52 protein-coding genes, 2 pseudogenes and 1 riboswitch (1 of these 55 running past the window's edge) are annotated in these 56,571 nt (G+C 68.3%); of the genes and pseudogenes, 20 read left to right on the forward strand and 34 right to left on the reverse strand.

Translation table 11 applies throughout. The features are described from left to right. The 11 genes from ACIBL3_RS12010 to ACIBL3_RS12060 all read right to left on the reverse strand — a co-directional run. Nucleotides 1–857, reverse strand: the 5' portion of a protein-coding gene (locus tag ACIBL3_RS12010) for a Gfo/Idh/MocA family protein (protein ID WP_396353296.1). The gene continues 154 nt to the left of window position 1, outside the view; 857 of the gene's 1,011 nt are visible here — the first part of the coding sequence; its start codon is at nt 855–857; its stop codon lies beyond the left edge, outside the window. A 145-nt stretch (nt 858–1,002) separates the two neighbouring features. Beyond that, nucleotides 1,003–1,860 carry an ATP-binding cassette domain-containing protein gene (locus ACIBL3_RS12015; RefSeq protein ID WP_396353297.1) on the reverse strand — a complete coding sequence of 286 codons (858 nt, stop codon included), beginning with the start codon at nt 1,858–1,860 and terminating at the stop codon, nt 1,003–1,005. Beyond that, nucleotides 1,857–2,900, reverse strand: a complete 1,044-nt coding sequence (locus ACIBL3_RS12020) for an ABC transporter permease (protein WP_396353298.1) — start codon at nt 2,898–2,900, stop codon at nt 1,857–1,859. Before ACIBL3_RS12020 ends, ACIBL3_RS12015 begins: the two co-directional genes overlap by 4 nt. Before the next feature lie 9 nt (nt 2,901–2,909). Continuing rightward, nucleotides 2,910–3,905, reverse strand: coding sequence for a sugar ABC transporter substrate-binding protein (locus ACIBL3_RS12025; protein ID WP_396353299.1), 996 nt, complete (start codon nt 3,903–3,905; stop codon nt 2,910–2,912). A gap of 78 nt (nt 3,906–3,983) precedes the next feature. Further along, nucleotides 3,984–4,880, reverse strand: coding sequence for a TIM barrel protein (locus tag ACIBL3_RS12030; RefSeq protein WP_396353300.1), 897 nt, complete (start codon nt 4,878–4,880; stop codon nt 3,984–3,986). 1 nt (nt 4,881) lies between these two features. Further along, the gene (gene iolD, locus ACIBL3_RS12035) at nt 4,882–6,795 is read right to left on the reverse strand and encodes a 3D-(3,5/4)-trihydroxycyclohexane-1,2-dione acylhydrolase (decyclizing) (protein ID WP_396353301.1); all 1,914 of its coding nucleotides are present in this window, start codon (nt 6,793–6,795) and stop codon (nt 4,882–4,884) included. Nucleotides 6,796–6,861: 66 nt separating this feature from the next. Next, nucleotides 6,862–7,755, reverse strand: a complete 894-nt coding sequence (gene iolB / locus ACIBL3_RS12040) for a 5-deoxy-glucuronate isomerase (RefSeq protein ID WP_396353302.1) — start codon at nt 7,753–7,755, stop codon at nt 6,862–6,864. Further along, nucleotides 7,752–8,714 (reverse strand): deoxyribose-phosphate aldolase, encoded by a 963-nt coding sequence (locus tag ACIBL3_RS12045; protein WP_396353303.1) that lies wholly within the window; start codon nt 8,712–8,714, stop codon nt 7,752–7,754. The genes iolB and ACIBL3_RS12045 overlap by 4 nt, the downstream gene beginning before the upstream one ends. Further along, nucleotides 8,711–9,691, reverse strand: a complete 981-nt coding sequence (gene iolC, locus ACIBL3_RS12050) for a 5-dehydro-2-deoxygluconokinase (protein WP_396353304.1) — start codon at nt 9,689–9,691, stop codon at nt 8,711–8,713. The genes ACIBL3_RS12045 and iolC overlap by 4 nt, the downstream gene beginning before the upstream one ends. Then, nucleotides 9,688–10,572, reverse strand: coding sequence for a sugar phosphate isomerase/epimerase family protein (locus ACIBL3_RS12055; protein WP_396353305.1), 885 nt, complete (start codon nt 10,570–10,572; stop codon nt 9,688–9,690). Before ACIBL3_RS12055 ends, iolC begins: the two co-directional genes overlap by 4 nt. A 29-nt stretch (nt 10,573–10,601) precedes the next feature. Further along, nucleotides 10,602–11,624 (reverse strand): Gfo/Idh/MocA family oxidoreductase, encoded by a 1,023-nt coding sequence (locus ACIBL3_RS12060; RefSeq protein ID WP_396353306.1) that lies wholly within the window; start codon nt 11,622–11,624, stop codon nt 10,602–10,604. 255 nt (nt 11,625–11,879) lie between these two features. On the opposite strand from ACIBL3_RS12060, the gene ACIBL3_RS12065 reads away from it, so the two are divergent. Beyond that, complete coding sequence (locus ACIBL3_RS12065; protein WP_396353307.1) at nt 11,880–12,620, forward strand: GntR family transcriptional regulator; 741 nt, start codon at nt 11,880–11,882, stop codon at nt 12,618–12,620. Here the strand turns inward: ACIBL3_RS12065 and ACIBL3_RS12070 are convergent. The 6 genes from ACIBL3_RS12070 to ACIBL3_RS12095 all read right to left on the reverse strand — a co-directional run bounded on the left by ACIBL3_RS12070 (nt 12,609) and on the right by ACIBL3_RS12095 (nt 21,216). Further along, nucleotides 12,609–13,283 carry an IMP cyclohydrolase gene (locus ACIBL3_RS12070; RefSeq protein WP_396353308.1) on the reverse strand — a complete coding sequence of 225 codons (675 nt, stop codon included), beginning with the start codon at nt 13,281–13,283 and terminating at the stop codon, nt 12,609–12,611. The two genes, ACIBL3_RS12065 and ACIBL3_RS12070, sit on opposite strands and share 12 nt — an antisense overlap. 36 nt (nt 13,284–13,319) lie before the next feature. After that, nucleotides 13,320–18,191 carry an NAD-glutamate dehydrogenase gene (locus ACIBL3_RS12075; protein ID WP_396353309.1) on the reverse strand — a complete coding sequence of 1,624 codons (4,872 nt, stop codon included), beginning with the start codon at nt 18,189–18,191 and terminating at the stop codon, nt 13,320–13,322. Between the two features lie 127 nt (nt 18,192–18,318). Continuing rightward, complete coding sequence (locus ACIBL3_RS12080) at nt 18,319–18,528, reverse strand: ferredoxin (protein WP_360530977.1); 210 nt, start codon at nt 18,526–18,528, stop codon at nt 18,319–18,321. After that, entirely contained in the window at nt 18,525–19,739 is a 1,215-nt protein-coding gene (locus ACIBL3_RS12085; RefSeq protein WP_396353310.1) for an NADH-ubiquinone oxidoreductase-F iron-sulfur binding region domain-containing protein, read from the reverse strand. The genes ACIBL3_RS12080 and ACIBL3_RS12085 overlap by 4 nt, the downstream gene beginning before the upstream one ends. After that, on the reverse strand, nt 19,736–20,308 hold the full coding sequence (locus ACIBL3_RS12090) for a hypothetical protein (protein WP_396353311.1): 573 nt from the start codon (nt 20,306–20,308) through the stop codon (nt 19,736–19,738). Before ACIBL3_RS12090 ends, ACIBL3_RS12085 begins: the two co-directional genes overlap by 4 nt. After that, a complete protein-coding gene (locus ACIBL3_RS12095) occupies nt 20,308–21,216 on the reverse strand; it encodes an FAD:protein FMN transferase (RefSeq protein WP_396353312.1) in 909 nt (302 codons plus the stop codon). The genes ACIBL3_RS12090 and ACIBL3_RS12095 overlap by 1 nt, the downstream gene beginning before the upstream one ends. A gap of 24 nt (nt 21,217–21,240) precedes the next feature. On the opposite strand from ACIBL3_RS12095, the gene ACIBL3_RS12100 reads away from it, so the two are divergent. Next, nucleotides 21,241–21,636, forward strand: a complete 396-nt coding sequence (locus tag ACIBL3_RS12100) for a hypothetical protein (protein ID WP_396353313.1) — start codon at nt 21,241–21,243, stop codon at nt 21,634–21,636. On the opposite strand, the gene ACIBL3_RS12105 is transcribed toward ACIBL3_RS12100, so the two are convergent. Beyond that, nucleotides 21,620–22,111 (reverse strand): MarR family winged helix-turn-helix transcriptional regulator, encoded by a 492-nt coding sequence (locus ACIBL3_RS12105; RefSeq protein WP_396353314.1) that lies wholly within the window; start codon nt 22,109–22,111, stop codon nt 21,620–21,622. The two genes, ACIBL3_RS12100 and ACIBL3_RS12105, sit on opposite strands and share 17 nt — an antisense overlap. A 93-nt stretch (nt 22,112–22,204) precedes the next feature. Here ACIBL3_RS12105 and ACIBL3_RS12110 point away from each other — a divergent pair, with 93 nt between their 5' ends. Next, nucleotides 22,205–23,173, forward strand: coding sequence for an NmrA/HSCARG family protein (locus ACIBL3_RS12110; RefSeq protein WP_396353315.1), 969 nt, complete (start codon nt 22,205–22,207; stop codon nt 23,171–23,173). Nucleotides 23,174–23,260: 87 nt separating this feature from the next. Here the strand turns inward: ACIBL3_RS12110 and ACIBL3_RS12115 are convergent, their stop codons facing one another. From ACIBL3_RS12115 to ACIBL3_RS12140, 6 genes are all read right to left on the reverse strand, one after another. Continuing rightward, nucleotides 23,261–23,971, reverse strand: a complete 711-nt coding sequence (locus tag ACIBL3_RS12115; protein WP_396353316.1) for a DJ-1/PfpI family protein — start codon at nt 23,969–23,971, stop codon at nt 23,261–23,263. Next, nucleotides 23,968–25,506 (reverse strand): multicopper oxidase family protein, encoded by a 1,539-nt coding sequence (locus ACIBL3_RS12120; RefSeq protein WP_396353317.1) that lies wholly within the window; start codon nt 25,504–25,506, stop codon nt 23,968–23,970. The genes ACIBL3_RS12115 and ACIBL3_RS12120 overlap by 4 nt, the downstream gene beginning before the upstream one ends. Beyond that, nucleotides 25,499–28,771: a DUF4062 domain-containing protein gene (locus tag ACIBL3_RS12125; protein WP_396353318.1), complete on the reverse strand. Its 3,273-nt coding sequence runs from the start codon at nt 28,769–28,771 to the stop codon at nt 25,499–25,501. The genes ACIBL3_RS12120 and ACIBL3_RS12125 overlap by 8 nt, the downstream gene beginning before the upstream one ends. Before the next feature lie 199 nt (nt 28,772–28,970). Continuing rightward, nucleotides 28,971–29,354 carry a hypothetical protein gene (locus ACIBL3_RS12130; protein ID WP_396353319.1) on the reverse strand — a complete coding sequence of 128 codons (384 nt, stop codon included), beginning with the start codon at nt 29,352–29,354 and terminating at the stop codon, nt 28,971–28,973. Nucleotides 29,355–29,536: 182 nt separating this feature from the next. Next, nucleotides 29,537–31,012, reverse strand: coding sequence for a multicopper oxidase family protein (locus ACIBL3_RS12135; protein WP_396353320.1), 1,476 nt, complete (start codon nt 31,010–31,012; stop codon nt 29,537–29,539). A 1-nt stretch (nt 31,013) separates the two neighbouring features. After that, nucleotides 31,014–31,274, reverse strand: coding sequence for an SHOCT domain-containing protein (locus ACIBL3_RS12140; RefSeq protein ID WP_396353321.1), 261 nt, complete (start codon nt 31,272–31,274; stop codon nt 31,014–31,016). A gap of 153 nt (nt 31,275–31,427) precedes the next feature. On the opposite strand from ACIBL3_RS12140, the gene ACIBL3_RS12145 reads away from it, so the two are divergent. Further along, nucleotides 31,428–32,144, forward strand: coding sequence for a response regulator (locus tag ACIBL3_RS12145; RefSeq protein WP_396353322.1), 717 nt, complete (start codon nt 31,428–31,430; stop codon nt 32,142–32,144). Next, entirely contained in the window at nt 32,141–33,316 is a 1,176-nt protein-coding gene (locus ACIBL3_RS12150; RefSeq protein ID WP_396353323.1) for a sensor histidine kinase, read from the forward strand. The genes ACIBL3_RS12145 and ACIBL3_RS12150 overlap by 4 nt, the downstream gene beginning before the upstream one ends. A gap of 25 nt (nt 33,317–33,341) precedes the next feature. Here the strand turns inward: ACIBL3_RS12150 and ACIBL3_RS12155 are convergent, their stop codons facing one another. Further along, nucleotides 33,342–33,575, reverse strand: coding sequence for a hypothetical protein (locus ACIBL3_RS12155; RefSeq protein WP_396353324.1), 234 nt, complete (start codon nt 33,573–33,575; stop codon nt 33,342–33,344). Nucleotides 33,576–33,786: 211 nt separating this feature from the next. On the opposite strand from ACIBL3_RS12155, the gene ACIBL3_RS12160 reads away from it, so the two are divergent. Continuing rightward, nucleotides 33,787–36,510 (forward strand): heavy metal translocating P-type ATPase, encoded by a 2,724-nt coding sequence (locus ACIBL3_RS12160; protein ID WP_396353325.1) that lies wholly within the window; start codon nt 33,787–33,789, stop codon nt 36,508–36,510. 18 nt (nt 36,511–36,528) lie between these two features. Here the strand turns inward: ACIBL3_RS12160 and ACIBL3_RS12165 are convergent. Then, nucleotides 36,529–36,765: pseudogene (locus ACIBL3_RS12165) on the reverse strand (ATP-binding cassette domain-containing protein); the annotation flags it as partial. Between the two features lie 160 nt (nt 36,766–36,925). Here ACIBL3_RS12165 and ACIBL3_RS12170 point away from each other — a divergent pair. Genes ACIBL3_RS12170 through ACIBL3_RS12180 form a run of 3 tightly spaced genes read left to right on the forward strand, consistent with a single transcriptional unit; the run spans nt 36,926 to nt 38,784 of the window. Further along, complete coding sequence (locus ACIBL3_RS12170) at nt 36,926–37,468, forward strand: hypothetical protein (RefSeq protein WP_396353326.1); 543 nt, start codon at nt 36,926–36,928, stop codon at nt 37,466–37,468. A 4-nt stretch (nt 37,469–37,472) separates the two neighbouring features. Continuing rightward, nucleotides 37,473–38,576 (forward strand): cytochrome bc complex cytochrome b subunit, encoded by a 1,104-nt coding sequence (locus tag ACIBL3_RS12175; protein WP_396353327.1) that lies wholly within the window; start codon nt 37,473–37,475, stop codon nt 38,574–38,576. A gap of 4 nt (nt 38,577–38,580) precedes the next feature. Further along, a complete protein-coding gene (locus ACIBL3_RS12180) occupies nt 38,581–38,784 on the forward strand; it encodes a hypothetical protein (RefSeq protein WP_396353328.1) in 204 nt (67 codons plus the stop codon). 13 nt (nt 38,785–38,797) lie between these two features. Here the strand turns inward: ACIBL3_RS12180 and ACIBL3_RS12185 are convergent, their stop codons facing one another. Further along, the gene (locus ACIBL3_RS12185; RefSeq protein WP_396353329.1) at nt 38,798–39,130 is read right to left on the reverse strand and encodes a hypothetical protein; all 333 of its coding nucleotides are present in this window, start codon (nt 39,128–39,130) and stop codon (nt 38,798–38,800) included. 184 nt (nt 39,131–39,314) lie between these two features. Here ACIBL3_RS12185 and ACIBL3_RS12190 point away from each other — a divergent pair, with 184 nt between their 5' ends. From ACIBL3_RS12190 to ACIBL3_RS12220, 7 genes are all read left to right on the forward strand, one after another. Then, nucleotides 39,315–39,563 carry a DUF2933 domain-containing protein gene (locus tag ACIBL3_RS12190; RefSeq protein ID WP_396353330.1) on the forward strand — a complete coding sequence of 83 codons (249 nt, stop codon included), beginning with the start codon at nt 39,315–39,317 and terminating at the stop codon, nt 39,561–39,563. A gap of 32 nt (nt 39,564–39,595) precedes the next feature. After that, nucleotides 39,596–40,279 (forward strand): ATP-binding cassette domain-containing protein, encoded by a 684-nt coding sequence (locus ACIBL3_RS12195; RefSeq protein ID WP_396353331.1) that lies wholly within the window; start codon nt 39,596–39,598, stop codon nt 40,277–40,279. After that, nucleotides 40,276–41,742, forward strand: coding sequence for an ABC transporter permease (locus ACIBL3_RS12200; RefSeq protein ID WP_396353332.1), 1,467 nt, complete (start codon nt 40,276–40,278; stop codon nt 41,740–41,742). The genes ACIBL3_RS12195 and ACIBL3_RS12200 overlap by 4 nt, the downstream gene beginning before the upstream one ends. A 385-nt stretch (nt 41,743–42,127) precedes the next feature. Beyond that, on the forward strand, nt 42,128–42,958 hold the full coding sequence (locus tag ACIBL3_RS12205) for an NmrA family NAD(P)-binding protein (protein ID WP_396353333.1): 831 nt from the start codon (nt 42,128–42,130) through the stop codon (nt 42,956–42,958). Between the two features lie 738 nt (nt 42,959–43,696). Next, a complete protein-coding gene (locus ACIBL3_RS12210; RefSeq protein WP_396353334.1) occupies nt 43,697–43,900 on the forward strand; it encodes a hypothetical protein in 204 nt (67 codons plus the stop codon). Between the two features lie 1,522 nt (nt 43,901–45,422). Beyond that, nucleotides 45,423–45,537, forward strand: a riboswitch (TPP riboswitch). A 608-nt stretch (nt 45,538–46,145) separates the two neighbouring features. Continuing rightward, nucleotides 46,146–46,406 carry a sigma factor gene (locus tag ACIBL3_RS12215; RefSeq protein WP_396353369.1) on the forward strand — a complete coding sequence of 87 codons (261 nt, stop codon included), beginning with the start codon at nt 46,146–46,148 and terminating at the stop codon, nt 46,404–46,406. Further along, nucleotides 46,366–46,554, forward strand: coding sequence for an RNA polymerase sigma factor (locus ACIBL3_RS12220; protein ID WP_396353335.1), 189 nt, complete (start codon nt 46,366–46,368; stop codon nt 46,552–46,554). Before ACIBL3_RS12215 ends, ACIBL3_RS12220 begins: the two co-directional genes overlap by 41 nt. A 449-nt stretch (nt 46,555–47,003) precedes the next feature. On the opposite strand, the gene ACIBL3_RS12225 is transcribed toward ACIBL3_RS12220, so the two are convergent. Beyond that, on the reverse strand, nt 47,004–47,600 hold the full coding sequence (locus ACIBL3_RS12225) for a hypothetical protein (RefSeq protein ID WP_396353336.1): 597 nt from the start codon (nt 47,598–47,600) through the stop codon (nt 47,004–47,006). 982 nt (nt 47,601–48,582) lie between these two features. Here ACIBL3_RS12225 and ACIBL3_RS12230 point away from each other — a divergent pair. Continuing rightward, nucleotides 48,583–49,545 carry an RNA polymerase sigma factor RpoD/SigA gene (locus ACIBL3_RS12230; protein ID WP_396353337.1) on the forward strand — a complete coding sequence of 321 codons (963 nt, stop codon included), beginning with the start codon at nt 48,583–48,585 and terminating at the stop codon, nt 49,543–49,545. A 51-nt stretch (nt 49,546–49,596) separates the two neighbouring features. On the opposite strand, the pseudogene ACIBL3_RS12235 reads toward ACIBL3_RS12230, so the two are convergent. After that, nucleotides 49,597–50,076 (reverse strand): annotated as a pseudogene (locus tag ACIBL3_RS12235) (PRC-barrel domain-containing protein); the annotation flags it as partial. Between ACIBL3_RS12235 and ACIBL3_RS12240 the strand changes: the two are divergent. After that, nucleotides 50,051–50,809 (forward strand): GAF and ANTAR domain-containing protein, encoded by a 759-nt coding sequence (locus ACIBL3_RS12240; RefSeq protein ID WP_396353338.1) that lies wholly within the window; start codon nt 50,051–50,053, stop codon nt 50,807–50,809. The pseudogene ACIBL3_RS12235 and the gene ACIBL3_RS12240 overlap by 26 nt on opposite strands. Before the next feature lie 68 nt (nt 50,810–50,877). On the opposite strand, the gene ACIBL3_RS12245 is transcribed toward ACIBL3_RS12240, so the two are convergent. The 5 genes from ACIBL3_RS12245 to ACIBL3_RS12265 form a co-directional block, all read right to left on the reverse strand. Further along, complete coding sequence (locus ACIBL3_RS12245; RefSeq protein ID WP_396353339.1) at nt 50,878–51,153, reverse strand: DUF1876 domain-containing protein; 276 nt, start codon at nt 51,151–51,153, stop codon at nt 50,878–50,880. A gap of 508 nt (nt 51,154–51,661) precedes the next feature. Then, on the reverse strand, nt 51,662–51,994 hold the full coding sequence (locus ACIBL3_RS12250; RefSeq protein WP_396353340.1) for a response regulator transcription factor: 333 nt from the start codon (nt 51,992–51,994) through the stop codon (nt 51,662–51,664). A gap of 195 nt (nt 51,995–52,189) precedes the next feature. Further along, nucleotides 52,190–52,633, reverse strand: a complete 444-nt coding sequence (locus ACIBL3_RS12255) for an SRPBCC family protein (RefSeq protein WP_396353341.1) — start codon at nt 52,631–52,633, stop codon at nt 52,190–52,192. A gap of 193 nt (nt 52,634–52,826) precedes the next feature. Continuing rightward, the gene (locus ACIBL3_RS12260) at nt 52,827–53,135 is read right to left on the reverse strand and encodes a hypothetical protein (RefSeq protein WP_396353342.1); all 309 of its coding nucleotides are present in this window, start codon (nt 53,133–53,135) and stop codon (nt 52,827–52,829) included. A 22-nt stretch (nt 53,136–53,157) separates the two neighbouring features. Beyond that, nucleotides 53,158–53,814, reverse strand: coding sequence for an ArsR/SmtB family transcription factor (locus ACIBL3_RS12265; protein ID WP_396353343.1), 657 nt, complete (start codon nt 53,812–53,814; stop codon nt 53,158–53,160). 36 nt (nt 53,815–53,850) lie between these two features. Between ACIBL3_RS12265 and ACIBL3_RS12270 the strand changes: the two genes are divergently transcribed. Both ACIBL3_RS12270 and ACIBL3_RS12275 read left to right on the forward strand, forming a co-directional pair. Further along, the gene (locus ACIBL3_RS12270) at nt 53,851–55,200 is read left to right on the forward strand and encodes a rhodanese-like domain-containing protein (RefSeq protein ID WP_396353344.1); all 1,350 of its coding nucleotides are present in this window, start codon (nt 53,851–53,853) and stop codon (nt 55,198–55,200) included. Next, nucleotides 55,197–56,432, forward strand: coding sequence for an MFS transporter (locus tag ACIBL3_RS12275; protein ID WP_396353345.1), 1,236 nt, complete (start codon nt 55,197–55,199; stop codon nt 56,430–56,432). The genes ACIBL3_RS12270 and ACIBL3_RS12275 overlap by 4 nt, the downstream gene beginning before the upstream one ends. Nucleotides 56,433–56,571: the final 139 nt, after the last annotated feature.

The raw sequence follows: 56,571 nt of genomic DNA on the forward strand, positions 1-56,571 counted from the left end.
CGCTGCAGCTCCAGGTCGTACGCGAGCCCGAACCGCACCCGGAAGTCGTCCGGCACCGCCCCACCCCAGTGTCCGGCGCGCCGGGTGAGCACGTCGACCCCAAGGCCGATGGTCGCGTTGCCCTTCTCGGCGACCGCCTCACACCTGACCTCGTACCCGACCTGGCAGTTCACGAACACCTCGACGTCGGCCATCGCGCCGTTCGCCATCTCGAACACCGCAAGCTGCGGATCCTGCACGCCCGCACCGACCAGCCCGCTCGGTCTCGGCGCGTGCACGGTGATCCGGGTGATCTCGTCGTCGAACAGCCAGCGCGCGACGTCGACCTCGTGCACCAGCGAGTCGCGCACGATCATCTCGCTGCGGAACGTCGCCGGCACCGTCTTGTTCCGGTGGACGTTGTGCAGCAGCAGCGTGCGGCCGAGCTCACCGGAGTCGAGCAGCTCCTTCAGGGCGGCGTACTCCGGGTCGAAGCGGCGCATGAAACCGACCTGGATCAGCTGCTTGCCGAGCTTGTGCTCCGCCTCGACCACGCTCAGCGACGACTCCGCGTCCATGGTCAGCGGCTTCTCGCACAGCACCGGCTTGGCGTGCTCCAGGCAGGCCGTCAACTGCTCGGCGTGGGCGAACCCGGGTGACGCGATGATCACCGCGTCCACCTCGGCGTCGCCGATCAGCGCCAGCGGGTCGTCGATCACCCGGACCTCGTCGAACGACGCGGCCAGCGCGCCGGCCCGATCCGTGTCCGGATCCGACACCGCGACCAGGCGGGCACCGGAGATCCGGCGTGCCACCCGCTCGGCATGGTCCGCGCCCATCATCCCGACCCCGACGATCCCGACCCTCAGATCCCGCATCTCCACCTTCTCTCGATTCCAGTTCCCGCTCCGTACGACGACCTCCCGCCGCGTCCCGCCGTACGACGATCTCGTTCGCATCCCGTCGTACGACGGGGCGCAAGGGCCGGGGCGTTCGCGCCGGCCCTTGCGTCAGCCGCCGTGCTCAGATTCCTCCCGGCCGGTCGTGGGGTACGGCGACGACCTCGGGGTCGACACCGCGGAGCTCGTGGCTGAGGGCCTCCAGCTCCGAACCACCGGCCATCTCGTTGGTCAGCTGCGCCAGCGTGATGTCGGCCCGATGCGTGTCGAGCGCGACCCGGCCCAGCTTCAGCACCACGAAGTGGTTGCCCACCAGGTAGGCGTGGTGCGGGTTGTGGGTGATGAACACGACGCCCAGCCCGGCGTCGCGGGCCTTGACGATGTACTTCAGCACCACCCCGGACTGCTTCACGCCGAGCGCGGCGGTCGGCTCGTCCAGGATCAGCACCTTGGCGCCGAAGTAGATCGCCCGGGCGATCGCGATGCACTGCCGCTGGCCGCCGGACAGCATCCCGACCGGCTGTTCCAGGTTGGGGATCGAGATCCCCATCTTGGTCAGTTCCTCGTCGGCGATCCGCTTCATCTTCCGGTCGTCCAGCCGGCCGAACGGGCGCTTGGTGATCTCGTTGCCGAGGAAGAAGTTCCGCCACACCGACATCAGCGGGGCGAGCGCCAGGTCCTGGTAGACGGTGGCGATCCCGCTGTCCAGCGACTCGCGCGGCGAGCTGAACCGGCGTTCCTCGCCGTTCACCGACAAGGTCCCGTCGGTGTGCTCGTGCAGGCCGGCGATGATCTTGATCAGCGTCGACTTGCCCGCGCCGTTGTCTCCCAGCACACAGGTGATCTCGCCCTGCCGGACCGACAGCGAGACCCCGCGCAACGCATTGACGTTGCCGTAGCTCTTGCCGACGTCCTCCAGTTGCACCACCGGCGTGTTCGGACTGGTGGCGGCTTCTTCCGCGAACTTGTCGGTGGTGGTCATCGCATGTCCGCCCTTCTCTTCACGACCAGGTTCACGATCGTTGCGAGGAGCAACATCACGCCCAGGAACGCCTTGAACCAGTCCGCGTTCCAGCCGGCGTACACGACACCGAGCTGGGTCATGGCGAAGATCAGCGCACCGATCGCCGATCCGACCACGGACCCGTAGCCGCCGGTCAGCAGGCAGCCGCCGACCACCGCCGCGATGATGTAGATGAACTCCTTGCCGACTCCCTCACCGGACTGCACGCTGCTCTGGGTGAAGAGCAGGTGCATGCCGGAGAACCACGCGAAGAAGCCGACGGTCATGAACAGCCCGATCTTGACCCGCTTCACCGGCACACCGACCGCCCGGGCGGCGGCCGCGTCGCCACCGACGGCGAAGATCCAGTTGCCGATCTTCGTCTTCAGCAGCACCCAACTGCCGGCGATCACGAACAGGATCCACCAGACCACGAGGATCTTGATGGTGACCGAGCCGATCGAGAACTCCGACGCGAACACCGCCTTCGCCGACTCGAACCCGTCCATGTCGCTGATCGAGTTCGACGAGACGGCGCCGGACAGCAGCCGGGTGATCGCGAGGTTCAGGCCCTGCAGGATGAAGAAGGTCCCGAGCGTGACCAGGAAGCTCGGCAGCCCGGTCCGCATCAGCAGCCAGCCGTTGAAGGCGCCGACGGCGAGCGCCGCCAGCATCGCGACCAGGACGCCGACCCAGACGTTGACGCTGAACTGGTAGGCGAACAGCCCGGCGAACAACCCCGAGGTCGTCACCGCGACACCGGCGGACAGGTCGAACTCGCCACCGATCATCAGCAGTGCCACCGGTACGGCCATGACGCCGATCAGCGCGGCCTGGTAGAGGACCGTCCCGATGTTGGCCGGGCTACGGAACGGCTCGGCCACGATCAGGAAGAACACCAGGATGACCGCGGCGCCGACCAGCGATCCGACCTCCGGCCGGCTGAGCAGCCGGGCTGCGAGCGAGCGGCGCGAGACCCGGTCGTCAACCGACGTCGGCGCCGTCAGTGTGGAAGCCATGACCGGTCCTCAGCGCGTCCCGGCGGCGGCGAACTTCTCCACCGAGGCGACGTTGTCCTTGTCGATGAACGCCGGGCCGGTCAGCGTGGCCTGCCCACCGCCGATGGTGTTGCCGTTGGTCTTGTACAGCCACAGGCTGTCGACGGCGAGGTAGCCCTGCAGGTACGGCTGCTGGTCGACCGCCCACTGCACCGAGCCGCTCTTGATCGCGGCGACCAGGTCCTTGTTGGTGTCGAAGGTGCCGACCTTGGCGCTCGACCCGGCGTCCTTGACCGACTGGACCGCCGCCAGCGCGAACGGCGCGCCGAGGGTGACGACGTAGTCGATGCTCTTGTCCTGCTGCAGCTTCGACGTCATGGTCGTGGTGCTGCCCGGCATGTCGGTACCGGTGATGTAGATCTTCTCGGAGTTCGGGAACTTGTCCTTCACGCCCTGGCACCGGGCCTCCAGGCCGACGTGTCCCTGCTCCTGGATCACGCAGACCGCCTTCTTCGCCCCCAGTTGGGTCAGCTTCTCGCCGGCCGCCTGGCCCGCGATCCGCTCGTCCTGGCCGAAGTAGCCGAGCGCTCCGGTCTGCTTCCAGGCGTCGATACCACCGTTCAGCGCTACCACCGGGATGCCGCCGTCCGAGGCCTTCTTCACGTTGGCCTGCATCGCGTCGGCCTTCGCCAATGTCACCGCGATACCGTCGACCTTCGAGTCGATCGCGGTCTGCACCAAGTTGGCCTGGTCGGCCCCCTCGGGCGCGGCGGAGTACTGCAGTTCGACGTTGTCCTTCTTCGCCGCGGCCTCGGCACCTCTGCGGACCAGGTCCCAGAAGGTGTCACCAGGCGCCGCGTGCGTGATGAACGCGACCTTCATCCGCGGGGTGTCGGCCACGGCGCCGCCGGAGCCACCAGAGCTCTCCTCTTCCTGCTTGCCGCCGGACGAACTGCAAGCGCCCAGCGCCGCGACCAGCACGAGCGCAGCCCCCACGGCCGCCGCCTTCTTCTGCCACCGAACCATGACTTACAACCTTTCAGACGATCCGCGGAGCTTCCGCGGTGTTGCTTGGGACCAGCGAGTCCTCAACTCTGCTGGCCGTCAAATCGATACGCCACCCCCGTGGGATCTCAGATAGGCCAACGTTCGCTCCGCGATCGGCAGCGGTACGTCGGGTGGGCAGGGGTACATGTCCTGTTCGACGATCGCGAACAGGTCCACCTCGAGACCGGCCAGTGCGTCCAGCAGTGGCGGGAACTCGGGGATGCCGTTGGGCGGCTCGCACATCACGCCGCGCTTGACCGCCTCGCCGAAGCCGACCCCGTCGGCCTCCACGGCTGCCAGGATCGCGGGATCGACCTGCTTGAGGTGCACGTAGCCGATCCGGTCCGGGTGGTCCTGGATCAGCTTCAGGTTGTCGCCGCCGCAGTAGCTGATGTGGCCGGTGTCCAGGCACAGGTTCACGTACGCGCCGTCGGTGTCCTCGAGAAAGGCCTCGACGGTGTCGTGGCTGTCCACATGCCCGTCCGCGTGCGGGTGGTACTGCGTCTTCAGCCCGTACTCCTCGGCGAGCCGGCGACCGAGCTCGGTGACCTGCCGGCCATGCGCTGCCTGGCCTTCGCGGTCGAGCCGGGGCTCGGTGGTCTCGCCGGTGACGCCGTCCCGCCACATCGACGGGATGACGACCAGGTGCTTGGCCCCCATCGCCGCGGTCAGCTCGGCGGTCTTGGCCACGTCGCGCCAGGTCGACTCCCACGAATCCGGCCGGTGCAGGTGCTCGAACGTCGTACCGGCGGTCATCGTCAGGCCGCGCTTGTCGAGCTCCTCCTTCAGCCGGGACGGGTCGGTCGGCAGGTAGCCGTACGGACCCAGCTCGATCCGGGTGTAACCGGCCGCGGCGACCTCGTCGAGGAACCTCTCCCACGGCGTCTGCTGCGGGTCGTCCGCGAACCAAACACCCCACGAGTCCGGGGCGCTGCCGACGTTCACCTGGCCCATGTCAACGATCTCCCTCGGTGGGAGCCAGGTACGGACGCTGGCCCTTCTTGGACTCCTCGTACGACGCCGACGCGGCCTGCGTGGAGTCGAGAGCGGACACCTGGCTCACCGGCACGTCCCACCAGGACTCGCTGTCCGGAGCACCGATCAGCGGATCCGTGCTGACGTGGATCGCGATCGGGCCGTCCGCGGCCTTCGCCGTACCGATCGCCTTCTCGAGCTCGGCGCGGTCGTGCACCTCGATCACGTCGACGCCGAGGCTGCGAACGTTCGCGGCCAGGTCGACCGGCAGGTAGTCGCCGTCGAGGCGTCCGTCCCCGCTGCGGCGCCGGTACGCCGTCCCGAACCGCTGGGAACCCAGCGACTCCGACAACGCGCCGATCGACGCGAAACCATGGTTCTGGACCAGTACGACGACGACCTTGATGTTCTCCTGGACCGCGGTGACGAGCTCGGTGGACATCATCAGGTACGACCCGTCGCCGACCATGACGAACACGTCCCGGTCGGGCGCGCCGAGGCGGACGCCGATCCCGCCGGCGATCTCGTATCCCATGCAGGAGTAGCCATACTCGACGTGGTATCCCTTCGGATCGCGCGTTCGCCACAGTTTGTGGAGGTCACCCGGCATCGAACCGGCTGCACACACCACCACATCAGACGGCGCCGACAATTCGTTCACGGCTCCGAGCACTTCGCCCTGTGTCAGCAGGCCTTCGGCGAGTTTCGCGGTCACCTCGGCGGGCGGGTTGTAGGTGTTTTCCACAATCGCGTCCCACTGGGTTGCGAGCGTGCTGGTCAACGATCTGTACTGGTCACTCACAGACCAGTCACCGAGCGCGGACCTCAAGGAAACAAGGGCTTCCCGGGCATCCGCGACGAGAGGAAGGCCGGCATGCTTGCCACCGTCGAAACGCGCCACGTTGATGTTCACGAACCGCACGTCCGGGTTCTGGAAGGCGGTCCGCGAGGCCGTCGTGAAGTCGCTGTACCGGGTGCCGACGCCGATCACGACGTCGGCGTCGCGAGCCAGCGCGTTGGCCGCCGTGGTCCCGGTCGAGCCGACGGCGCCGACCGACTGCGGGTGGTCGTAGCGCAGCGATCCCTTGCCTGCCTGGGATTCCGCGACCGGGATCCCGGTCGCCTCGGCGAACTCGCGGAGCGCCTCCTCGGCGCCGGAGTAGTGCACCCCGCCGCCGGCCACGATCAGCGGCCGCTGCGCGGACCTTAGGAGATCTACCGCCTTGTCGACAATTGATGCTTCCGGCAACGGCCGGGCGACGTACCAGGTGCGCTCGACGAAGAGCTCCTCGGGCCAGTCGTAGGCCTCGGCCTGGACGTCCTGCGGCAAGGCCAGGGTCACGGCGCCGGTCTCGACCGGGTCGGTCAACACGCGCATGGCGTTGAGCAGCGCCGAGGGCAGCTGCTCGGGACGCCAGACGCGGTCGAAGTACTTCGACACCGGGCGGAACGCGTCGTTGACGGAGACGTCGCCGGCGCCGAAGCTCTCCAGCTCCTGCAGCACGGGCGTCGCCACCCGGGTTGCGAACACGTCCGAAGGGAGAAGCAGAACAGGAAGGCGGTTGATCGTCGCCAGGGCCGCGCCGGTCACCATGTTGGTCGAGCCCGGGCCGATGCTTGCCGTGCAGGCGTAGGTCTGGAGCCGGTCGCGGGTGCGGGCGAACGCGGACGCGGTGTGCACCATGGCCTGCTCGTTGCGGGCCAGGATGTACGGCAGCGCCGTCGGGTCCTCGAGCTCGGCCTGCAGCAGCGCCTGCCCGACGCCGGCCACGTTGCCGTGCCCGAAGATGCCCAGGCACCCGGCGAACAGCCGCTGCCGCCGGCCGTCGCGCTCCGAGTACTGGACGCTCAGGAATCGCACCAACGCCTGCGCGACCGTGAGACGTACCGTCATCGCCGTCCTCCTCCACACACCATCAACAAGAAGTTCGTGCCCGCAACTGCTCCACTACCCACTGCTTCACTCATGGCTGGTCCCGAAGGGAAGGCGGGGGTCTATGCGCTGGGTGGTCCACAGGTCGCGGACCCAGCCGTGGCGGGGGTCGTCGCTGATCAGCCAGGCGCGCTCGGTCCCCGGACCGGCCATCACGTTCAGGTAGTACATGTCATAACCAGGAGGCGCCATCGCAGGACCATGCCATCCATGAGGCACGAGCACCAGATCGCCGCTGCGGACTTCCGCGAGGACGTCGATCGGGCGGTCCTCGGTGCCGTACACCCGCTGGTACCCGATCGGGTCGTTGCCCTTGGCCCCTTCCGGTGCGTCCTCGGACAGCTGCAACTCGAAGTAGTAGATCTCCTCGAGCTCGCTCTCCTCGCCCGGCTTGTGCTCGTCGTGCTTGTGCGGCGGGTACGACGACCAGTTGCCGGCCGGCGTGAGCACCTCGCAGGCGATGATCGAGTCGGCGTCGAGGACAGCCGGCGTACCGAAGTTCCGCACCTGGCGGGACGCGACACCCGCGCCGCGTAGCTCGGTCTCGACCTGCTCGACACCGATCCGCCGGAACGGGTAGTCGTTGGCCGCCCTGGCGTGCGGGAACGCGATGCGCGCACCACCGGCGCTGACGACGGCCATCGTCGTACCGCGGGGAACGTAGGCGAGGTCGGTCGGACCGGCGAAGACGTCGGCGCGGCCGCCGAGCGGGACGGTCTCGCCGTCCACGATCACCTCGGCCGATCCGCTCAACGGAAGGACCAGGTACTCGCAGTCTCCGGTGTCGAGCTGGACCGACTGGCCCGGGAGCAGCGTGCGGATCGACAGGCCGGTGTGATGCCAGTCCTGTTCGCCGGGTCGCACGACCACCTCGAAGCCGTCGCGTGCCGTCGTACCAGCGGGCCGGAACCAGTCGGTCATGCGGCACCTCCGTGGACGAGGGCGGCGGCTTGGTCGACGGCGGCGGCGACGTCACCGTCGGGCGGGAAGAGCAGGGCCCGTCCGACGACCAGACCACGAACGGAAGGAAGGCTGAGTGCCTTGCCCCACGATGCATACGTCTCTTCGGGAGAAGTGGTGGGATCGCCACCGAGCAGCAGCGTCGGCAACGTCGTCGCGTCCATCACCCGCGCCAGATCGTCGACGACCGGCAGCTTGAGCCAGGTGTACGCGCTGGTGGCGCCGAGACCGGACGCGATGTGGATCGACTTGATCACCGAGTCCGGATCGAGCAGGTTCGTCACCCGCCCGTCGGTGCGCGTCGACCAGAACGGCTCGACCATCGCCATCAGCTTGTGCTCGGCCAGCCCGGTGACCGCGGCCGCGCTGCTCTCCAGAGTGGCGACCGTGCCCGGGTCTGCCAGGTCGATACGGGTCAGCATCTTGCCGCCGTCCAGCCGGCGGGCGGCGATCTCGTCGGCCGAGCGATACGCCGTGAACCGGTCGTCCAGCTCGAAGGCGGCGCCCTGCAGACCACCGCGGTTCATCGAGCCGATCACGACCTTGCCCTCGAGGGCCCCGAGCAACAGGAGATCCTCGAGTACGTCGGGCGTCGCGAGCACACCGTCGACACCCGGGCGCTGCAACGCGGTCATCAGCCGGTCGATCAACGCCGGCCGACTGGCCATCGCCATCCGGTCACCGCGGACACCGAGCGCGCCTCGCGCGGGGTGGTCGGCAGCGACGATCAGCAGACGGCCGTCCGCGCCGACGAGCTCACGGCGACGACGCTGCTGCCAGGCCTCGGTGATCCGCTCCGGGTGTCGCACGCGTAGTTCGGTCAGCTGGTCGAGTCGCCGTACGGGTCGACCGACACCGCGGGCGTCCGGTTGGCCGGCGCCGGCCGGTGCGAGGGTCTGCTGCGTGCCTGAGTCGCTCATGCTTCGTCACCCAGCAGGCTCAGGACCTCGGTCTCGGTCGGCATCGCGGTCGAGCATTCCAGCCGGGAGGCGACGATCGCTCCGGCCGTGTTGGCGAACCGGATCACCTTCTCCAGCGGCCAGCCCTCGAGCAGTCCGTGGCAAAGCGCACCGCCGAAGCCGTCGCCGGCGCCGAGGCCGTTCACCACCTCGACCGGGAACGGCGGCACCTCGACGCGCTCGTCGCGGGTGCGGGCCAGGGTTCCCTTCGGGCCCTGCTTGACGATCGCCAGGTCGAGGCCGCGGTCGAGCAGCGCCTGGGCGGCCTTATCCGGGTCGGTCTCGCCGACCGCCACCTCACACTCCTCACGGTTGCCAACGGCAACCGTGCAGTACTCCAGCGCGCGGCTGACCTGGTCGTGCGCCTCACTCGGGTCGGCCCAGAACATCGGCCGGTAGTCGAGGTCGAGGACGGTCAGCGGTCGGCGTTCGCGCGCCTCCCAGGCGACGAAGTGCGCCGAGCGGCTGGGCTCGGCGGACAGGCCGGTGACGGTGGACCAGTAGATGCTGGCGTCCCGGATCGCGGTCAGGTCGAGCTCGGACGGGAAGATCTCGAGGTCCGGGGCCTTGGGGAACCGGTAGAAGTACAGCGGGAAGTTGTCCGGCGGGAAGATCTCGCAGAACGTGATCGGCGTCGGCAGGTTGTCGACCGGACTCACGTACCGGTCGTCGACGCCGAGCTCGCGCAGCGAGCGGTGGATGAACGTGCCGAACGGGTCGTTGCCGGTCCGGCTGATCACCGCCGAGCGACGACCGTGCCGGGCGGCTGCCACCGCCACGTTCGTCGCGCTCCCGCCCAGGAACTTCCCGAAGCTCTCGACATCCTCCAGATGCGTCCCGACCTGCAACGGATACAGATCCACACCGATCCGTCCGATGGTCAGAACCTCATCGGGCTGCTTCCCGGAGGCGTCCTGGGTCTCAGCTACCTGGCTCATGAGAGGGTCTCCGCGATGGTGTGGAGGTGGGCAATGCTGGCGCGGACGTCGGTGAGCGGGCCCTCGTCGGCGGGCCGGGATCCGAGGATGGTGTCCTGCTCGAGGACGTACCAGCCGCGATAACCGGCGCTCTCCAAGGTGGAGACGATGGTGGTCAGGTCGATGTCACCGGAACCGAGCGGGCGGTACATCCCTTGGCGCACGGCGTCGGTGTAGCTGACCTCGCCGGTCTGGACCTTCGCGGCCCACGCTGCGTCGACGTCCTTCAGGTGCGTGTGCTTGATCCGCGCGGTGTGCTCCACAGTCAGCGCGACCGGGTCCACACCGCCGATCAGCAGGTGACCCGTGTCGAGGGTGAGTCCGATCGAGGACCCACGCAGTACGCGCTCGACGTCGTCGGCGTTCTCGACCATGGTGCCGACGTGCGGGTGGATGGTAGCCAGGACGCCGCGTTCGGTTGCAAGCGCCGACAGCTTGTCGAGGTTGCCGAGCAGCGTGTTCCACCCGGTCTCGTCGAGCACCGGGCGGCCGTCGTACCCGTCCTGTCCGGTCGCGGCGGCGAGGACCAACGTGGTCGCACCGGCCGCGACGAAGCCTTCGAGAGCCGTGGCGACCTCGGGCATCGGATCGTGCGCCGGGTCGTGCAGTACGACGGGCACGAACCCGCCAACCGCGCGGAGTCCGACATCGGCCAGTGTCTTCGCCTTCTCCGCCGGGTCGACGGGCAGGAAGCCGTCCGGTCCGAACTCGGTCGCCGCGATGCCGACGTCGCGCATCTCGGCGAGCACCGTCTCCGGGTCGTACTGCCAGCCCCACCCGGGAACTTCGCAGACACCCCACGAGATCGGGGCGCCGGCGATCCGGAGTGCAAGGTCAGTCATCGGGCCGATCTCCTCTGGTGTCGAAGGCTTCACAGCTGGACGACGCGGTGCTCGCGGCGGGACAGTTCGCAGGCGTCGGCGATCCGGAAGGCCTGGTAGGCGTCCCGGACCGTGCACGGGACCTCGCGGGTTCCGGCGGCGACTTCGGTGAACGCGGTGAGCTCGGCAACGTACGCCGGGCGGAACCGGTCCATGAAGGTGGCGTGCGGCTCACCGCCGGGGAACGTCACCCCGGCCTCGGCCGACCGCAGCGCGGTGTGCTCGTCCAGGCCGACCGCGAGCGAGCCGAGACTGCCGAGGATCTCCATCCGGACGTCGTGCCCGGCCGCGTTGTACCGGGTGCCGCTGACCGAGACGAACGTGTTGTCGTCGAGCGTGAGCAACGCGGCCGCCGCGTCGACGTCGCCGTACTCACCGAAGAAGGACTCGCCGCGGTTCGCGCCGGTGGCGAACACGCTGACCACCTCGCGGCCGGTGACGAACCGGAGGATGTCGAAGTCGTGCACCGTGCAGTCCCGGAAGAAGCCGCCGCTGGTCGGGATGTACTCCGCCGGCGGCGGGAACGCGTCGTTGGTGTTCGCCCGGATGTGGTGCACGAACCCGAGCTCGCCGCCCCGGACCGCGGCCGCGGCGGCCTGGTACCCGGCGTCGAAGCGGCGCTGGAAGCCGATGTGCACCGGTACGTCGGACGTCTCGACCAGCTCGACGACGCGCAGGGTCTCGTCCAGGTCGATCGCGACCGGCTTCTCGCAGAAGGTCGGGATCCGGGCCGCGACCCCGGCCGCGATCAGGTCCGCGTGCGCCGACGTCGCGGCCGCGATCACGAACCCGTCCAGCCGGCTGGCCAGCAGCGCGTCGACGTCCGGCGCGTACTCCAGCCCGAGGTCCTTGGCGACCAGTTCGGCCCGGCTCGGGTCGGCATCCGCGACCACCACCTGGTCCACCGCCGGCAACCCCTTCAAGGTCGCGGCGTGGAACGCCCCGATCCGCCCGACTCCGACCAACCCGATCCGCATCCGCGCAGCCCTCTCCTCGACACCTGGCTCGTCCACCCCACAAGCGCGCCGGATCCCGACGGGCGGCGCGCTGGTTGACCGCCAGCTTTCCGGCCCGCGCCAGAGGTGTCAATAGTTTGTTAACACATTTTCACGTAGAGACATACATACCTCCGCGTTGTAACATCCGCTCATGACGGTATTGATGCCACGCCTCCGGCGCGGCGGGTCATGGGGCTGGAACTCCCGGCCTTCCCTCGTCACTCCAGTCGCTTCGCTCCCTGCGCTCCTCAGTCCAGGCCGGGAGGCCCCATGACCGTCGCCTTGCCGATTCAGCTCGATCGGTCGAGCCCGGTGCCGCTGTACCACCAGCTCGCCGAGCAGCTGACCGCTGCCATCACCGAGGGCCGGCTGCGCCCCGGCGACCCGTTCGAGAACGAGATCGGCATGTCCGACCGGCTCAACCTGTCCCGGCCGACCGTGCGCCGGGCCATCTCCGAGCTGGTCAACCAGGGCCTGCTGGTCCGCCGCCGCGGCATCGGCACCACGGTCGCGAACCAGATGGTGCACCGCAAGGCCGAGCTGACCAGCCTGTACGACGATCTCGAACGCGAGGGCCGGACGCCACGGACCGAGGTGCTCTCGCTCGACTGCGAAGCTCAGGACGACCGCGCCGCCGCCGTCCTCGAGCTCCCGCCCGGGACCCCGCTGGTGGCGATCGTCCGGCTCCGGTACGCCGACGACATCCCGCTCGCGATCATGCGCAACTGGTTGCCGCCGACCCTGAACGACCTCACCCTGGACCAACTCACCAGCTCCGGCCTGTACGCCGTACTCCGGGCGCGCGGGATCCGCCCGACGGTCGCCCGGCAGCGGATCGGCGCCCGGAACGCGACCGCCGAGGAACGCCGTACCCTGCACATGTCCAAGGCCGAGCCGCTGGTCACCATGACCCGGTCCGCGTACGCCGCCGACGGCTCGCCGGTCGAGTTCGGCGACCACTGCTACCGCGCCGACCAGTACTCGGTCGACGTGATCGTGTCAGAACGCTAGGACAGCCCGCTCGAAGTTCGGCGCATTCAGCGGTACGACGAAGAGCCCCACCCGGATCGATGGATCGAGCACGTCCCAGAGGCCGGCGACCGAGCGCCAGGAATCCTTGCAGGACACGATTTCCGGCAGACCGTCCGCGACCACGGCACTCGTGCTCCCGCCGTACGTCTTCACCGTGACAGCTGTTGCCAACGGCAACTGCGCGAGGTACAGCGACGGGTGCTGGACCAGGTCCACGGCACCGGGAACCGCGCGGGCGGAGCCGACCACGACCCCGGTCCCGTCGGTCGACGCGCTCGCGAAGATCCGCGGCGTACGGATCGGTGGATCCGGTTCGTAGGCGTGCTCGCGGAGCGCCAACTGCAGGTCGGTTCTCGATCGCCGGGCCGCGGCGAGGTCGCTGACCTGGGTCCCGTTGCCGACCACCACCCAGTCGGCCGTCCGGACGGCGGCGGTGTAGTGCCGCAGCTCGTCACGCGGACCGCCGGAGACGTCCTCGACCACGATCTCCCAGTCGCCGACCACGAGCCGCCGCCGCTTCGACGCCCGACTCCGCCCGGTCAGCCAGTACGCGACGAACGGCAGACCGTCCTCGTCGCGCCCGACCACAAGCCCGCGGCCCGGATACTCCACCGCCCCAGCAGCATCCTCGAGTGACCTCACCCCGCGAGCCTATCGACGGCTCGCGGGGTTGGTCGCTCAGGCCTGGTTGGCGAGCAGGGTGCGGACCAGGCGGAGGCCGACGGAGAGGTGGGCCAGCTCGGGGCCTTCGGTTTCGACGATCTCCTCGAGCATGGTGGCGGCGCGGGACAGGGCTGCCTCGTTCTGGTCCTGCCAGGCGATGACGCGCTGCTCGGGTTCGGCGGACGCATCGGTGGCCTTCAGGACCTGGGCGGTGAGCCCGGCGTGGACGGCGTGCAGGTCGTCGCGGAGCGCGGCGCGGGCCATGGTCTGCCAGCGGTCGGTGCGGGGCAGGCCGATGATCCGCTCCAGGAAGCGGCCGAGTTGCAGCCGCTCGCCGAGCGCGAAGTGCACCTTCGCGACCTCGAGCAGGTCGAGGTCGCCGTGCGAGGCCGTCTCGATGATGCCGAGTCCTGCGTACGCCGGCGGCAGCACGGCGATCCTGGTCGCGAAATCGGCCGGAACTCCCTTGCTCACCAGGGCTTCGCGGCGCTGCTCGAACAACGCCAACTCGCGGCCGCGCAGCACGTCGGGCAGCGCGGTGGTGAGCTTGGTGATGCCCGGGCTGAAGAACTCGATCAGCTCCTCGATGTCGACCGGTGGGCGCCGGTTGCTGACCAGCCAGCGGGTCGCCCGCTCGACCAGCGTCCGGGTCTCCAGCCGCATGTGGGTCTGGGTGCCGGCGTCGACGACGTTGTCCAGCTCGGCGTTGCGGGCCAGCAGCTCGGGCTGGGCGAAGATCCGGGACGCGGCGAGGTTCGCACGGACGACGTCCTCGACCGTGCCGCCGGTCTCCAGCGAGAGCCGGTGGTACGCCGTCACGCCCGAGGTGTTCACGAACTCGTTCACCACCTGGGTGGTGATGATCTCGCGGCGCAGCTGGTGGTGCTGGATCTGGTCGGCGAACCGCTTCTGCATCGGCTTCGGGAAGTAGCTGGCCAGCTTGTGCGCCAGGAACGGGTCGTCCGGCAGCGACGTCTTCAGCAGGTCGGCCTCGAGCACGATCTTGGTGTAGGCGATCAGCACCGACAGCTCCGGCGACGACAGGCCCCGCCCCTCGGCCTTGCGGCGCTTGAACTCGGCCACGCTCGGCAGGAACTCCAGCTCACGGTCCAGCAGTTGCTGCTTCTCCAGCCGCCGTACCCAGTCCTGGTGGACGTGCATCAGAGCCGGCGCCTGCGCGGTCGCGTTCGCCAGCGCGACATTCTGCCGGTAGTTGCTCTTCAGCACCAGGCCGGCCACCTCGTCGGTCATCGACGCGATGATGTCGTTGCGCTGCTTCTCGGTCAGGTCGCCGTCGGCGACCACCGTGTCCAGCAGGATCTTGATGTTCACCTCGTGGTCGGAGGTGTCCACCCCGGCCACGTTGTCGATGAAGTCGGTGTTGATCCGGCCGCCGGTCGTCGCGTACTCGATCCGGCCGAGCTGGGTGAAGCCGAGGTTGCCGCCCTCACCGACCGCCCGCGCGCGCAACTGCGCGCCGTTGATCCGGATCGCGTCGTTCGCCTTGTCGCCGACGTCAGCGTTCGTCTCGGCCGACGACTTCACGTACGTGCCGATGCCGCCGTTCCAGAACAGGTCGACCGGCGCCTTCAGGATCGCGTTCATCAGCTCGGCCGGGGTCAGCGTGGCCGCGGACCCCTCGATCCCGAGCACCGCGCGCGCCTCGGGCGAGACCGGGATCGCCTTGTCCGTACGCGGGAACACGCCACCGCCGGGCGAGATCAGCGCGGCGTCGTAGTCCGCCCAGGACGATCGCGGCAGCTCGAACAGCCGACGCCGTTCCGCGAAGGACTTCGCCGAGTCGGGCGACGGGTCCAGGAAGATGTGCCGGTGGTCGAACGCCGCGACCAGCCGGATGTGCTCCGACAGCAGCATCCCGTTGCCGAACACGTCACCGGACATGTCGCCGACGCCGACCACGGTGAAGTCCTGGTTCTGGCAGTCGACCCCCATCTCGCGGAAATGCCGCTTGACCGACTCCCACGCGCCGCGCGCGGTGATGCCCATCGCCTTGTGGTCGTACCCGACCGAGCCGCCGGAGGCGAACGCGTCGCCGAGCCAGAAGCCGTACTGCTTGGCGACCCCGTTCGCGATGTCCGAGAACGTCGCCGTGCCCTTGTCGGCCGCAACCACGAGATAGGCGTCGTCCCCGTCGTACCGAACCACGTCGCGCGGCGGGACGATCTCGCCGGCCACGATGTTGTCGGTGATGTCCAGCAGCCCGGAGATGAAGGTCTTGTACGACGCGATGCCCTCGGCCAGCCATGCGTCCCGGTCGACCGACGGGTCCGGCAGCTGCTTGGCGTAGAACCCACCCTTCGCGCCGACCGGCACGATCACCGAGTTCTTCACCATCTGCGCCTTGACCAGGCCGAGCACCTCGGTCCGGAAGTCCTCGCGCCGGTCCGACCAGCGCAGACCGCCGCGGGCGACCGCGCCGAAGCGCAGGTGCACGCCTTCGACCTGCGGCGAGTACACGAAGATCTCGTACGCCGGCCGCGGCTGCGGCAGGTCCGGGATCGCCTTCGGCTCCAGCTTCAGCGAGATGTACGGCCGCGGCGATCCGTCGGCGATCGCCGGCTGGAAGAAGTTCGTCCGCAGCGTCGCCTTCATCACGGTCAGGTACGAGCGCAGGATCCGGTCCTCGTCCAGGCTCTGCACCGTGTCCAGCGCAGCCAGGATCTCCTTCTCCAGCTGGGCCGCGTGGTTGACGCGGTCCGGGTCGTCGGCGGCGCCGCGGGCTGGGTCGAAGCTGGTCTCGAACAGCTGCACCAGCAGGCGCGCCACGTCGACGTGGTTGAGGAAGGTGTTCTCGATGTAGTTCTGGCTGAACGGCGTGCCACCCTGCCGGATGTACTTCCGGTACGCCCGCAGGATCGACACCTGCCGCCAGCTGAGGTTGCCGAGCAGCACCAGCGCGTTCAGCTTGTCGGACTCGGCCCGGCCCTGCCAGACCGCCTGGAAGGTGTCGGAGAACAGCTTGCGCAGCTCGTCGCGCTCGTCGGTGTCGGCCGGCACCTTGAGCCCGAAGTCGTAGATGTACGCCGTCGCGCCGCCGCTGCCCCTCGGCCGGATCTCGTACGGGCGCTCGTCGATGACCTCGACACCCATGTGGGTCAGGTGCGGCAGCACCTGCGACAGCGACAGTGACGGGCCGGTCCGGTAGACCTTGAACCGGCGCTCGCCCTCCCACTCCTCGTCGATCGGGGTGTAGAGCGACATGGCCAGGCCGTTCTCCGGCGGCAGGCTCTCCAGCACGTTGACGTCGTTCACCGCGACCCGGGCGTCGAAGTCCTCCTTGTACGCCTCCGGGAAGGCATCGGCGTACTTGCGGGCCAGCTGGGTGACCGCACCGTCGCCGCCCTTGGCGTGCAGCGCGGCGGTGAAGTCGTCCACCCAGGCACGGGTCGACGCGACCACCATGTGCTCGAGCAGATCGGCGTCGTACTCACCGACTGTCTCGCCCTGCTTCATCCGGACGACGAAGTGCACCCGGGCCAGCACGGACTCGGTCACGTAGGCGGCGTAGGTGACGCTCTCGGCGCCGATCGCGTCCTTCAGGATCTGCTGCATCTTCAGCCGGACCGCGGTGGTGTAGCGGTCACGCGGCAGGTACACCAGGCAGGACAGGTACCGGTTGTAGACATCACGCCGTACGAACAGTTTGACCGCGCGCCGCTCCTGCATGTGCAGCACGGACTGCACGATCGGCAGCAGGTCCTCGACCGGCGCCTGCAGCAACTCGTCGCGCGGGTAGGTCTCCAGCACGTCGAGCAAGCCCTTGCCGCTGTGGCTGTTCGGGTCGAAGCCGGTCAGCCGGAACAGCTCCAGCGCCTTGCGCCGCAGCACCGGCACCTGCATGACGCTCTCGGTGTACGCCGTCGACGAGAGCAGACCGATGAACCGGCACTCCGCAACCGGCTCCCCGCTGTCGTCGAACTGCTTGATGCCGACGTAGTCCAGGTACGCCGACCGGTGCACGGTGGACCGTGAGTTCGCCTTGGTCAGGATGAGCAGCTTGCGCTCCTGCGCCTTCGCGCTCACCTCCGGCGGGAGCTTGCCCGAGCTCGGCCTCGGGTCGGCCCGCAGGATGCCCAGACCGGAGCCGGCCCGGCCGCGGAGGATGCCCTGGGTGCCCTCCATGGTGAAGTCGTACTCGCGGTAGCCGAGAAAGGTGAAGTGCTCGTCGGCGAGCCACTCGAGCAGCTCCCGGGCCTCCTCCACCTCGTGCTCGCCGACCGGCAGCTTGTCCGGGTCCAGGCCCTCGGCGATGCTGACGGCCTTCTCGTGCATCTTCGGCCAGTCCTCGACCGCGACCCGGACGTCGTGCAGCACCCGCTGCAGCTCCTCCTCCAGCGCCCGCTGCTCGCCGACATCGGGGATCCGCTCGATCTCGAGATGCATCCAGCTCTCGCGGACCAGGTCGTGCTCGTCCGAGGTGGCGGTGTCGTCCAGGACCTCCTGCAGGGTGCCGGCCATGTCCCGCCGGACCACGAACTGCGGGTGCACCAGCAGCTGCAACTCGAGGTTGTGGTCGTTGATCACCATCGAGGCACTGTCCACCAGGAACGGCATGTCGTCGACGACGATCTCCACCACCGTGCGGCCGTCCGCGGACCAGCCGTGGTCCTCCGGCGTCGGGGTGAAGACGTGCACCTTCGCCGTACCCTGCGGACGCGACATCGCGGACTTGTAGTGGTGCTTCGCGGCGCCCAGGCAGTCGGTCGGCTCCCGCTCGGCGACGTCCTCCGCGGCGACGTGGCGGTAGTACCGCTCGAGGAAGGTTTTCAGCCTGGACGGATCGATCGACTTGTCGTGCCCCTGGGTTCCCGCGGCGACCGCCTTGGCGAGCACTTCCGCCTTCTGGACGTCCAGCTTGCTCTGCATTCCCCACCGTCTCCAACGCGTGACAACGGCGCTGTTCGCACCGGCCGCACGACGTTGTGCGGCTACTCAGAGACTAGTCCACCTTTGTCACTGGTGTGATGTCGGGACGGGCCTGTCCAAAGGCTGATCAATCACGTTCAACAGGTGCATCAAGACGCAGCGCCAGGGCCGGGCAGGCCAGTACTGCGCGGCGCGCATGCGGCAGCTCACCGGCCGTGATCTCGCGGCCACGGAGCACCGGGAAACCCCACTCGTCGAGTGCCACGTCGTCCGGCAGCAGGGTGGCGCAGAGGCCGTGGCCGTCGCACCGGGTCCAGTCGATCTCTACCTTGTTCACCACGAACCTCCTGGTACCGGCAGGACACCCTGGACGTGTCGCCCGCACCCGCCGTTGGCGAGGTGGAGCCGTACGTCGTCCCCGAACACCTCGAGCGCCGACGCAAGGAACCGCGCTGATCCATCAGGGTGAGCGCAAGCGCCTCGCCTCGGAACCAGACCGAGATGCCGCTGAGCGTCATGCCACCCGGACGGGTCGCCCTTGACCAGCCGATCGAAGTCGTCGACCAATGAGGCGAGTCCGAACACACACGGACCGCACTGCCCGGCCGACTGGCTTGCGAGCCACTGCGAGACCCGGTGCACCTCACCGAGCGGGCAAGTGTCCGTGCCGAGCGCCAGGATGATGCCGGCGGGCACCTCTGGCCGCTTGAGGACTACACCGCCGCCGTGCGGCAGCCAGCGACCGTGGTACCCACCGAGCAGCACAGGACCGGCCTCAGCCCCGGCAAACCGCAGTACGGCCTCCAGCGGTACGCCGGTCGGCGTCTCGACCACTCCTGGTCGCTGCACAGACCCGTCGATCGTCAGCAGCTGAGTCCCGGGCTCACTGATCAGCCCGGTGCTACTGAACCGCTTAGCCCCGAGCCGAGCCAGTACGGCGAGCTGCGCGAACGTCTCCACGTTCGACAGGAAAGTAGGACGCCGGTGATACCCCTTCCGCGTCGGCAAGACTCTCCGCCCCGGCGGTACGGCGGGACCACCTTCGAGCGCACTCAGCACCGCACGGGCCTCGCCGGCGACGAAGCGGCCGGGCGTGTCCGTCACCTCGATCGCCAGGCCGTCGTTGCGCTCCATCAGCGCCTCGCGGATCGACATGGCGGCAGCGCCGTCATGGACGGCGATCAGCACGTGCGGAGCCCCCAGTGCGCGAGCCAGCCCAGTGGCACCGTCCAGAACCAGGTGGGGGGCCAGGGTCAGGAGCAAGCGGTCCTTGCGGCTCACTGGCTCACTCTCGGATCCGTTGACGACCACAGCCTCGACTCCCCTAGTCGGCAGGTCGGCCAGCTTGAGCGCGACCGGGAACGCGGCGCCACCACGTCCCCGCAACCCGACTGCCTCGGCCAACTGGATGTAGTCGTCGCGGGTGCGGTCCGGTTGGGTGCCGTGGATCCAGAGGTGACGCTGGTGGTCGAGCCGCCCCTGGTCGAGTCCTGCCACCAGCCGGGGGTCACCGATCACCCTGACCGCGGTCTCCAGCAACATCGTCATCGGGTTCTCCCGGCTCGTGCGAGGTTGAGCGGTGTGCTGGCGCGTGCGGCCTGGCTGCGAACGCGGTAGGCACCGGCTGCGGCGACTGCGGCCAGGCAGCCGATGGTGGTGGCGAGCATCCACGGCGTACCGCGGTCCGTACCGGCGAGCAGGGCGTGCCCGATGGACAGCAGCCAGCCTGCCGACGCGGCGACGTGGATCGTGCGCCAGTGCTTGGTGAAGGCTTCGGAGGTCGCCAGCCGACCGCGGGCGGCTCCAACGACGGCGGCGAGCACCAGCCCGTAAAGGGCGAGCGTGCCGACCGCCATGGCGAAGGGCCGGTAGCCCGCACCGAACGGCCACAGCAGGACCGTCGGGCTGATCGCGACGTAGCTGTCGGCGATGACGGCGACCACATGAGCCGTGAGCAGGAGCAGACCGGTCGCTGCAGCCGAGCGGTGCACGTACTGCAGCCAGAACCGTCGCTCCGGCTTGCGGCTGCCGGACGTGAGGATGCCGAGCGACGCCGCCAGCGTGAACATGACCATCGCGACGACGCCTGCCGCGCGGGCCAGGTACCACAGCGTCATCAGGCCGCCCTACTCACCGGGGGCCAACCCGCCAGCTCGGTGACCTCACCGTCGTCGCCGACCAAGCGAGCCGGGTGGCCGGCCAAGGTCAGCCGTCCGACGGCCGCCTCGCCTGTTGCGACAAGCGCCGTACTGAAGGTGTTCGCGCGTACGGCGGTCGGTGCCCAGACCGATGCGGTCCGCCAGGGACCGTCCGCGGGCTTGCCGGTCCGCGGGTCGATCAGGTGGTGCGCAAAGCCCTCCGGCGTCTGCCAGCGCCGTACTGTCCGGGTCGAGGTCGTGAGGCCGCCGTGGGCGAGGGTGACGAGGACTCCGGGGTCGCCAGCGCGCTCGGCGACGGTGATGACCCATGGCTCGGTCGGCTCACCGGCTGCCCGCAGGTCACCGCCGATCTCGACCAGCACCGCACAGCCGTAGCGCTTGCTGAGTACGAGCGCAGCCCGGTCCGCGGTCCACGCCTTGGCGATGGCGCCGAGGTCGAGTGCAGAGTCCTTCGGTACGCCGAGCAGCGCGAGCTTCCGGTTGAGCTGCACCTGCTGCCAGCCGGGGATCGGCTTCGGGTCCACGGGTGGCTGCGGGAAGCGTCGCCGTACCGCCTCGATGTCGGCGTCGTACCCGGCGGCGATCACCGCGGCGCCGACCGTCGGGTCGACCGCGCCGCCGCTCATGGACGCGGCGACCAGGCTGACGTCGACCAGGTCGACCAGCAGCCGCGAGACCGGCACCATCGCTCCGGCGCGGGAGTTCACGATCGACAGCTCCGAGTCCGGCCGGAACCGGCTGGCCGCCTTGTCGACCCGGTCCATCAGCGCCTTCAGCTCACCGCAGGCAGCACCGAGTACGGCGGGGTCGTCGACCGTCAGCCGGACCCTGCAGCTCCACGCGGTCCAGGTCCGGGACGCGCTCATGACCCGTTGCTCCCACCCTGCGAGGTGGAACCCGACGACGCCGACCCGAGACCACTGCTGCTCGAACTGCTGCTACCCGAGTCGTCCGAGCTCGAGCTGCCGCTGCTCGACCCTGAGTCGTCGGAGCTGGTGGAGCTCACCGTGGTGGTGCCGTTGCTGTCGGAGCTGGAGTGCTGCGCGGACACGACGGCGACCGACAATCCGGTGCCGCCGATCCCGAGCACCGCCGTCGCGATCGCGGCCGTGGAGGCCCGGCGCAACCAGCGCCGGCGGGCGGAGTGGGGCTCTTCGAACGCATCTGTGGTGACCATGGCCGTAAGCCTCCCGGGAGGCTGCTCAGCCGCACTCCAAGAGAACGTCAAGCGACGATCAAGTTATCCTGAAAGGTCTCTGAGAACACTTCTCAGCTCGAGCCGCTGACCTCCGGCGGGCAGTCGCTGTCGCAGTGCTTGCCGATGGTCTCGAGGATCTCGTCCGAGGCCTCGCCGAGGGCCACCATCCGGTCCGGGCCGAGGACGTCGACGAAGAACTCGCGGACCCGGGCGGCGTGCACGGGAGCACAGGCCCGGATCGCGGCCATGCCCTCCTCGGTGATCACGATCTCGGGGTAGCGGGAGTCGCAGGCCTCGCGGCGGATCAGGCCGCGCTTCTCCATCCGGGTCAGGTGGTGCGACATCCGGCTCTTCTCCCACTGCGTCGCCCGGCCCAGCTCGAAGGCGCGCATCCGGCCGGACTCCGACTCGGACAGGTTGACCAGGATCTCGAAGTCGGAGCTGGACAGGCCGAACTCACGCTGCAGGTGACGCTCCAGGTGCGTCGTCAGCGTCTTGTTCATCAGCAGATAGCTGCGCCACGCGGTCTGCTCGTCGTCGTCGAGCCACGGTCCCTTGCCCACGCACCCATCCTACCTGCCCGGGTTGACACATCAACCAAGCGCGCTAAGCTGGCTGCGAGTTGACACATCAACCTAATCGTGGAGTGAGTGGATATGAGCAAGAAACTGATCGCAGTCGTCGGCGCCACCGGATCCCAGGGCGGCGGGCTGGCCCGGGCGATCCTGGCGGACGGCGAGTTCGCCGTACGGGCCCTGACGCGGGATCCGCAGTCCGCCAAGGCGCAGGCGCTCGCCGCGGCGGGCGCCGAGGTGGTCGCCGCCGACCTGGACGACGAGGCAAGCGTCCGTGCCGCCTTTGACGGTGCGTACGGCGCCTTCGTCGTGACGAACTACTGGGCTCCGCGCAGCCCCGAGGAGGAGGCCGCGCGGACGGCGGCGGAGATGGAGCTGTTCCAGGCCGAGACCGCTGCGCGGGCCGCTCGCGATGCCGGCGTACGGCACGTCATCTGGTCGACACTCGACGACACCCGCCCGTTCTTCGACGGCCGCGCCGACGTACCGCGGCTGGACGGCGGCCGCTACACCGTCCCGCACTTCGACGCCAAGGCCGAGGCGGACGAACTGTTCACGAAGCACGGCGTACCGATGACCTTCCTCCGGACAACGTTCTACTTCGACGCCTTCGTCAGCGGGATGGAACCGGTCCGCGGCGAGGACGGCACGCTGACCATCTCGATGCCGATGGCCGACAAGCCGCTGTCCGGCATCGCCGCCGACGACATCGGCCGGACCGCCCTCGCCGTGTTCAAGGACACCGGCCTGATCGGCACCACCGTCAGCATCGCCGGCGACCACCTGACCGGTGACGAGTACGCCGCCGCCCTCACCGAAGCCCTCGGCGAAAAGGTTGCCTACCGCCCCCTCCCCTGGTCCGACTACCGCAACCTCGGCTTCCCGTACGCCGTCGAGTTCAGCAACATGTTCCAGTACTACGCCGAAAACCACGAACAGTTCACCGGCACCCGCAACCTCGACAACGTTCGTCGGCTGAACCCGGAACTGCAGTCGTTCGCGACCTGGCTCGGCAAGCACAAGGACCAGCTCAAAGCCAGGCAGGACTGACCACGCCGGTCGGCTGGTACGGGCATCGTGCAGGCGCAGGCTGCGGCTTCTGCAAGGCCGCCGCCGGGAGGGCGAGCGCGACCGAATTCACTCGAGTAGCCGGGCGAGCATCACGGGGTGGTCGGCGAGAGCTTCTCTGGCGAAGCCTTCGACTCGCGGGCGGAAGCTGTCCCGATCGACACCTCGCCAGTCGATTCCGCCGTGAGGTGGCTGTGGGTCGTATTCGATCGCCAGCTGTACTGTGCGGGCGAGGTCGTCAGTGGTCAATCGGGCCGCGAGCCGCAGGGCGGTGTCGATACCTGCCGAGACTCCCGCACCGGTCAGGTACTGATCGTCCTCGACCCAGCGCTGCGGTACGTAGGTCGCTCCCAGGCGGTCCAGGAATCTGTGGTAGGCCCAGTGCGTCGTCGCGCGGCGACCATCCAGCAGACCGGCGCCGGCGAGAAGGAGCGAACCGGTGCACACGGAGGCGACCACCTCGGCGCTGCGGTCGGCCTCGCGGAGGAAGTCCAGAAGAACGGGATTCGCGAGCTGCCGGAGAGTGGCAGCGCCGCCGCCGGGGACGAGGACGACGTCAGGTTCGGGTGCCTCCTCGATGGTCGACGTGGCGGCGATGCGTACAGGCGTGTCGGTGGGCACGGCCTCGAGGCTCTCGGCGACGACGATGACATGGTGGCGGGGCTGGACGCCGAGAACGGTTTCGACGGTCTCCAGGCCGCTCATCACCTGGAGCGGGCCGACAAGGTCCAGCGGGGTCAGTCCCGGATAGAGAACGAAGGCGACGGTCTTGGCGTTCACGAGCCGACCTCGTCCGCGGCATCGAAGCTGAACATCATCCCGGTTTCGATGTGTTCGGCGATGTGGCAGTGGACCATCCATCGGCCGGGGTTGGTGACGTCGAGCAGGATGTCGACGACTTCGCCGGCGCGGACGAGCACGGTGTCCTTCCAGACCAGGTTCGGGTCCGCTACTCCGTCGCGGCTGAGCACCAGGAAGCGGCCCGCGCCGTGGACGTGGAGCGGGTGGTGCATCTGGTGGTCGGAGCCGCGTGAGTTGTCCAACCGGATCTTGACCCGGTCGCCGACGCGCAACCTCCAGGTGATCTCGCGGTTTGCGGCACCGGTGTAAGGGTCGACAAGTTTCCACGTCATGTTCGAGCGGGTCGACATCACGTTCATTTCCGGCATGGTGTCCTCCCACTCGACACCATCGTCGCTGCCCAGGTCGTGGTGCTCCATGTCACCCATGTCCGTGTCGCTCATATCCATACCGCTCATGTCCATGCCGCTCATGTCCATCTCACCGACGAACTGCAGGGTCTGGTCGGGGGCACGGTCGCGGTCTGCGGCGAGTCTGTCTCGCTCGGCGGTGAGGCCGGGGTCGGAGCGGAGTACCGGGTAGGTGCCGGCGTGGCTGGGCTCGGCCGTGCTTTCGGAGACGGCGAAGGTGGCGAGTGTCGACGAACTGCCGGGGGTCCTGTGCTGGAGCACCGCTGTGCCGGGCCGGTCGAAGAACACATCGACGACGGCGCGCTCCGACGGTGCGATCATGACCGAGTCCACGATCTCCTCGTGTTCGTAGCGTCCACTGTCGCCACCGATCAGCTTGAGGGTCGCCTCGGTGATCGCCACGTCGAAGATCCGAGTGTTCGCGGTGTTGGTGAGGTAGAGACGAACCACCTCGCCACTGTTCGCGTCGAAAGCCGGCTCCGTCTCGCCTCCGACCAGCAGGACCGTGCCGAAGCGGCCCATCATGGTGTACGTGGGCCCGGACCGGTGGAACGCGGGCATCCGCCCGTCCTCGAGCAGGATGTCGTCGAGGGTGAGCGGGATCTCACGGTTGACCGGAGGCCAGTAGCCCGGGTCGGCCGGATCGACGATGATCTGGCCGTAGAGACCCATTTCCTGGCCGTAGTCCTCGCGCAGGTGTGGGTGGTACCAGTAGAGGCCGGGATCGGGGAATCTGAGCTGGGCGGTGAACCGCTCACCGATGGGAATGGGTTCCTGGGTTTCGTGCGGGACTCCGTCGTAGCGGTTTTCCAGCCGGAGGCCGTGCCAGTGCACCGTCTGCTCGAGATCGGCGTTGTTGGTGATCTCGACTGTCACGGTCGTGCCCTGCCGGACCCGCAGCGTCGGCCCGGGGATCGACCCGTTGTAGGCGAGCATGCGTACCAGGTGGCCGGAGATGCGTTTGCGCACCGGGCCGATGCCCAGGTCGTACTTCGCGCCGTCGGCCAGCGTTGTCACCGTCGGCGCAGCGACGTCGGGGAGGCCGTCGACGTCTTGCGGAAAGAGGTCTGCCTCGGCTGAAGGCTTGCGAGTGTCGTCAGTCATGGTCTTTCTCCTTGGAGCGGGGCTGTCCCCGTTCCGGTTCAGCGGCCGCTGCCTCGAGGGCCGTCAGTTGTTGACGTGCCTGGGCGTACTCCGCCGACGCCTGGTTGTCGTCCACAAGGGACACGGCGTGCCGTAGCAGCGTGATCGCCAGTGCTGGTCGGCCGGCTCGACGGTAGAGGTCCGCCAAGCCGACGGCATAGGTGCTTCCCATGGGCGCTCTGCCCATCTCCACGAACCTGGCCACTGCGTCTGTGAAGCGTGCTTCGGCGTCTCCTGCGCTACCGCGCGAAGAGGCGAGCACGGCGAGCGCTTGGTCGGCATGGCCCGATTGATGGTTGTCCCCGAGTTGGTCGAGGAGCGAGCCGGCCCGCTCCAGCTCTGGGGCAGCCAGCTCGTCCTCACCCCGCAGCAGGTGGACGTGCCCGAGTGCGAGGAGGTTCTCGGCCTGCGCACCGCGATCCCCCAACTCCACAGCAAGCGCGTTGCTCGCCGTGTACAGCTCGGTCGCCAGATCGAGGTTGAGTGCGCGCAGCGCTTCGAACCCTCGCAGGGCGAGGATCTGCTCCTGGCCCCACTTGTCGGTGCCGACTCCCAGCAGGGCCGCCGGTTCCTCCAGCAGCTCGGCGACCTGTCCCGATCGCCTGTTTCTCGCTATGTGTGCGATCACCAGCAGCGAAGTCGTCACACCCCACCTGAGCTGCAGCGCGCGGAAGACACTGACTGCACGCCGGGCGTACCCATCGGCCTCGTGGAGCTGCGCGCGCGAGATGGCAACCAGTCCGAGCGCCAGCAGGGCGAGTCCCTCACCTTCGCTCCCGCTGCCGGCGAGCTCGTCCAGGCTCGCTGCCGCGAGCTCCGCTGCGTCGCCGAGATCCTCTTGCTTCCAGGCGAAGATCGCGGCCCAGGCGCCGCCGGTCGCCCGCAACGCCGGCTCGGCACCGTCCAGCGCGGTGCTCTGCTCGAGGGCCCTGCGTCCTTGGTCCCAGTAACCACGCAGATACCAGAACCACGCCGCGCCAACGGCGATGCGCAGGCTGGCCTGGGCATCGCCAAGGCTCAATGACCACTCCAGGGCGGCCCGGATGTTGTCGTGTTCGGCTCCTAGTCGTTCGAGCCACCGCGGCTGTTCCTCGCCGCCACGAACCTGGCCGGTGGCAGCCTCGATCATCGACCGGCACCAGTCACGATGGGCCGTGCGAGTCGCAGCGGTCTCATCGGCGTCTTCGAGTCGCTCGCGAGCGTAATCGCGCACCGTCTCGAGCAATCGGTACCTGTTGTCGCCACCGCCTTCCACGACTGCCACCAAGGACTTGTCGACGAGTCTGCCGAGCAGGTCCAGCACATCCATGGCGTCGAGGTCGGCGCCGCCGCAGACCATTTCGGCCGACTCGATAGTCCAACTGCCCATGAAGACCGACAGCCGTCGCAACAGCGTCCGCTCGGACGGCGACAGCAGGTCGTGGCTCCAGTCCATCGCGGCCCGCAGTGTCTGATGCCGTGGCACGGCAGTTCTGGCCCCAATGCTGAGCAGCCGGAACCGGTCGGCCAGCCGGCCGGCGATCTGTTCGACCGACAATGCTTTCACCCGGGCCGCGGCGAGCTCGAGTGCGAGCGGAATCCCGTCGAGCTGTGTCACGATCTGAGCGATGGCCGCGGCGTTCGCGGCCGTGACCTCGAACTCCGGCCGCACGGCCCTCGCTCGCTCTGCGAACAGGCGGACGGCCGGGGTACCCGACAGCGTCGCGACGTCGGCTCCCTCCGCTGGGCCGGCCAGTGACGGCACCGGAACGATGACTTCACCCGGCACCGCCAGAGCCTCTCGGCTGGTGGCCAGTACGCGGAGGCCGGGAGCGGCCTGCAGCAGGCCCGTTGCCAGCTCGGCGGTGGCTGCCAGAACGTGCTCGCAGTTGTCCATGACGAGCAGCAAGCGCTTCGACTCGAGCTCCACGGCGAGTGTGTCGGCGATGCTGCGATGCGGGTCCTCGGCGATCGCGAGCACGTCGGCCACCGAGGACGGGACCAGTTCGGGCGCGGTGAGCTCGGCCTGCTCGACCAGCCATACCCCGTCGGGGAAACGCGCCACGAGGTCTGCGGCCGCCTGCAGCGCCAGACGTGATTTCCCGGTCCCACCGATACCGGTCAGTGTCACCAGCCTCTGGTTGTCCAACGCTCGCCGTAGCTCGGCAAGTTCGTGATCCCTGCCAACGAAGCTACTCAGCTGGACCGGCAGATTGTGACGCCGCCGATCCAGGGTCCGAAGGGGCGGGAAGTCCGACTGCACTCCCGGCATGACGAGTTGATGAATCTCCTCTGCCCGCGCCAGGTCCGAGAGCCGGTGCACGCCGAGCGACCGAAGCATGAGCGGAGCCGGCAAGACGTCGCCCAACAGGTCGACGACCGCCGCGGACAGCACCACCTGGCCGTCGTTGCAGGTGCCCAGCAGCCGAGCCGCGCGCTCCAGGGGCGCACCGACGTAGCCCTCGCCGCGCAACTCCGCCAACCCGCTGTGCAGCGCGATCGGAACAGCCGGAGTCCTGTGCTCTCTCGACTCCGGGCCCGCCAGTCCGGTCTCGACGTCGAATGCCGCTCTGACAGCATCCGACGGGTCCGCAAACGCCGCGCGGAATTCGCGAGCCGCGTTGTCGAACACGTACCCCCCGTTCGAGACAACGGCCCGCTGCGCGGTCTCATGCGGTCCGGCCGGTGGTGCTGCCACCTCAGAGCTCGCGGATGGCTGCAAGCCTCGATCCAAGTCGGTGACCAGGAACGTCACTACGCCGGTAGGTCTGCTCGGCGCAGCGAACCGCTCGCTGAGCAGCAGCGCCAAGTCATCCGCCACGAGCCGAGCGAGCTCATCGGGGGTCCGGAACGGCTTGTAGGAAGCGGTGTCGTCGTCCCTGACCCGCTGCATCAGTTGTTCCAGCCGTGGCTCTCGCTGCGACGCCGGTGTCTTGACATAGAGCAACCGCGGCATGGCTTGCGACAGCCGGTACTCGTCCTCCAGCCCCGACACTGTCTCGCTGGGCGCCACCCAGCCATAGCTTTGCCAGTAGATTCCGACGAAGATATGGCTCTGCTCGAGGTAGGCCCGGTAAAGCTCACGCGGCGGGTGCGGGCGGGCGCCGAGCTCGAACATCACCGGCGCCAGGTGCAGCCGCTCGATCGTCTCGCGCACCGCGATACGTTCGTCGGCCAGCTCGCCCAAGGTGGAGCTGACGAACACCCGCAGCCTCTGATCGGGCGTGCGGATCTGGGCCCTCGTCATACTGCCCTCCTCGTTCTCGATGCCGAGGCAGGGGACGGCTTGCTCAATCTTCCATCCGGCGACCGGAGCAGTAGCGGTCCGCAGCGACGCCGGAGTAGGTCAGCGCAGGCGGTTGCGGTTCGGACCGCGACGCGGGAAGCCGGAGACGTCTGAGCCTTCGGCCTCCCCCGTCGCCGGTACCGTGCAGGCGACTACCGGTTCAGCTTGCGCAGGCGGCTGCTGCGGCCGGGAAGGCCGCGTCGATGGCGTCGAAGTCCAGGTACGAGATCGCGGGCGTGCCGGCATCCGCACCCTTGCGGAGCGTGCCACCGGCCATCGTCCCGTGACCGTTGATCAGCGTGTCCGGCGTGGCACCTCCCGCTTCGGCGAGGATCGCGATGCCCGCGTCGCACAGCCCGGTGAACTCGAACGCCAGGTCGTGGAACGACACCCAGTTCGCCGAGCCGGCCATCCCCTGGGCCGCACGCTCGTTGAGCGAGGTCTTGAAGCAGAAGTGCGCGCTGGCCGGTCCTGCCGCCAGCGCGATCGCTGCTACCGTCGCGATCGCGGTGGCGCCAAGCCGCCGTGCGAGTTTGATTCCCATCCGAGCCTCCCCTTCTCGGCCGCGGACCCAATTGCCCGCGAGATGGGCCCCACGATAGCGGCGTCGCGCGGTCCGCGGCGAGGGTCTGTCGACAGCATTCATGGCTGCCGTCGCGCGCCGTGGTCGTGCCGTCTACACGGAGCAGAGTCGACGACAAGACGCAACGGTGTGGGCGGTGGGCGTTACGACTGCCGGTAGGAGAGGGCCACCATCATGCCGCGTTCGGCGTGGTAGATGTTGTGACAGTGCGTGGCCCACTGCCCCGGGTTGCCGGCGTCCAGATCGACGGCGAGGATCTCCATGGGTCGGACGACGGCGGTGTCCTTTCGGGCTCCACCGTCCGCGAGTCCGAAGGTGTGCCCGTGCACGTGCACGGGGTGGAACATCATGGTGTGGTTGGCGAACCGCAACCGGACTCGTTCACCCTGCTCGACCCCGAGTGGTTCGGTGTCGGGGAAGGTCTTGCCATTGATCGTCCAGCGGTAGGGCATCATCGATCCGCCGAGCACGACATCCAGGGTGCGGTCCACCTTCTTGCCGGACAGCCGTACGGCGTCGGCGGCCCGCAGTTGACTGGCGAGCACTACCTGCCGCTCCAGCTCGGCAGGCTCCTGCGACGCCGGTGGTACCCGCCCGCCGGCGGTACGGACGATGGCGCGGGCGAGACCGGATTTGCCCTCGGCGGTCGCGACCAGCGGAAAGACGCCATCGCCGAGGGTGAGCTCGAGGTCGATGCGTTCGCCCATCGCGATCAGCACCGCGTCGGCCGACTGTGGGCGGACCGGGAATCCGTCACTGTGGGTGACGGTCATCCGGTGCCGTTCGAGCGCGAGGCGGAAGGCGGTGTCGGAGCCGGCATTCACCACCCGCAGCCGGACGCGCCGACCGGGCTTGCCGGTGAAGGTGACCGGCGCAGCGGGAACCCGCCCGTTGGCGAGGTAGTGCGGATAGGTGACGTCACCGGCACCACCGAGCAGGGCCGACTGCGCACGTTCCATGCCGGCCATGTGGCCCATGCCGTTCCTGTCCAGCCCCGGCCCACCGAGCGATTCGAGCACCTGGTCCGGTGTCCGGCCGGTGCCGTCCACCCAGTCGTCGAGCACGAGGATCCATTCGGCGTCGTACCGGCCCGGCTCGTCGGGGTCGTCGACGATCAGTACGCCGTACAGGCCGCGATCGAGCTGCACGCCGACGTGCGGATGGTAGAAGTACGTGCCCGGATCGCGGACGACGAATTCGTAGCGAAAACTACCTCCGGAAGCGATCGCGTCCTGGGTCATGCCGGGAACGCCGTCCATGTCGTTGCGCAGGGCAACGCCGTGCCAGTGGACCGTCGTCTCCGCCGGCAGCTGGTTGACCAGGTCGACGCGCAGGCGATCCCCGGCCCGCGCCCGCAGGACCGGCCCGGGGACTCGGTCGCCGTACGCCCAGGTGCCGACGATCGGACCGCCCAGGTCGAGGGCGACCGGTCGTGCTGTGAGCTTCGCGCTCACGAGGCGTCCGCCGGGCGTCGTCCGCGCGCCCTCGGCGCGTCGTACGGCGTCGGAGCCCGGTGCCACCGCGGCACCGGGGTCGCGAGAACAGCCTCCGATGAGCAGCAGCCCGGCGGCACCCGCGGCGCCGGTCAGGAGCCGGCGCCGCGACACGGACGACGACACATCAGGTACCCACTCTCCGGTGCACGCTGTGGCCGGTCAGCAGCTGACGGCGGTGCTCATAGTCCGCCTCGTCGATCTCGCCGCGGGCGTACCTCTCGTCGAGCAGTTCCAGCGCGTCCTTCGGGCGCTCGACCCCAGCGGAACTCCCGCGGAGCGAGCGGACCAGCGCCACCACGACGACGGCGACCAGCGCCCAGAACGCCACGACGGTGATCGTCATCATGATCCAGCCGCCCCATCCCATGCCGTTCCAGTACATCATCGAAACCACATCCCTTGTGCCAGGTAGGCCACCGCGGCCTCCTACCTTCAGCCTCGGCCGCGCCCCTGTGCGAACCCTCGCGAGTTCGATGAAGATTCGCTGAAGGTGCGAAGCTCCGGCCTCGCCGGCTGCGGGATGGGCCACGATGGACAGGTGGCACACCGAGCAGAACCCAGCAGAGTGCTGATCGTCGACGACGAACAGGACCTGACCCGGCTGATCGGGTCGTACCTCCAGGCGGACGGCTTCGACGTCACTCTGGCCTTCGACGGCGAGCAGGCGGTCGCCCTCGCCCGGCAGGTCGACCCGGACGTGGTCGTCCTCGACCTCGGCCTGCCGGGACTCGACGGCATCGAGGTGTGCCGGGTGTTGCGCACGTTCTCCGACTGCTACGTGGTCATGCTCACCGCCCGAAGCGAGGAGGTCGACAAACTCGTCGGCCTGTCGGTCGGGGCCGACGACTACATGACCAAGCCGTTCAGCCCGCGTGAGCTGATCGCCCGGATCCGCGCCATGCTCCGGCGGCCCCGCCGTACGACGGGATCGACCGGCACCGGCGAAGAGCCGGCCCGCGTCTTCGGTGCGCTGACCATCGACACCGCCGCCAGAGAGGTGACCCTCGACCAAGAATCCGTGCCCCTCACCCGCACCGAGTTCGACGTACTCGCCACCCTGTCGGCACGCCCGCGGTTGGCGTTCAGCCGCCGGCAACTCATCGAGGCAGTCTGGGGGGACAACTGGGTCGGCGACGAGCACCTCGTCGACGTCCATATCGGGCACCTGCGGCACAAGCTCCGCGACGATCCGGACAAGCCGCGCTTCATCCGCACGGTGCGCGGTGTCGGCTACCGGATGGGACACGGGCGATGAACGTGGGCGCCTCCGCGCCGTCCGCCCGCCGAGCCCCGTCTGCGCAGGCCCGTCGGCGCCGCCCACCAGGCCTGGGCACTCGGTTGTTCCTGGCCCAGTTCCTCGTCGTGCTGGTCGGAGGGGCAACCGTGCTGCTACTGGTGACCGTGGTCGGGCCGCCGCTCTTCCGCAGGCACCTTCGGCAGGCGGCGACCGAGGTCGACGCCGCCACCTCCCAGCACGTCGAGGAGGCGTTCCGGTCAGCGACCGCGCTGTCCACCACGGTGGCGATGGCCGCCGCTCTTGTCGCGGCCCTGCTCGTGTCGGTCTTCGCGACCAGGCGCGTCGTCCGGCGTGTCGACTCGCTCGCCCAGGCTGCCGAACAAGTCGCCGCCGGCCGGTACGACGTCCGGGTCACCGCTACCGGGCTTGGCGACGAGTTCGGCAAGCTCTCGGCCGCGTTCAACGTGATGGCGGCTCGGCTGGACGCTGTGGAAGGCACGCGGCGACGGCTGCTGGCCGACCTTGCTCATGAGATGCGCACGCCGGTCGCCGTCCTCGACGCTTACCTGGAAGGCGTTCAGGACGGACTCGCACGTCTCGACAGCGAGACGGTGGCCGCCCTGCGCAACCAGACCGCACGGCTGGGCAGGCTCGCCGAGGACATCTCAGCCGTCTCCCGCGCCGAAGAAGGTCTGCTGGACCTGCAGATCGAGCGACTCGATCCAGCCGAACTCGTCCGTACGGCGGTCGCCGCAGCAGCCGATCGCTTCACGGCGAAGGGCGTCACCCTGCTCGATACCACATCGCACGAACTGCCCCACATCCTCGCGGACCGGGACCGCGTCGGCCAGGTCCTCGGCAATCTGCTCGACAACGCCCTGCGACACACGCCGGCCAGTGGCTCTGTGGCCGTGGAGGCCAAGCCAGGCGAGCCGGGATTTGTCACCCTGACGGTGACGGACACGGGCGAGGGCATTCGCGCTGAGCATCTGCCCCACGTTTTCGAGCGGTTCTACCGGGTGGACAGGTCACGGGACCGTGCTCACGGTGGCTCCGGCATCGGCCTGACCATCGCCAAGGCCGTCACAGAGGCGCAGGGCGGCCGGATCGCCGTCACCAGCCACGGGGCCGGCGCCGGCTCGACCTTCACCGTCCAGTTGCCGATGGCAACCGCCCCGGCCGGCGGCTGACCGTCTTCAGTGGTGACTCACCCGTTCACCGGCGTCCGGCGGCGGTGAGTTCGTCGTGCATCGCGCGATACGTCTCCGGGTCGAGTTCCCCCGAAGCCAGCCGCCGGTCGAGACTCCGCTGAGCATCGCGAAGCGGGTCGTCGGTCGGGAAGATCCTGGTCAGCGCCCAGACGACGAGGCCGAGAATCGCGACCCAGACCCCGATCATCGAGACCCATCCGCCGGCACCCATGCCGCTGCACCATCCGCTGCCGAACATCAGGTCCACCTCCTGCTTTCCTCGGACGGTTCCCGTCCTCACCGACCAGCCTGATCGCAGCGCATGGAGACACCTCGTGGCGGACGATGAAGATTCGCTGAAGCCGAGCGGGACACAAGCCCTGAGCCGGGCGGGACCGTTGGCCCTAGCCGGTCGAGTGCTGCCTGGCGAGCCTGGCCTTGTACGCCCACTGAGCAACAGGGAGCGGACCATGAGCGTGACCGATGTACTCGTCCTGGTGGCGTCGGCGGGTCTCATCGCTGCACTGGCCTGGTTCTTCTTCGGGCCCCGTCGTACGAGCTCGGCCCGGATGGACGCCGGTGTGCAACGGGTCGAGGTGACGGTTCGCGGTGGCTACCGGCCCGATGTCATCAGACTCAGGCAAGGCGTGCCTGTGGAGATGGTGTTCGACCGGCAGGAGAGCGGCGAGTGCACGTCACGGGTGGTCTTCCCGGAGCTACAGGTCGGCGCGGCACTTCCGGCGTACGAGCGCACCGCCGTGCGACTGACGCCACGAGCCGCCGGAACGTTCGGTTTCGCGTGCGGGATGAACATGATCCATGGTCGGCTGATCGTGGATCCCGCGCCCGACGGGACGACCAGTCGTGACACCCCGGTGATGACCGCCGAGACAGGGCAGCCAGTTGGCACGAGCGAGCGTGCCGCGGCCGAAGCCGAAGCGGCCGAGGCTGCCGAGCGTAAGGCCGAGATCATTGACCTGACCCGCCGAGTCGTGCTGGGCGCGATCATGACCGCACCGGTGCTGTTCGCGGCGATGGCCGGCTCGTTGTTCAACGCCGGCTGGGTGCCCGGCTGGCTGCTCGACCACTGGGTGCAACTGGTCCTGATCACCCCGGTGATGCTGTACACCGGCTGGCCGATCCACCGGATCGGCTGGCTCACGCTGGCCCACCGCGGCGCGGACATGAACAGCCTGATCACGCTCGGGACCTCGGCGGCGTACGGCTACAGCCTGCTCGTCACCGTCGTACCGTCGATCTTCCCGTCCGACGTCCGCGAGGTGTACTACGAGGCAGTCGGCGTGATCTTGACCCTGATCCTGCTCGGGCGCCTGCTCGAGGCCCGGGCCAAAGCGGGAACCGGCGAGGCGATCCGGGCCCTGCTCGGATTGCAGGCCCGCAGCGCGCGGGTGGTGCGAGCCGGCGTCGAGACCGAGATCCCGGTCGAAGACGTCGCCCGCGGCGACGAGGTCGTGATCCGCCCGGGCGAGAAGATCCCGGTCGACGCGATGGTGTTGTCGGGTTCGTCTGCGGTCGACGAGTCGATGGTCACCGGCGAACCGTTGCCGGTCACCAAACGCGCCGGCGACGCCGTGATCGGGGCCACCGTCAACGGCACCGGATCACTGCGGGTCCGCGCGGACAAGGTCGGCGCCGACACCATGCTCGCCCAGATCGTCCGGCTCGTGCAGCAGGCACAGGCCTCGAAGGCGCCGATCCAGCGACTCGCCGACGCCATCTCGGCCTACTTCGTCCCCACTGTCATCGCCATCGCGATCGCCACCTTCGCGATCTGGTACGTCGCCGGCCCGGCGCCCGCGCTGACGCTCGCACTGGTCTCCGCGGTCGCGGTGCTGATCATCGCCTGCCCCTGCGCCCTCGGGCTGGCGACGCCACTGTCGATCATGGTCGGCACCGGCAAAGGCGCCCAGGCCGGGATCCTGATCCGTTCCGCCGAAGCACTGGAGACAGCCCACCGGATGGACGCCGTCGTATTGGACAAGACCGGCACGATCACGGCCGGCAAGCCCGTCCTGACAGACGTATGGACCCTCGGCGACCTCGACGAGCCCGAGCTGCTGAAGCTGGTGGCCGGCGCAGAAGCCGACAGCGAACATCCACTCGCCGCCGCCGTCGTCGCAGGGGCCCGCGAACGAGGCATCCCACCCAGCAATGCTGCCGCGTTCGATTCGGTGACCGGCAAAGGCGTGCAGGCAACCGTGGATGGTCATGCCGTGCTGGTCGGCAACGCGCGGCTGCTGGCTGACGTAGGCATCGAGGCCACCGAGCTGCAAGTGGCAGCCGATGAGCTCTCCGCGCAAGGCAAGTCGCCGGTGCTGGCCGCGATCGACGGCCGGCCGGCCGGTGTGCTCGCGATCGCCGACACGCTGAAGGAGGACTCGGCGGCTGCCATCACCGCCCTGCATCATCTGGGTGTCGACGTGGTCATGCTCACCGGCGACAACGCCCGCACCGCCGGCGCAATCGCCCGCCAGGTCGGCATCGAGCACGTGCTCGCGCAGGTCCTGCCCGAGCACAAGGCAGACGAGGTACGCCGCATGCAGTCCGGCGGGCACCGGGTCGGGATGGTCGGCGACGGCATCAACGACGCGCCTGCGCTCGCCGCCGCCGACGTCGGACTCGCCATCGGCACCGGTACCGATGTGGCGATCGAGGCCGCCGACATCACCCTGATCTCGGGCGCTCTCGGCGGCGTCGTCACGGCGATCAGGCTGTCGCGCGCGACCATGCGCAACATCCGGCAGAACCTGTTCTTCGCCCTCGTCTACAACACCATCGGCGTCCCCGTCGCAGCCGGCGCTCTCTACCCCTGGCTGGGCATCCGCCTCAGCCCGATCCTCGCCGCAGCCGCCATGGCCCTGTCCTCGCTGTCAGTCGTCACCAACGCCAACCGCCTCCGCCGCTGGCACTCTCAACCACTGCCAACCGCCACACCTACACAGGTCGAACCGCAGGTCGAGATTCCTCCACAAGACACACAAGCGACCACACCTGAGCACGAAAGCGGTGCGCACACCGACCCGGTGTGCGGAATGACCGTCACACCGCAATCCGCCTCGGCGTACCGGGACCTGACCGGCCATCGCCACTACTTCTGCTCCCCCGGCTGCGTCGCGGCCTTTGACACCGATCCCAACCGGTACATCTCCGCCCGCCGCGACAGCACGTCCTGATCCGCGGACGACGCTGAGAATGTGCGACGACAGGAACACCGTCTGCCCCGCGGCCTTCGCCTCGAGCGCACAGCGACGGAACTGTCGCTCCGGCAGCGGATCAAGCCCACTGGTCGGCTCGTCCAGCAGCAGCAGGTCAGCCCGCGTCATCAGTCCGGCGATCAGGCTGAGCTTCTGCCGGTTGCCCTTGGAGTAGCTACGCACCCGCTCCGACGGATCTCTCGTGGCCGGTGAGCAACGGCCACAGGCGAGCAGTCGCGAGAGCGGCTCGCAGGCAGCTTCGGCGCCTCATCTGCCAGCGCCCCTGCCGGCTCGGGACCTTCAGCCCGTCGTCCGAGACTTAAGGCCCTGTCCCGCCCGTTCATGCAGGCGGACGTTGGCGGTGACGAAGTACTACCCACCCCAGGAGGTTGCGGTGAGAATGTTGCAGCGTCTCTCCGCCGTCCTCGTCATAGCCCTGGTTGCAACCGTTGCCGGGCCCGGCGTGGCCTGGGCCGACGATCCCGACGAGAGCGAGCACGCCTATGACCTGGTTCGCCAGGCGATCGCGCTGATCGTCAACACACCCGACGATCTGGACCTGATCACCGACAAGATCACCGACGCGACGGAAGCACCGGACCCTTCCGAGGTGCAGATCCCGCTGGTCCAGCAGGCCGCGGACACCTGGCAGGCGGGGGACCTGCACCAGACGCGAGCGCTCCTGGAGCAGTCGATCGGTGCCCGGGTCCACACCAGCACGGCCGATCCGGTGCCGATCGGCGAGCCGGCTCCGGTCACCGGCAGCGAGACCGGCACGATCGCAGCGATGGATCCGCTCCCCGGCCGCGACGGCCTGAGCACCCTCAACTGGGTGATGCTCGCGATCTCGAGCCTCGTCCTCATCGGTGGTGTCGTCCTCGCGGCTCGCCTGCGCCCCCGGAACCTCCCGCACCCCGGCCCGACCGCGAAGGACTGATCCGATGAGTCGCCACGGTCCCGCCGAAGGGCTGCCGGCACACCCGGCGTCGACTCCGGCCGGAGCACACCCGGGTATCCTCCGTCGCACGCTCGACACCATCGACGAGCGGCTCGGCATCCGCGCCATCGAGTACCCGGTGCCGGCGCACGCGAACCGGCTCGCGTTCAGCCTTGGCGGCCTGACCGCGTTCGCGCTGCTGATCCTGATCGTGACCGGGATCGTACTGGCGCAGTTCTACGACCCGAGCCCCACCGCCGCCAACGAGTCCGTCCGCGACATCGTCCAGAACGTCTACCTCGGCCGCTGGGTGCGCGGAGTGCACTTCTGGGCGGCCGAGGCGATGTACGTGCTCGCGATCCTGCACCTGGCGCGGGTCTACTTCACCGGCGCCTACAAGCGACCCCGCGAAGCCAACTGGCTGATCGGCGTCGCGATGTTCGCGCTCACGATCGGCGCGATGTTCACGGGAACCGTGCTCAAGTGGGACCAGGAAGGCTTCGAGGCCCTCGGCCACAACCTCGAACTGAGCAAGCTCGTCGGCGGCCTCGGGTTCTGGTTCACCACCGGGTTCTCCGCGCAACTGTCGATCCTGGTCCGCTTGTACGTCGCACACGTGTCAGTCATCCCCGGCCTCATCCTCGCCTTGCTGACCCTGCACGCCCTGCTGGTCAAGTACCACAAGATCTCCCCCGACCCACGCAACCCCGGCGAGGCCGGCGAATCCGCCGAGCCGTTCACCCATCACCTCCGCCGGATCGGAGCACTCGGACTCGTCCTGCTCGGCGGCCTCGGCGTACTCGCCGTCCTGTTCCCGCCCACCGTCGGTCCGACCCCGGTCGAAGGCATCGAGGTCACCCGACCTCCGTGGATGTACTGGTGGATGTTCACCCTGGAGAACTGGGCCGGCCTGTCCGCCATCCTCTGGGGCGGAGTCGTCCTGTTCGCACTGCTCGTCGCCGTTCCGTTCATCGACCGCAACCCCAAGCGCTACTGGCGACAACGCCCCGTCGCCGTCAGTCTCGGCGTACTCGTCCTGGTTGCGATGATCGTCCTGACGGTGCTCGAGGCGATCACGACACCAGCGGAGCACCTCGGCGGGCTGTGACGTCATGAGCCGCGCATACCGAAGCTTCATCATCCTGACTGCGGCAACCATTCTGTCCGTCGGGACGCTGGCGCACGCGCTGTCGAGCCAGAGCAGCATCACCGCAGACCTTCTCACCGCAGCCGGCCTGATCCTCGTGATCATCAGCTCGACGCTGCTGGTCCGGGTCCTGCGCTACCTCATGCACCGCCCTCGCCCCGGATCCTGACTTGCCTACGAACTCACTTGGTAGTCATTGGGTTCTCCAACCCGCTGTCACCCTGGATGGTGTGCTCACGGCATTCGCGCAGGAGTGCGTGGCCGGTCCACAGTGCGACGACCGTCCCGACAACTACCAGCCCGGCGACTGCGAGCGCGGCTGTGAAGGGCTGGCTCGCCCCCGCAATCAGCATGGCAAGGATGCCGATCACCACTGCGAAGCAGCAGCAGAGCAGCATTCGGCTGTGACGCACAATCGATCGCTGCGCCGCTTCCGGCGCGGCTGCTCCGTGCCGGCCTGCCGTCTGCACCCGCCCGGTTGCGTCCGCCGCCCGCAGTGGCTTCGGCGATGTCACCGGGGAACGAGATGTCCGGTTCATCAGTGCCTCCAAGTGCACGGGATTCACACACTCCACTCTGACTTTCTATACCCCTGGGGGGTAGGGACCGACGACTGGCTGTCCAGGGACTTTCTGCCCTGATCCCACACCCGTTCGGCGCTCAGTCTGGGATCGAAGGATCAGAAGGAAGGGGTGCGACATGAAGACCCGGAACCTGGCTCAGTACGCGATCGCGTTGGCGATCTTGATCGTCGGCCTGGTGGTCGTCGGTGTCCCGGCGTCCACGCTGTTCCTGGCGCTGCTCGTGCTGGCCTGCCCGTTGATGATGCTGTTCATGATGAGTGGGATGCACCACGGCCACAGCTCCAAAGATTCAGACCGCCGGGTCGATGAACCGCCTGATCGCCGAGCCGACGACGAGCACCATCACCACTCGCCGAAGCCCTGAGCTCGCATCGATGTTCGAAGCAGGTGGCAGTGATGGAATCGATGACACCCGACGCCGTGACCAGGCAGGCTTTCGATGCAGCCGTCGCCGCAACCGTGTTGGAGGCCTCCGGGGTCGAGAAGTCCTACCGACGAGGTATCTGGCCGCTACGCCGGTCACAACAGGTGCTTCGAGGCGCGGATCTGCGTCTGGCCCCGGGTGAAGTGGTCGGTCTGGTCGGCGAGAACGGTTCTGGGAAGTCGACGCTGATGAAGATCCTGGTCGGAGCGCTCACACCCGACGCCGGGACAGTCTCGGTCGCCGGGAAACTCGGGTACTGCCCACAGGAGCCGGTCGTCTACGAGCGGCTGACCTGTGATGAGCACTTCGAGTTGTTCGCCCGCGCCTACGGCCTGTCCGCCGATTCCGAACACCGGGCTCGGCGCGACCTGTACGAAACACTCGGCTTCGAGCGGTACGCCGGCAGCCGCGCCGACCAGTTGTCCGGTGGAACCCTCGCCAAGCTGAATCTCGCGCTGGCCCTGCTGCCCGATCCCGACGTCCTGCTCCTGGACGAGCCCTACGCGGGGTTCGACTGGGACACCTACCTGAAGTTCTGGCAACTGGTCGAGCAGCGCCGCCAGGCGGGGCGCGCGGTCCTGATCATCAGCCATTTCGTCGCCGACGAAGAGCGGTTCGACCGGATCGTGCAGCTGCGAGAGGGGCGAACGACGTGACGACGACCTCCGTCCTGGCCCGCCGGTTCCTCGCCGAATACGCGCGCAACCCGGTGAACCTGCTCGTGCTGGCCCTCATCCCGGTGGTCTTCGTCGTCGCCGCGGCCGGGGCGATGGCCGACGCCGCCCGGTTGCTCGGCGGATCCGGGGCCGACGTCCCCACCGCGACGGCCGGCTGGGCGGCAGCGTTCCTCGCCGGTGTGGCCATGTACTTCCAGACCCGCGCGGCCCGCGCCGCCGACCGCCGGCTCGTGCTGGCCGGGCTGGCGCCGCGCAATCTCGTCGCCGCGCGACTGGCGACCGGCCTGGCCTTGTCGCTCTTGGTCACCGCCGCCGCGTTGGTGGCGCTGAGCCTGCGGACCGGTATCGAGCAACCGCTCCGGGTCACCGGCGGCACGCTGATGTTCGCCCTGATCTATCTGGCGATCGGGACCCTCGTCGGGGTGACGGTCCGCAACCCGGTGAACGGCACCGTGATCATTTTGTTCGTCTGGATCCTCGACGTCTTCTTCGGCCCTGCCGTCGGCTCACCCGACCGGCTCGCGACCCGCTGGTTCCCGACCCACTTCGTCACCCTGTGGATGGTCGACCTGCCGTCCCGCCACGGCGGCTGGCCCGGCGATCTCGGCTGGGCTCTGCTGTGGACCGCGTCGGCATCACTGGTGGCCTGGACGGTCCTGACGGCGACCAGCCGTATTTCCCGGCGTCGAATTCACCGTCAAGGCCGTTTCGTCGCGGGGCTGCGCATGGGTCTGCGCGACAACCGGCGCAACCCCGCGCTGCTCATCCTCATGGCGGTCGTCCCGGTCGTGTTCATCTGGTTCTCCAAGGCGGTCACCGAAGCGGGTTACCTCACGATGCAGGTCGTCGACTCCGGCCAGACGATCACCCGATCCTTCTGGCTGCCCGACGTCCACGCCGGCACCATGACCCCCATCGCCGTGGCATCTCTGGCCGCACTGGCAGGCCTGTTCATCGTCCTCGACGCACGCACCGGCGACAGTCGTCTCACCCTGGCCGGGTTCCCGAAGAACACGCTCCTGGTCGTCCGCCTCTGCGTGGTCGGCCTGGCCGCCGCCGTCGTCACCGCAGCTGCGTTGACGGTCACCGCCCTGGTGTTCGACGCCCGCCAGCCAGTGACCTATGCCGCAGGCAACGTCCTGATCGCCGCCACCTACGCCATGATCGGGGTTTGCCTCGGACCCGTCTTCGGGCGGGTCGCGGGAGTGCTCATCGCGTTCCTGATCCCGTTCCTCGACCTCGGCATCGCGCAAAGCCCGATGCTCAGAAGCGAACCACCCGGCTGGGCGCGCTTCCTTCCCGGCTACGGCGCCGACCGCATCCTGCTCGACGGCGGCCTTACGGCAGGCTTCGACCAGACAGCACCGTTGCTCCTGGCCCTGGCCTGGCTGACCGTGCTCACCATCGGCGGAACCTTCCTCTTCCGGCGGGCCGCCAACTGAGAAACGAACGGGTCCGGTCGCCGGTCATGCCGAGCCGCAGCTCGATCACTTCCGCACTCTGCCCGGACGTCTGGTCATGGCTACATCGAGGACAAGGACGCGTACTCAGGCGGCTGCGCCGGATCGAGGGGCAGGCGCTGGGCCTGCTGGACGATCACTCGCGGGGTGGCTATCACTGGGCCCGCACCGGCCAGGTGACCGCGCCGTTGTACCAGCACTGCGCCGAACCGAATCGCACCTTCAGACACGGCTGGAGGCCCTGTCGCCGGGAACGCGACAGGGCCTCTGAGGCGGTTTGAGGGGGTGGGTCACTCGACCTCTGAAAGCTCTCTGAGAACACTTCTCAGCTCGAGCCGCTGACCTCCGGCGGGCAGTCGCTGTCGCTGTGCTTGCCGATGGTCTCGAGGATCTCGTCCGAGGCCTCGCCGAGGCGAGCGTGCGCGCCGCCTTCGAGGGTGCGTACGGCGCCTTCGTCGTGACGAACTACTGGGCTCCGCGCAGCCCCGAGGAGGAGGCCGCGCGGACGGCGGCGGAGATGGAGCTGTTCCAGGCCGAGACCGCTGCGCGGGCCGCCCGCGATGCCGGCGTACGGCACGTCATCTGGTCGACGCTCGACGACACCCGCCCGTTCTTCGACGGACGGGCCGACGTACCGCGGCTGGACGGCGGCCGCTACACCGTCCCGCACTTCGACGCCAAGGCCGAGGCGGACGAGCTGTTCACGAAGCACGGCGTACCGATGACCTTCCTCCGGACGACGTTCTACTTCGACGCCTTCGTCAGCGGGATGGAACCGGTCCGCGGCGAGGACGGCACGCTGACCATCTCGATGCCGATGGCCGACAAGCCGCTGTCCGGCATCGCCGCCGACGACATCGGCCGGACCGCCCTCGCCGTGTTCAAGGACGCCGGCCTGATCGGCACCACCGTCAGCATCGCCGGCGACCACCTGACCGGTGACGAGTACGCCGCCGCCCTCACCGAAGCCCTCGGCGAAAAGGTTGCCTACCGCCCCCTCCCCTGGTCCGACTACCGCAACCTCGGCTTCCCGTACGCCGTCGAGTTCAGCAACATGTTCCAGTACTACGCCGAAAACCACGAACACTTCACCGGCGACCGCGACCTGGCCAAGGTCCGCGAACTGAACCCGGCCCTCCAGTCCTTCGCATCATGGCTCAGCGAGCACAAGGACGAGCTCAAAGCAGCACCAAACTGACCAAGTTCACCTCCGCCGCGGCGACCCTAAGCACCTGCTTAGAGTCGCCGCGCATATCGGCTCCACTCTCATCAACTCGCGGGAATGACCACCGTTTCGCACCACCTCACGGAGCAGGGACGGAGCAGCGATGGACCCGCCCACGCGGTCACAATGGATCACCACGTACTCACGCCTGGCAGACAAAGCGAGCCAAGTCCTGCGGTTGATCGGGCGCCCGTGCCTGTCGACGTACGTGAATCTCGTTCGCGGCGCGATCACCGCAAGCCCGTCAGCCGACCCCGCCGCTCAGCTCGTTGCCCCTGCTCCGTTCACCGCAGTAATCAATCGTCCACGCCACTGTTCTCACCCCTGAGCGTTCGCGTTGCCGGCTCGGCGGCGGGAGGTGCACGATGTGGCGATGGCGAATCGGAACCACAACTGATTCAGGCACAGCGCAGTACAGCGAATGACCTGGACGCGGTGGGATTCTCGATCTCCGTCGACACCGGCGGCACCCCTGGCCGCCTGGCTGTTCTCCCAACCAGGCGCCACGATAGGCAACTCCACGCCCTGTGACAACCCCGTCAGACCAGTGACAACGTCGGACCAATCAAAGTTGCCCACGGCAAGAACCCCGTCGACTGTCCAGGCCGTCCCGGGCCATTATCAGATCCACCTCCGCCTCGGCGAGCTGGTGCGCGTCCGCGGCGTAGCGATCCAAGAGGCCGAGGATGTCGTCGTACCCGAGGCGCTCGAGTGTCTCGATTGTTGCGGCGAGCACGGATCGGGCGTCTCGATCAGCTCGGCGACGTGGACGCATTGACCAACGCATACTCCCCAGCATTCGTCGGTGCTGCCGTCGTCGCGGTGGTCGGCGCGGTCCTCGCCGCAATCTCGCTGCGGATGCCGGCACGCACCGGCGACGAGCAGCCGACCGCGCGTGCCTCAACCGCCGCCTGAATCGGCAGTACTCCAGGATCCATCGCATCAGCCTCCGAATCCCGGAGTACAGCCATGGATCCACGAGGCGGTCAGCTCGTCGACTGCATACGATGACCGCCACGTGTAGCAAGTCACGTAGTGACCGATCACTGGCCGGCACGGCTCGCTGGCTGGTTGAGGCGCTCATGGACGTCGAGGGTGAGTTCGAGGGCGAGGAGTGCGCTCGCAGGTCCGATACGGTTGTCGGCGTTCCCGGTGAGACGGGCGAGCACGTGGTCGATCATCGCGGGCCCAAGGGCTGGTGTCGGCGAGCTCGATCGGGCGCTCGCCGTGCACGGTGTGTTCGGTGAGCCGGGCTTGGCCTTGGCCGGTGAACTCGGCGGTCATGGCGTATCCGAGCGCCCCCGTTGGTGAAGGTGGCACGCCAGCCACCTCGCATCCCGTAGGGCTGGGGCATCAGCGCCGAATGGCTGATCCGGGCGTACGCGTCGGGAAAGCTGAGCAGCACGGTGGCGGCGGACCCGCGGCCGGCGGGTCCGTCCATGCCGGTGACCTGAAGGCTCAAGCCTGACACCTGTGGCTGCGCTGGCGACAGCCCGATCTCCGAGGGTTCGTCCAGGGTGACAACCGCTGCTTTCGCAAGCCCAACGTCCCGGGGGCTGGAGGAGGATGACGGCCCGGAGCAACCGCTTAAGGTCGACAGCCACACTCGCCTGCGGTTGTCGCCGACGCGCCCGGCGTCGATCAGCTCGCCAACGAGGCCGCCACCAGCGGGATCCGGGTGCATGTCCGACCGCTGCCTGATCCGCCAGACGAGTCAGAGTGATCCCGACAGCCACGACCAGGCGAGCTCGAACTTCTCCTCCAGCCTGACCCGAACCACGTCCACCGCGATGCGCTCGAGCCGCTTGCCGATCACAGGCTCCGAGACCATGGCGTTGGCGTGCAGGTCGAACCACTACGCCGTCCGACGCCCGTCGAACGATCTGGCGGGAGCCGCCTTGCCACCCGCGGTGACCACGAGCCACAGTCCGCCGAATCCCGCGACGTTGTGACACTTCACCTCGTTCCTGCCCTCGTGCGCATAGAAGTACAGCGGACTATCGCCTGGCCCGTACTGTCGAACAGGATCACACCGAAGTCACTGGCGGCAGTCTTCACACCAGTGCCGGCTGACACCGCAGGCTGGGACTGCCGGGTAGGCGAAGCCGAACCTGGGCTCGGCGACGGCTGCGATGGTGACGGCCCCGGGACCAATGGAGTCGCCACTGGCGAACCAGCCCCGGAGTCACTGCCACACCCGCCCCACAAAACAGCATCAGCCCACAGGCGAGTACGACGACCGTGCGCATGAGAACCAGCTCCGATCAGGGGTCCCCGATCCTGAGGCTAAATCCGAGAACTCCACCGGGCCGATTCCGTCATCAGTCCGTAAGGCCCCGACCGGAGCGGTAGGAGCCGCCGGCGTGCCGCAGAGTGGAATGGTGGTTCGATCCCGTTGACGCCGTCTGTCAGCGGGATCAAGATTGAAATTGGCCTGCGAGGCGGGCGAGGGAGCCGAAAGGCTGAGAGGCCTGACGATCTTAGGACCAAAGGGCGACCCCCAGATACCTGATCCGGACAATGCCGGCGAAGGGAAAACGTCTCGCAGGTCCGCGCTGTCCTGGCGCCACTCAACACCCGCTGTCTCCTCCAGCACCTGGCCCCCGAGCCATGGTCGCAGCGCTGAACCCCTGGCCGAGCAGGCTCGTGATGACGTTTCGGATTCAGGATGACACGGTCGGCAACCATCGGCAATCTCGTCGCGCACCGACCTGGCCACGGCGTTCGCCCGCCTCGCCGCCCTGCCCCAACCACTCCGAAACTGACCACACAGGCCCACCCATCCACGACCAAGGACCCGGAGCAGCCGGCACTCAGCAAACCGGCAGACCTCTCCTGCCCACCACCCAAAACCCCAACGCCAGCAACCGAAACGACGGCGACGCCCCGCAATCAACCCCCACTGAAAGACAGGGGCTAGCCAACTGAGAACGGGGCTTAGGAAGCACGTGATCATCTCCACTGCCGCCATGCGCGGGCGCGGTCGCTGAGGTAGCCGGTGAGAGTGCGAGACAGGCAACCTGGGGCGACGCCGAAACAGATGACGAGCACGCGCTGATCCAGCGCGCGCAAGCAGGCGACGTCGCTGCCTTCGGCCACCCTCTACGACATACATGTCTCGACGATCTATCGCTACACGTACGTCAAGACCTCCTCGCCGATCACGGCCGAGGATCTCACCAGCGAGAGGTTCCTCAGAGCCTTCCGTGCGATCGCCCGCCGACCACGCGACACGCTCAACCTCGCCGCCTGGCTGATTACTATCGCCCGGAACGTCGTCATCGACCAACCACCGCTCGGGATGGAGCCGTCTCGCGGTCGTCACCGACGAGATCGAACCGCGGATCGACGAGTCGGCCGGCCCGGAGCAAGCCGCACTCATGGCGCTCACCAACACCGCGCTGCGAAATGCTCTGGATGAACTGCCTACCGACCATCGCGAGTGGCTGATCCTCCGGTTCTTCGCTGGACTCTCCATCACCGAGACCGCCGCGACGATGCAGCGCATCGAAGGCGCGATCAAGCAACTCCAGTGGCGCGCCACCAGCCGACTCGTGAAGCACACTTGAGGCAGCGCATCGCCCGGAGGCGATCGCCACCCGGGACAGCGCCCGCCTGCCGGGTGCCGCCGGGGGATGACTTTTCTACCGCCAGTTCCCGCCGGGACACTTCTATTCGCGCACGGGTCATGAGCAGTACTACCGGTTCATCCCCGACCCGACCGACGAGCCGCTCAGGCCGACCAGCAAGACCGCCAAGTGGTGCGTGGAGCAAATCGCCCTTCCGCGACAGCGCCAACGTCCGCTGGATCCGCATGCCGCCTGCCTCCTCGTCGAGACCGATGCCGAAGGCAATCTTCCTGTCATCGACGGAACAGCATCGATGCTCGGTGCACTGAGCGTACGACGGCATGGAACGCCGATAGGGCTTGGTTGTGCTCACTGTCGTCGTGTTTTCGGCGGTGTGACCACGCTCCCGGCCGCTCCTCAGCCACCGCGATGCGTGCTGACGCTGAGCGTCAACTCTCGTGATGTCTCCATCGGCGGTCGACCTGCTCCCATTCGCGATCGAGATCCCGTGACCGGCGTCGGTCGGGCCACATCAGGGCCAGCCGGGTCAGACCGATGAGCACCAGCCAAGCAACCACCACCGCGGCCAATCCGGCCGCGCCACCGATCGCCGCACTGTCACCAGGTTGAGGCGGCGGCGGACTGACCGCGCCTGAAGGATCAAGCCAGATCGTCACGTCGCTGCCCTTCATGGTCCCGACCGGCACAAACGACCACCCTTCACGTGGCAATCCAGCCGCATCTGCCCAGCCGACCTTCGCCCACGACATCACCACACCCGGCGCCGCGCCGGACCAAGTCTCGGCGTCCTCGAGGGTTCTTGCCGGCACCTCGGTCAGAAGCGCGCGGCGCTGATCTGCGGCATGCTCGCTCGCATCTTGCACCGCGGTGCCGACAGCGACGGCAGCGGGGATCGCCAGTACGGCGACCAGCAAGGCGCTAAGGATGATCGCGGATTCGATCTTGTCCGCGCGACGCCGCAGCGGACTGTGGCAGAACCCGAGGCGACGCGCCAGCCTCCCCAGCCCGCCCTCACACCGATCCATACTCACCACGACCTTCTGGTCGGCCAAGTCACGGGCTCTGATACGCCGTGCCGTGGTCACCGTCCTGCCGGCAGGGGTCTCGTGACCTCGACCGCCGCTTCCATTCTCCCCCTGGACAAGCCTGCGAGAAACCGGAGCGCACCCGCAGGTTGGTCAGCGGCGGTCCGACGAACGCGGCTCCGGCGACGAGGACTCCGACATGGGCATGCCAGCGACGAGTCCGGGGCTGGATTTGTTTCGCGTGTCCCCAACGGCCGCGCCCAAACCACAGCATTGGTGTCGCCAGGCACGATCTTCGGCGCGAGGCGGCCGCGAGTCGTCCTACAGGCATCGAGGGCTCTAGGGAGTGGGGACTGTCACCCTCGTGCGCCACAACCCGCGTGGATCTCCGCCAGCCTTACGTGCGATGCCCCTTGCCGCCGGCTCAGTTCAGGCCGGTGCCCGGGTCCGGCTCGTACCCCCTACCACCCTCGGCCCGCGAGCTGCTGCCGAACCGGCTGGACATCCCAAGCTGGGACTCAAGCCCGCCCGGCGGCCCCAGTCAGCCCTCGAAGGCCGATCGGGGGCGTCGGCGACGATCGGGGGGATGCGAGTCGCTCGCCCTCGCTCTCAGCCGGGCTGCCCAGGTGTCGGGGGTACGTGCCGCCGGGCGGATAGCTTCAGCGTATGTCGGGGTACAACGAGTGGGCGGGCAAACGGCGCAAGGTGACCCAACCGCAACCATGCCCCCAGCCGGGCGCCGGAGCTGCACGCGGAGCGCGTCTGGCCGCCGTTCACAGTCTTGGCGCCAGCGGCATAGAACCAAAGGTCCTCGGGCTTCGTGAGCATCGGCACACACCGCAGTACTGTCGCGTCCAGCGCGGCGAGGCCTGCTGCCGTTGCCGCGCCGATCTTCTTGCACCGCGGGAACTGGATGCTGCGCGAAGTGGGTCTGCAACTCATGCATGGGTACCGGAATGACGTCCATGAAAGAAGGTTCGCCATGCACGCCAACGGACGGTTGGAACCGCTGCAGGCACACGATGAGGGCACCCTGGTACGCCACTACCTGGATCAGGTCTCGGGAACCCAGTTGCTGACGGCCGACCAGGAGGTCGAGTTGGCCAAGCGCATCGAGGCAGGCGTCTACGCCCGGCAACTGCTGACGAATGCCAAACGCTCGGGAACCGACCTGGGCACCCGCCGCGATGACGAACTCAACCGAGTCGTAGATGACGGAGAGCGGGCCAAGGATCACATGATTCGAGCCAACCTCCGCCTGGTCGTCTCGATCGCCAAGCGATACTCCTGGACCGAGCTCGCCTTCCTCGATCTGATCCAGGAGGGCAACCTCGGACTCATCCACGCGGTCGAGAAGTTCGACTACACCAAGGGCAACAAGTTCTCGACCTACGCGACCTGGTGGATCAAGCAGGCGATCCACCGGGGCTTGACCAACGCCGGTCGATCCGTCCGCCTCCCGATTCACGTCGTCGACCAGCTCACCAAGCTGCGCCGGGTCGAGAGCGAACTGGCCGCTCGACTCGGGCGCGACCCGACCGCCGCGGAGATCGCAGCCGCCGCGGAACTGCCGCGGAAACGCGTCGACGAGCTGATCCGACTGTCCTTGACGACACTCAGTCTGGAGACACCGGCCGGCCAGGACGCGGACACCCAGATCGGCGACCTCATCATCGACCCGGACAGCGGCCAGGAGGCGACCCACCTGCTGGAATCACAAGCGCTACGGCAAGAGCTGCGCGAGGTCGTCGACACCTTGACCCCACGCGAAGCTCTCATCCTGACCCTGCGCTACGGCCTCCACGACAACCGGCCACACACTCTCACCGAAGTGGCCCACCACGTCGGCCTCACCCCCGAACGCGTCCGGCAACTCGAACGACGATCCATCAGCCAGCTCCGCGATCCCGAGAGGCATCGTCGCCTCCTGTCCTGGGCCGGCTGACCCAAGCCTGATCGGAAGCAGGAGGTACCGCCGAGACATACGGACCCGCCGCTCACCCTCGTCGATGATCAATGCATCGACCGTGCCGACCTCATCGCAGTTGCGATCCACCACCGTCCGGCCACGCACGTCATCGGCCGAATCGGCCAACTCGAGCCCAACATCGAACAGCCGCACCAACAGATGCGCGGCACTCTCCCCAGCGCCTCGCCCGGCGTCAAGACCCATACCCAGGCCCCGACTCGCCGGTGACCGCGTACTCCCGTCGCCCCGGCCACACAACCGCCACCGGCCGATGACGCCCCTCGAGTTGCCACCGGTCGGTACGCCAACCCCTGTACCCCACCTCACGGTCCTTAAAGCTGTCTCACCGCGGACCTCGGCAACATGTCGCTGTGGCGTTGTACCTGTGCTCAATCGTTGGTAGAGGGCTAGGGTCGATCGGTAAAAGCGCAGGCCGGTTTCGTCGATCGCCGGCCGGGTCATCGGGGGACGGTGATCAGCGGTGGACAGGGAAGACCAGAGCAGCATCGCCGAGGTCTTCGCCGAGTTCGCGCTGCAGCTGCACAGCGAACCCAGCGTCGGACAGACCGTCGACTCGATCGTGCACTTCGCGCTGCAAGCCGTCGGCTGCGATCACGCCAGCCTCGTGCTGTGTCATCGAGGCGGTCACCTGGAGGTCGCCGCCGTCACCGATCCCCTCGCCGAAACAGCGATCCTCATCCAGCTCGACTGCGGACAGGGCCCATGCCTGGCAGGGATCGCGGACCGGACCAGCGTGCTCGTGCCAGATACTCGCATCGAGCCACGCTGGCCCAACTGGGCGGCCGCGATGGTCGCACTCGGAATTCGCAGCGTCCTCAGCGTGCGCATCCACGCCGGCGACGCGACCACCGGCGCCCTCAATCTGATCGCGGACAAACCGTACGCCTTCGACAGTGACGAGGAGTCCGTCGCGCACATCCTCGCCCGGCATGCCGCCGTTGCTGTCGCCACCGCCCAGCAGACAGCCAGCCTCTTGGTCGCCGTCGACGCACGCAACATCATCGGCCAGGCCCAGGGCATCCTGATGGAGCGCTACGCGCTCGAGTCCGACCAAGCGTTCGCCGTACTCCGCCGCTACTCGCAACAGAACAACATCAAGCTCAACGAGGTCGCCCGCCGCCTCATCGCCACCCGCGAGCTCCCCGCAGCCTCACCTACGACGTTCTCGCACTACTTGTCGCGCCAACGGCCCAAAGGCGCCACACCCTCGGGCGGATGATCGCGGCCATGTCGGCGTCGCCAGGCCCGTCGTACCGGCCCCAGCCACTCAGTCGGCCTCGTGGCTGGTCAGCCGTGGAGGTGCACGTTCTTGTGGGTGATCTGTTCGATCTGGCTCGCGGCTGCTTGGATCAACTCGTGTGAGAGGTTCGACAACGCCCGTGCGGTCGCCAACTCGTCACCGATCCTGGCGACCTCGCTGTCGTCTGGATGGCGGTGCGCAGTGCCCCGGCCGACGAACTCCGCCTCGCCATCCGTGCGCAGTCTCACCTCAGCGCGGGTGACTCGTGCGTCCTCCTGTTCATCGATCAGGACGTCGATGCTCCACTGTCTGCTCGCCGCCATTCTCCTCACCTCTCTGCACTCGATGGTCCGCCTCCTCCGATCGTCGTACGACGTCACACGCCACACCACCCGGCGATGCAATCGGACGACGATTGCCGGTCAGATCGTCGTGCGCAGCGGGTCCACGCCGGCGAAGCGCCCCGGCCAGCTCGGTCCTGAAGGTTCGTCTCGCGCCGGGCGCCGGCTCTACAGTGAGGTCATGGTCGAGGGCGAACCGGCCATCGGAACCGTCGGTGTGCCAGCGGATCGCCAGCGGCCGCCGGGCCGAGATCGAGCTCTTCCGCACCGCACTGAGCTGATCCCACAGGCTGTTGAGAGGTGCCGGAAAAACCAGCCTGCTGCTGACGTGCGCCGACCTGGCTGCATCGACCGAGTGTCGCGGTGATGCGTCTCGACGGACGCGAACTCGAGCCGACGCCCAGGGTGGTGCTCGACAGCACCGGACCGGCGCGCCCCGACGAGCTGCCCGAGGCTCTGCGACAACCCCAGCCGTCCTGCTCGTCGACAACTACGAGCAAATCCGACTGCTCGACGACTGGTTCCGGACGGACTTCCTGCCTCGGCTGCCGCCCGGCGTACTCACCGCCCTGGCTGGACGCAGGCCGCCCGGTGCTGCCTGGGCGGCAGATCCGGGATGGGCGAGTTGCTGCAAGTCCAATCTGACCCGCGAGGACTGCCACGCGTAGGCGGTCGCCGCTCGGGACGGTACGCCGGTCTTGGCGAAGATGTTGCTGACATGGCGAGCGACCGTCTTCTCGGCCAGGCCGAGCCCCCATGCGATCAGCCGATTCGTCTTGCTGGTCGCAAGCAGGCGCAGCACCCCGGTCTCGCGGGCGGTCAAGCCGTCGGAAACCTCATCGGCTGGCCGTGCAGCCAGGGCATCGAGCCGCTGCAGATCCGGCGTGGCGCCCAACTGGTCGAAGACGTCTTCCCAGGAACGCTGGGCAAAAAGCTGCCCGCGCCTGCTCGAGTACGCCGATCGTGGTCACACGCTCAGTGTGATCCTTGACGATCTGTACGGCGACGCGCCAACCGGCTACTCGGCGGATTCGAGGCGCGCCTTGAGGCGGGCCAGGTTGCGCTGCATCTCCTTGCGGGACTGCGGACGGACCAGCAACGGAACCAGGATCTTGCCGATGCCGTGACCTTCGAAATCCAGATCGATGGTGACCTTGCTCGCCTCCGGTCCGCCGACCGGCTCGACGGTGACGTTCACCCGAGACCTGATCGGGCCGTCGACGCCATGCACCGCCCAGGCCCGCGGCGGATCCAGAACGGTCACTTCAGACGTGAACTCCCGCTCGGAGCCGCCGATCCGGCGCTTCGTCATGCACATCGAACCGACCGCGGTAGGCCCTTCGCCCATGTGTCCGCCGGTCACGTTCTCCTGCCACTCGGTGAACCTCGTCGGATCGGTGACGTAGTCGAACACCTCCTGAGGTCTCCGCTCGATGTCCACCTGAGACACGATCGATCCCATCTCGCCCTCCTCATCTGCACGCGGGCACGAACCAGCTCTCGTCCCATTGACGAACGCCGCCCAGTGAATTCGACACGTCCGACCTAACCATCCCGCCCTGGTCCGCGGGGCGGTCGCGGCGCAGCCGGAGTCAGCACCGGCAGGTCGGCGGCGATCCACGCCTGCAAGCCCCCGATGACGTCGGTACTGCGACTCAGTCCGAGGCGACGCAGGGAGTCCGCCGCCAGGCTCGACGCGTATCCGGCATCGCACACGATATCCACCGGACCGAGGTGCCGACGGCCTCGGGAATGCGCCCGGGACTGGCCGGATCGAGGCGCCACTCCAGGTGGTTCCGCTCGATCACGATCGCGTCCGGCAGCTCACCGCCCGCGCGTCGCTGGCACTCCGGACGGGTGTCCACCAGAAAGGCATCCCGTGCCTGCGCCGCGATCCACGCTGCAGCCGGCTCGAGGCGCACAAGACACGCGCGAGCCTCCGCCGGCATCTCGTCGATTCCCATCCCCGCCCCCCTTGGCTGACACTCAGACGGCAACCGGCAAGTCCGCCAGGCGCCACTCGAGCATGCCGTCAGCCAGCCGGACCGCGCGGTGACCTGAGTCGGTCAGCGCCCGCACCGCCTCATGGGCAAGCACGCAGTACGCGCCGCGGCAGTACGCCACGATGGTCAGGTCGGCGGGCAGCGACGCAAGCCGCTCCGGCAATTCCTCGACCGGGATCGAGACCGCGCCAGGGATGTGGCCGGCTGCGTACTCCTCGAGAGGCCGTACGTCGATCAGCGTGACGTCGCCTGCCTCCAGGCGGAGCAGCAACTCTTCTCGAGTCAGCTCGTCTATGCCGTCATCGCCCAGATAGGCAACCGCGGCACGGTCGACCCCGGCGACATGAGCCGCCGCGACACCCCGAAGCTGCGACCACAGCTCAGCGACGTCGGCGCCGGCGAGCCGGTAGAAGACCTTCGTGCCCTCTTTGCGGGTCGCCACCAAGCCCGCATGCCGAAGGATCTGCAGGTGATTCGACGCAGTGGTGAGTCCGAGACCGGCGCGGCCGGCGAGCAGTTCGACGGGCCGCTCCCCCTGCGCCAGCAGATCGAGCAACTCCAGCCGTTTGGCGTTCGCCAGCGCCTTGCCGACTCTGGCGAACTCCTCGAACAGCTCCGCCTTGCGCGTCGGATCACCCATTGACATTCCTCCAAAGATTCATGGAATAGTGTAGGAGTGAGTGATGACGCGGACAAGATGGTCGTTCCGGTCGTCGACAAGGGGCTTGGCAACTCGGCGTACCTCGTCGACCTCGGTGACCGGCGTGCGCTCGCCGTCGACGCGTCGCTGGACCTGCGAGCGCTCCGAGCCGAGGCTGCGCGCCGTGACCTCACGATCGCGTTCGCGGCCGACACCCACCTCCACGCCGATTTCCTGTCCGGCGCTCTGCAGCTTGCCGAGACCGACGGCGCCCAGGTCCTGGCATCGGCGGCCGGAGACCGGACGTTCGACCACGTCGGTCTGAGCGACGGGGACGAAGTCGACCTCGGTGGGCAGACCCTGCGCGCTCTTGCCACTCCTGGCCACACCGGCGAGCACCTCGCCTTCTTGTTGCTCGACGGCTCGAACCCACTCGGCGTGTTCACCGGTGGCTCACTCATCGTCGGCGGCGCGGCCCGGACCGACCTCGCGGGCAGCGAGAAGACCGAAGCGCTCAGCCGCGCTCAGTATCGATCGATGCGACGGCTCCTCGAGCTACCCGACGCGACGCCCGTCTGGCCGACCCATGGCGCCGGATCGTTCTGCTCCGCTCCGGGCAACGACGAACGAACCTCCACCATCGGCCGAGAGCGGGCCGTCAACCCGCTGCTGGCAGCGCCCAACGAGGAGACGTTCGTCCAGCAACTCCTCGGCGGGCTCGGCAGCTTCCCGCCGTACTTCCTCGACCTGCCCGAAGCGAACCGTGCCGGCCGTGCTGTCGCCGCAGCACCGATCGTGCCCGGCCTCGATGCGGCGCGCGTCGCCAAGCTCGCCCAGCTCGGCGCCCGGGTGATCGACGTACGTCCGGTGCGAGACTTCGCGGCCGGACACATCCCCGGCGCGCTGTCCATCCCGCTCAGGGCCCAGTTCGTGTCCTGGCTCGGCTGGCTTCTGACACCATCGACGCCGTACGTCGTCGTCCGCCGCCCGGACCAGGACCTGTCCGAGCTCGTCTGGCAGGCCGTCAAGATCGGGTACGACGTACCGGTCGGCGAACTGTCCGGCGGGATGACGGCATGGGACGGCCCCACCACCCAGACACCGCTCCTCACCGCGAGCGAGATCGGCGATCACCGCGTGCTCGACGTCCGTCAGGACAACGAGTTTCACCGCGGCCACCTCCCCAACGCGATCCATGTCGAGCTCGGCGACCTACCGGATCGCGTCGCCGACCTTCCCGCCGAGCCGATTGTGGTGATGTGCGGCCACGGTGAGCGTGCGATGACCGCCGCGAGCATCCTGGGCCGTCACGGCCACGTCGGCGTCCGGGTTCTCGAAGGCGGCGTGGACGATTGGACAGCGGCCACCGGCAGATCGCTGGTATGACTACCAGGACTGGCCCGCCGCAACTCGGGTTGCGCGCCAACCTCGCCCAGTTCACGGTGCTGGTCGTCGTCAACGCACTGGTCGGCGGCATGCTCGGCCAGGAACGCGTCGTCCTGCCCCTGCTCGCCGAGCAGACGTTCCAGCTCACCGCCTACACCGGCGCGCTGACCTTCATTCTCGCCTTCGGCCTGGTCAAGGCGATCACCAACTTCTTCGCCGGCACCTGGTCGGACCGCTTCGGCCGCAAACCCGTCCTCGTCGCCGGCTGGATGGTCGGCCTCCCCGTGCCGCTGCTGCTGATCTGGGCTCCGAACTGGGGCTGGGTGATCGCGGCCAACGTGCTGCTCGGGATCAACCAGGGCCTCACCTGGTCCACGACCGTGATCATGAAGATCGACCTCGTCGGGTCCGCGCGTCGTGGGCTGGCCATGGGACTGAACGAAGCCGCCGGATACGTCGCTGTCGCCGCAACCGCGATGGCCACCGGCTACCTCGCCGACGCGTACGGGCTCAGGCCGGCGCCGTTCCTGCTCGGCGTTGCCTACGCAGCGCTCGGCCTCGGCCTCTCCACCCTTGTCGTCCGCGAGACGCGTGGTCACGCGCAGCATGAGGCAGGTACGACGCATCACGGGCTGGCCACCCGGAAGGTCTTCACCCGGACCAGTTTCACCGAGCCCGCGCTGTCGTCGGCATCCCAGGCCGGCTTGGTCAACAACCTCAACGACGGCCTGGCCTGGGGCCTGTTGCCGATCCTCTTCGCCGGCCACGGACTCGAGCTGGCCGAAATCGGTCTCCTCGGCGCCCTCTATCCCGCGGTATGGGGCTTCGCCCAACTCGCCACCGGAACGCTCTCAGACCGCATCGGCCGCAAGTGGCTGATCGCCGGCGGCATGCTCCTCCAGGCGGCTGCACTCGCACTGGTTGCTGCGAGCACCGAATTGTCGAGCTGGATCGTCGCGGTCACAGCCCTTGGACTGGGCACCGCGGCCGTGTACCCGACCCTTCTCGCGACGATCGGCGACGTCGCCGAGCCGACCTGGCGGGCCCGCGCCGTCGGCGTCTACCGGTTGTGGCGCGACAGCGGCTTCGCCGTCGGCGCACTCCTCGCCGGCGCCATCGCCGACCTCTGGGGCATCCCCGCGGCTGTCTGGACGGTCGCCGCCCTCACGGCCGCCTCGGGCCTCCTCGTCGCCACCCGCATGTACGAGACCCATCCCAGGAGTACCCGATGAATCACCCAGGGCTCGCCGACGGCCCGATCTACCTCGACTACAACGCCGTCAGCCCGATCGACCCGCGCGTCGTCGAGACCGCACTCCCGTACCTCACGCACCACTTCGGCAACCGTCGAGCAGCCACGCGTACGCCGCT

It is taken from the genome of Kribbella sp. NPDC050124, from assembly GCF_044460355.1.
In the GTDB taxonomy this organism is placed as follows: Bacteria; Actinomycetota; Actinomycetes; order Propionibacteriales; family Kribbellaceae; genus Kribbella.

Excerpts from the sequence above, each read along its gene's own strand:
- ACIBL3_RS12015 (WP_396353297.1), bottom strand. The coding sequence starts at position 1,860 with ATGACCACCACCGACAAGTTCGCGGAAGAAGCCGCCACCAGTCCGAAC.
- ACIBL3_RS12020 (WP_396353298.1), bottom strand. The coding sequence starts at position 2,900 with ATGGCTTCCACACTGACGGCGCCGACGTCGGTTGACGACCGGGTCTCG.
- ACIBL3_RS12025 (WP_396353299.1), bottom strand. The coding sequence starts at position 3,905 with ATGGTTCGGTGGCAGAAGAAGGCGGCGGCCGTGGGGGCTGCGCTCGTG.
- ACIBL3_RS12030 (WP_396353300.1), bottom strand. The coding sequence starts at position 4,880 with ATGGGCCAGGTGAACGTCGGCAGCGCCCCGGACTCGTGGGGTGTTTGG.
- iolD (WP_396353301.1), bottom strand. The coding sequence starts at position 6,795 with ATGACGGTACGTCTCACGGTCGCGCAGGCGTTGGTGCGATTCCTGAGC.
- iolB (WP_396353302.1), bottom strand. The coding sequence starts at position 7,755 with ATGACCGACTGGTTCCGGCCCGCTGGTACGACGGCACGCGACGGCTTC.
- ACIBL3_RS12045 (WP_396353303.1), bottom strand. The coding sequence starts at position 8,714 with ATGAGCGACTCAGGCACGCAGCAGACCCTCGCACCGGCCGGCGCCGGC.
- iolC (WP_396353304.1), bottom strand. The coding sequence starts at position 9,691 with ATGAGCCAGGTAGCTGAGACCCAGGACGCCTCCGGGAAGCAGCCCGAT.
- ACIBL3_RS12055 (WP_396353305.1), bottom strand. The coding sequence starts at position 10,572 with ATGACTGACCTTGCACTCCGGATCGCCGGCGCCCCGATCTCGTGGGGT.
- ACIBL3_RS12065 (WP_396353307.1), top strand. The coding sequence starts at position 11,880 with ATGACCGTCGCCTTGCCGATTCAGCTCGATCGGTCGAGCCCGGTGCCG.
- ACIBL3_RS12075 (WP_396353309.1), bottom strand. The coding sequence starts at position 18,191 with ATGCAGAGCAAGCTGGACGTCCAGAAGGCGGAAGTGCTCGCCAAGGCG.
- ACIBL3_RS12085 (WP_396353310.1), bottom strand. The coding sequence starts at position 19,739 with ATGACGATGTTGCTGGAGACCGCGGTCAGGGTGATCGGTGACCCCCGG.
- ACIBL3_RS12090 (WP_396353311.1), bottom strand. The coding sequence starts at position 20,308 with ATGACGCTGTGGTACCTGGCCCGCGCGGCAGGCGTCGTCGCGATGGTC.
- ACIBL3_RS12095 (WP_396353312.1), bottom strand. The coding sequence starts at position 21,216 with ATGAGCGCGTCCCGGACCTGGACCGCGTGGAGCTGCAGGGTCCGGCTG.
- ACIBL3_RS12110 (WP_396353315.1), top strand. The coding sequence starts at position 22,205 with ATGAGCAAGAAACTGATCGCAGTCGTCGGCGCCACCGGATCCCAGGGC.
- ACIBL3_RS12120 (WP_396353317.1), bottom strand. The coding sequence starts at position 25,506 with ATGACTGACGACACTCGCAAGCCTTCAGCCGAGGCAGACCTCTTTCCG.
- ACIBL3_RS12125 (WP_396353318.1), bottom strand. The coding sequence starts at position 28,771 with ATGACGAGGGCCCAGATCCGCACGCCCGATCAGAGGCTGCGGGTGTTC.
- ACIBL3_RS12130 (WP_396353319.1), bottom strand. The coding sequence starts at position 29,354 with ATGGGAATCAAACTCGCACGGCGGCTTGGCGCCACCGCGATCGCGACG.
- ACIBL3_RS12140 (WP_396353321.1), bottom strand. The coding sequence starts at position 31,274 with ATGATGTACTGGAACGGCATGGGATGGGGCGGCTGGATCATGATGACG.
- ACIBL3_RS12150 (WP_396353323.1), top strand. The coding sequence starts at position 32,141 with ATGAACGTGGGCGCCTCCGCGCCGTCCGCCCGCCGAGCCCCGTCTGCG.
- ACIBL3_RS12155 (WP_396353324.1), bottom strand. The coding sequence starts at position 33,575 with ATGTTCGGCAGCGGATGGTGCAGCGGCATGGGTGCCGGCGGATGGGTC.
- ACIBL3_RS12160 (WP_396353325.1), top strand. The coding sequence starts at position 33,787 with ATGAGCGTGACCGATGTACTCGTCCTGGTGGCGTCGGCGGGTCTCATC.
- ACIBL3_RS12175 (WP_396353327.1), top strand. The coding sequence starts at position 37,473 with ATGAGTCGCCACGGTCCCGCCGAAGGGCTGCCGGCACACCCGGCGTCG.
- ACIBL3_RS12180 (WP_396353328.1), top strand. The coding sequence starts at position 38,581 with ATGAGCCGCGCATACCGAAGCTTCATCATCCTGACTGCGGCAACCATT.
- ACIBL3_RS12190 (WP_396353330.1), top strand. The coding sequence starts at position 39,315 with ATGAAGACCCGGAACCTGGCTCAGTACGCGATCGCGTTGGCGATCTTG.
- ACIBL3_RS12195 (WP_396353331.1), top strand. The coding sequence starts at position 39,596 with ATGGAATCGATGACACCCGACGCCGTGACCAGGCAGGCTTTCGATGCA.
- ACIBL3_RS12220 (WP_396353335.1), top strand. The coding sequence starts at position 46,366 with ATGGCGCTCACCAACACCGCGCTGCGAAATGCTCTGGATGAACTGCCT.
- ACIBL3_RS12225 (WP_396353336.1), bottom strand. The coding sequence starts at position 47,600 with ATGGATCGGTGTGAGGGCGGGCTGGGGAGGCTGGCGCGTCGCCTCGGG.
- ACIBL3_RS12230 (WP_396353337.1), top strand. The coding sequence starts at position 48,583 with ATGCACGCCAACGGACGGTTGGAACCGCTGCAGGCACACGATGAGGGC.
- ACIBL3_RS12245 (WP_396353339.1), bottom strand. The coding sequence starts at position 51,153 with ATGGCGGCGAGCAGACAGTGGAGCATCGACGTCCTGATCGATGAACAG.
- ACIBL3_RS12255 (WP_396353341.1), bottom strand. The coding sequence starts at position 52,633 with ATGGGATCGATCGTGTCTCAGGTGGACATCGAGCGGAGACCTCAGGAG.
- ACIBL3_RS12260 (WP_396353342.1), bottom strand. The coding sequence starts at position 53,135 with ATGGGAATCGACGAGATGCCGGCGGAGGCTCGCGCGTGTCTTGTGCGC.
- ACIBL3_RS12265 (WP_396353343.1), bottom strand. The coding sequence starts at position 53,814 with ATGGGTGATCCGACGCGCAAGGCGGAGCTGTTCGAGGAGTTCGCCAGA.
- ACIBL3_RS12275 (WP_396353345.1), top strand. The coding sequence starts at position 55,197 with ATGACTACCAGGACTGGCCCGCCGCAACTCGGGTTGCGCGCCAACCTC.